Genomic DNA, 57,671 nt, shown 5'->3' on the forward strand with positions numbered 1-57,671 from the left:
CTGATGCTGATGCTGATGCTGATGCTGATGCTGATGCTGATGCTGATGCTGATGCTGATGCTGATGCTGATGCTGATGCTGATGCTGATGCTGATGCTGATGCTGATGCTGATGCTGATGCTGATGCCGATGCGGATGCGGATGCGGATGCCGATGCCGATGCCGATGCCGATGCCGATGCTGATGCCGATGCGGATGCGGATGCCGATGCAGATGCGGATGCCGATGCAGATGCCGATGCCGATGCAGATGCCGATGCAGATGCAGATGCTGATGCCGATGCGGATGCGGATGCGGATGCAGATGCAGATGCAGATGCGGATGCAGATGCAGATGCAGATGCGGATGCAGATGCCGATGCCGATGCCGATGCCGATGCCGATGCAGATGCGGATGCGGATGCTGATGCCGATGCGGATGCTGATGCTGATGCAGATGCAGATGCAGATGCGGATGCTGATGCCGATGCGGATGCTGATGCTGATGCAGATGCAGATGCAGATGCGGATGCCGATGCAGATGCTGATGCCGATGCCGATGCCGATGCCGATGCAGATGCCGATGCCGATGCCGATGCCGATGCCGATGCCGATGCAGATGCTGATGCTGATGCCGATGCTGATGCCGATGCTGATGCCGATGCTGATGCCGATGCCGATGCTGATGCCGATGCTGATGCCGATGCAGATGCGGATGCAGATGCGGATGCGGATGCGGATGCGGATGCAGATGCCGATGCGGATGCAGATGCGGATGCGGATGCGGATGCAGATGCGGATGCGGATGCGGATGCCGATGCCGATGCGGATGCCGATGCCGATGCCGATGCTGATGCGGATGCGGATGCCGATGCAGATGCTGATGCTGATGCTGATGCTGATGCAGATGCGGATGCGGATGCGGATGCGGATGCGGATGCAGATGCTGATGCAGATGCTGATGCTGATGCGGATGCGGATGCGGATGCCGATGCCGATGCCGATGCAGATGCGGATGCGGATGCAGATGCAGATGCCGATGCCGATGCCGATGCGGATGCGGATGCGGATGCCGATGCAGATGCCGATGCCGATGCCGATGCAGATGCTGATGCCGATGCCGATGCCGATGCCGATGCCGATGCCGATGCCGATGCTGATGCTGATGCTGATGCTGATGCTGATGCTGATGCTGATGCTGATGCTGATGCTGATGCAGATGCAGATGCAGATGCGGATGCCGATGCGGATGCAGATGCCGATGCCGATGCGGATGCGGATGCGGATGCGGATGCAGATGCAGATGCAGATGCAGATGCGGATGCGGATGCGGATGCCGATGCCGATGCAGATGCAGATGCAGATGCTGATGCAGATGCAGATGCGGATGCGGATGCGGATGCAGATGCTGATGCGGATGCAGATGCGGATGCGGATGCCGATGCCGATGCCGATGCGGATGCGGATGCGGATGCGGATGCAGATGCAGATGCGGATGCGGATGCAGATGCAGATGCCGATGCAGATGCTGATGCAGATGCAGATGCAGATGCAGATGCAGATGCAGATGCTGATGCTGATGCGGATGCGGATGCAGATGCCGATGCTGATGCGGATGCGGATGCGGATGCCGATGCCGATGCGGATGCCGATGCAGATGCAGATGCCGATGCAGATGCAGATGCGGATGCGGATGCCGATGCGGATGCCGATGCGGATGCCGATGCGGATGCCGATGCGGATGCAGATGCTGATGCCGATGCAGATGCTGATGCCGATGCGGATGCGGATGCCGATGCCGATGCGGATGCCGATGCTGATGCCGATGCAGATGCCGATGCAGATGCGGATGCCGATGCGGATGCCGATGCCGATGCGGATGCCGATGCTGATGCAGATGCAGATGCCGATGCAGATGCGGATGCCGATGCCGATGCAGATGCGGATGCCGATGCCGATGCCGATGCCGATGCTGATGCGGATGCGGATGCGGATGCCGATGCCGATGCGGATGCGGATGCCGATGCCGATGCGGATGCCGATGCCGATGCGGATGCAGATGCGGATGCAGATGCAGATGCAGATGCAGATGCAGATGCGGATGCGGATGCAGATGCGGATGCTGATGCTGATGCTGATGCTGATGCTGATGCTGATGCTGATGCAGATGCGGATGCTGATGCTGATGCTGATGCTGATGCTGATGCTGATGCTGATGCTGATGCTGATGCAGATGCTGATGCTGATGCTGATGCTGATGCTGATGCTGATGCTGATGCTGATGCTGATGCTGATGCTGATGCTGATGCTGATGCTGATGCTGATGCAGATGCTGATGCAGATGCTGATGCTGATGCTGATGCTGATGCTGATGCTGATGCTGATGCTGATGCTGATGCTGATGCTGATGCTGATGCTGATGCTGATGCTGATGCTGATGCTGATGCGGATGCGGATGCCGATGCCGATGCGGATGCCGATGCGGATGCAGATGCCGATGCGGATGCAGATGCTGATGCTGATGCTGATGCTGATGCTGATGCTGATGCTGATGCAGATGCGGATGCAGATGCGGATGCTGATGCTGATGCTGATGCTGATGCAGATGCTGATGCTGATGCTGATGCTGATGCTGATGCGGATGCTGATGCTGATGCTGATGCCGATGCGGATGCGGATGCCGATGCCGATGCGGATGCCGATGCCGATGCCGATGCGGATGCAGATGCAGATGCAGATGCGGATGCTGATGCGGATGCAGATGCTGATGCAGATGCTGATGCCGATGCCGATGCCGATGCCGATGCAGATGCTGATGCCGATGCAGATGCTGATGCCGATGCAGATGCTGATGCTGATGCAGATGCGGATGCCGATGCCGATGCCGATGCCGATGCCGATGCTGATGCGGATGCAGATGCTGATGCAGATGCAGATGCAGATGCTGATGCTGATGCAGATGCGGATGCTGATGCCGATGCCGATGCCGATGCCGATGCAGATGCAGATGCAGATGCAGATGCGGATGCCGATGCGGATGCCGATGCAGATGCAGATGCAGATGCAGATGCTGATGCGGATGCCGATGCGGATGCCGATGCAGATGCAGATGCAGATGCTGATACAGATGCAGATGCAGATGCAGATGCAGATACGGATGCGGATGCTGATGCTGATGCGGATGCTGATGCTGATGCTGATGCCGATGCCGATGCCGATGCCGATGCCGATGCCGATGCCGATGCCGATGCCGATGCCGATGCCGATGCCGATGCCGATGCGGATGCCGATGCCGATGCCGATGCAGATGCGGATGCGGATGCAGATGCGGATGCTGATGCGGATGCGGATGCAGATGCAGATGCTGATGCAGATGCCGATGCTGATGCAGATGCAGATGCGGATGCCGATGCCGATGCCGATGCAGATGCCGATGCAGATGCTGATGCCGATGCCGATGCCGATGCAGATGCTGATGCCGATGCTGATGCCGATGCCGATGCAGATGCAGATGCGGATGCGGATGCGGATGCGGATGCGGATGCGGATGCGGATGCGGATGCAGATGCTGATGCCGATGCAGATGCCGATGCTGATGCAGATGCGGATGCAGATGCTGATGCGGATGCAGATGCTGATGCGGATGCAGATGCTGATGCAGATGCAGATGCAGATGCAGATGCGGATGCGGATGCGGATGCAGATGCGGATGCAGATGCCGATGCCGATGCAGATGCAGATGCCGATGCAGATGCCGATGCCGATGCAGATGCGGATGCAGATGCCGATGCCGATGCCGATGCCGATGCCGATGCAGATGCTGATGCGGATGCAGATGCTGATGCAGATGCAGATGCAGATGCAGATGCAGATGCTGATGCCGATGCAGACACCGATGAGCCTGCGCCGCCAACGGCCAGGCTGGATGCGACCGGCACCACCTGTTCCGGTACGGCCGAGGCCTTTGCGAGGGTGCATATCCGCAACGCGGCGGGCATTCTGATCGGCAGTGGGACGGCTGATGCGACGGGCAATTATTCCATCGAACTGGATACGCCGCTGGCCAATGGCGAGACGGTGACGGTCACGCAGATCGACGCGGCGGGTAATGAATCACCGCCGGCTGTGGCGATCGCGCCCGATCTGACAGCGCCCGATGCGCCCGATGCGACGCTGGAATCGACCAACAGCGTCACCGGCACCGGTGAGCCCGGTGCGACCGTCACGGTCTATGACGCGGCGGGTACGGTGCTGGGAACGGGCCAGGTCGGCACCGACGGCACCTATCGGGTGGCGCTGGGTACACCCCAGAATAACGGCCAACAACTGACCGTCAGCCAGGCCGATGCGGCCGGCAATGTGTCCGATCCGGTCTTCCTGACCGCGCCGGACGGCACCGCCCCTCTGGCACCGGTCGCCTCGATCGGTCAGGATGGGCTGACCGTCACCGGCACGGGCGAACCGGGCGCGAATATTCGCATCTATAATGCCAGCGGCTTGCTGATCGGCACGGCGACCATCCAGGGCGATGGCAGCTACAGCGCCACGCTGGACACGGCGCAGACCAATGGCCAGGCGCTTACGGTGACACAAAGCGATGCGGCGGGCAATGAATCGCTCCCGGCCGGATTGACCGCGCCCGATCTCGATGCACCGGCCATACCGGGCGCGACGGTGGCTGCGGATGGTACGGCCGTTACCGGGACTGGTGAGCCCGGCGCGGTCATCGACGTGCGCGATGCCCAGGGCAATCTGATCGGCAGCGACGTGGTGCGGCCTGACGGCAGCTACAGCGTTACCCTGTCGCCACCCCGGATCGAGGGTGAATCCCTCTCCGTTACGCAGGTCGATGCCGCCGGCAATATATCCGACCCGGCATCGGTGACGGCACCGGATCTTACCGCGCCCGATGCGCCGACCGCAACGATCGCGCCGGATGGTGCCTCGATCAGCGGCACGGGTGAGGTTGGTGCGACGATCACCGTCCGGGATGCCAGCGGCGCGATCATCGGCACGGCGGTCGTGGATGATGACGGCAATTATGTCGTGGACCTCGACCCGGCGCGGGTCGATGGCGAAGTGCTGGATGTCACCCAGAGCGATACGGCAGGCAATGAATCGCCAGAAATCCCGGTTACAGCGCCCGATCTGACGGCGCCGCCGGTCCCCACCGCGACGATCGATGGCACCGGCGCGGTGGTCACCGGCACGGGTGTTGCCGGATCGACGGTGGAAGTTCGCGCGGCTGATGGCACGCTGCTGGGCAGCGGGACGGTCGATGCGCAGGGCAATTACACCATTACCCTGACGACGCCGCAGGTGGATGGTGAGGCCCTCTCCGTCACACAGGCCGATGCAGCCGGCAATGTGTCCGACCCGACCGACATCGTGGCGCCTGACCTGACGGCGCCGGATGCGCCGACCGCAACGATCGCGCCGGATGGTGCCTCGATCAGCGGCACGGGTGAGGTCGGCGCGACCATCACGGTGCGCGATGCCTCGGGTGCCATCGTCGGTACGACGGTGGTGGGGGATGACGGCACTTATATCTTCCCGCTGAGCCCGGCTCGCGTGGATGGGGAAGTGCTGGGCATCACCCAGAGCGATGCGGCCGGCAATGTGTCGACCGGGGTGACGGTGACGGCGGACGACATCACCCCGCCGCCAGCACCGACCGCGACCATCGATGATACTGGCCGCATCGTGACCGGTACCGGCGTCGCCGGATCGACGGTCGAGGTGCGCGCTGCCGACAACACGCTGCTGGGCAGCGCCACCGTCAATGCGCAGGGCAATTACAGCGTCACGCTGACGCCGCCGCAGCTCGACAGCCAGCCGCTGGAGGTGACCCAGGCGGATGCCGCTGGCAATGTGTCCGACCCGACTGACATCGTGGCGCCGGATCTGACGGCGCCCGAACCGCCGACCGCCAGCATCGCCGGCGACGGTGCGTCGATGAGTGGTACCGGCGAAGTCGATGCCACCATCACCGTCACCGACCCGACCGGGAGGGTGATCGGTATCGCAACGGTGGGTCAGAATGGCGAGTGGACCACGGCGCTGGTGCCGCCACAGGTGCATGGCGAGCCGCTCACCGTGGTGCAGAGCGATGTCGCGGGCAATGAATCCGCCGAAGTGCCAGTGATCGCGCCCAATCTGAACGATTCGGATGCACCCGATCCGGTGACGGCGGTGATCGATGGAACCGGCGAGACGGTGTCGGGCAGGGGTGAAATCGGTGCGACCGTGACCGTGACCGGGTCTTCGGGCGGACCGCTGGGTTCGGCCACCGTCGATGAGGATGGCAATTACAGCATCACGCTGGACCCACCGCAGGCCAATGGCGAGAAGCTGGCCGTGGTGCAGACCGACGCGGAAAACAACAGTTCCGTCCCTGTCATCCTGACCGCGCCCGACATCACCGCCCCCGCCGCGCCGACCGCGCAGATCGACCTGACCGGCGCCGTCGTGACCGGATCGGGCGAGAAGGGTGCGACCATTGCGGTGCGCGATGCCGGCGGTACGCTGATCGGTACGGCAACGGTAGATGGCCAGGGCCATTATGCGGTGACGCTGACGCCGCCGCAGACCGATGGTTCGCAACTGAGCGTCACGCAGAGCGACGCGGCAGGCAATGTGTCCGATCCGACGCCAGTCGCGACGTTCGATCTGGAGGCGCCCGACGCGCCGACCGGCACCGTCGAACCTGATGGCAGCGCCGTGACCGGCACAGGTGAGGCAGGAGCGACCATCACCGTCACCGATGCCACTGGCACGGTCCTGGGTACCGGCACGGTCGATGATGACGGCAACTACAGCGTCACGCTGGACCCGCCGCTCACCAATGGCGAGCCGCTGACGCTGGTGCAGACCGACGCGGCCGGCAATGCGTCGGGCGAGGTCGATATCGCCGCGCCCGACATCACGCCGCCCGATGCCCCGACCGGCACGGTGACGTCCGATGGTACGGCGGTGACGGGCACGGGTGAGGCCGGCGCGACAGTCAGCATCACCGCCGCCGATGGCACGGTGCTGGGTACGGCGACGGTGGGGGCCAATGGCGCCTATATCGTCGCCCTCTCCACGCCGCAGCTGAACGGCCAGACGCTGGGCATCGTCCAGACCGACGCCGCCGGCAATGATTCGGCGGAGGTCGATGTGCTCGCGCCGGATGTCACGGCTCCGGCTGCACCGATTGGCACGATCACGCCCGATGGCGCGGAAATAGCGGGCACCGGCGAAGCGGGGGCGACGATCACCGTCACCGACGCGGCCGGCACGGTGCTGGGCAGCACAACGGTGCTGGGCGACGGCAGCTATAGCGTCACGCTCGACCCGGCACAGGGCAATGGCCAGGCGCTGACGCTGGTACAGACGGACGGGGCTGGCAATGCGTCCCCGACCGTGCCGATCACCGCGCCCGACATCACGCCGCCCGATGCGCCGACCGGCACGGTCACGTCCGACGGCACAGCCGTCACGGGCACGGGTGAGGCTGGCGCGACGATCAGCATCACGGCCGCCGACGGCACGGTGCTGGGCACCGCGACAGTGGGCGCCAATGGCAGTTATGTCGTGACGCTCTCCACGCCGCAGGTGAATGGCGAGACGCTGGGCCTGACCCAGACCGATGCCGCCGGCAATGCCTCGACGGAGGTCGATGTGGTTGCGCCGGATATCACGGCACCGGCTGCACCGACCGGCACGGTCACGCCTGATGGCGCAGAAGTGACGGGCACTGGCGAAGCGGGGGCGACGATCACCGTCACCAATGCCGCCGGTACGGTGCTGGGCAGCACAACGGTGCTGGGTGATGGCAGCTATAGCGTCACGCTCGACACGCCGCAGATCAATGGTGAGAAGCTGACGCTGGTGCAGACCGACCCGGCTGGACTGGTGTCGCCGCAGGTGCCGGTCACAGCACCGGACATCACTGCGCCCGATGCGCCGACCGGCACGGTTTCGACCGACGGCACGGTGGTGACCGGGACCGGAGAGGCTGGCGCGACGATCAGCATCACGGCCGCCGATGGAACGGTGCTGGGCACGGCGACGGTTGGTGCCAATGGCAGCTATGTCGCGACGCTGACGCCGCCGCAGGTAAATGGCGAGACGCTGGGCCTGACCCAGACCGACGGCGCCGGCAATGCGTCTGGCGAAGTCGACCTGATCGCGCCCGATATCACGGCACCGATCGCGCCGACCGGCACGATCAGCGGCGACGGCGCGGTGGTCAGCGGGACCGGCGAGGCCGGTGCGACGATCAGCGTGACCAATGCGGCTGGGACGGTGCTGGGCACCGCGACGGTACAAGGCAATGGCAGCTATATCGTCACGCTCGACACGCCACAGACCAATGGCGAGAAGCTGACGCTGGTGCAGACCGACGGGGCGGGCCTGGTATCGCCGCAGGTGCCGATCACGGCGCCCGACACGACCGCGCCCGACGCGCCGACCGGCACGGTTTCGACCAACGGCACGGTGGTCACGGGCACCGGTGAGGCTGGCGCGACGATCAGCATCACCAACCCGGCCGGGACCGTGATCGGTACCGCGACGGTGGCCGCCAATGGCAGCTATGTGGCGACGCTTTCGACGCCGCAGGTGAATGGCGAGACGCTGGGCGTGACTCAGGCGGATGCGGCCGGCAATATATCGGTCCGCGTGCCGACGATCGCACCCGACATCACCGCCCCGATCGCACCTACGGGTACGATCAGCGGTGATGGTGCAGTGGTCAGCGGAACCGGCGAGGCCGGTGCGACGATCAGCGTGACCAATGCAGCCGGCACGGTGCTGGGCACGACGACGGTGCTGGGCAATGGCAGCTATAATGTCACCCTCACTACGCCGCAGACCAATGGCCAGGCGCTGACGCTGGTGCAGACGGATGGAGCAGGCAATGCTTCCCCGACTGTGCCGCTCACCGCGCCCGACACGACGGCGCCCGATGCGCCGACCGGGACGGTTACGTCCGACGGCACGACGGTGACTGGCACGGGTGAGGCGGGTGCGACGATCAGCATCACCAACCCGGCCGGGACAGTTATCGGCACCGCGACGGTGGCCGCCAATGGCAGCTACATCGCGACGCTGACGACGCCGCAACTGAATGGCGAGACGCTGGGCGTGACTCAGGCGGATGGTGCCGGCAATATATCGGTCCGCGTGCCGACGATTGCGCCGGACATCACGGCCCCGGCGGCGCCGACCGGCACGGTGACGTCCGACGGCACGACGGTGACCGGCACGGGTGAGGCTGGTGCGACGATCAGCATCACCAATCCGGCCGGGACCGTCATCGGCACCGCGACCGTGGCGGGCAATGGCAGCTATAGCGCCGCGCTGACGACACCGCAGACCAACGGCCAGACTCTGGGCATCACCCAGGCGGATGCGGCGGGCAATGTGTCGCCGCGCGTGCCGACGATCGCCCCCGACACCACGCCGCCGGCGGCACCGTCCGGTGTGGTCACGGCTGATGGTACAGTGGTGAACGGCAGCGGAGAGGCTGGCGCGACGATCAGCATCACCAACCCGGCCGGGACCGTCATCGGTACTGCGACGGTGGCGGCCAATGGCAGCTACAGCGTGACGCTGACGACGCCGCAGACCAATGGTCAGACGCTGGGCATCACCCAGGCGGATGCCGCCGGCAATGTGTCGCCGCGCGCGACGACATTGGCGCCGGACAGCACGCCGCCAGCGGCACCGACCGGCACGATCAGCGGCAATGGCGCGATCGTGTCCGGCACGGGCGAAGCCGGGGCGACCATCCGCATCACCAATGCGACCGGCACGCTGCTGGGTACGGCGGTGGTGGCGACCAATGGCACCTATAGCGCCACGCTCACCACGCCGCAGACCAATGGCGAAAAGCTGACGCTGGTGCAGAGCGATCCGGCGGGCAATGCCTCGCCCACCGTGCCGATCACCGCGCCGGATACGACCGCACCGGTGGCACCGACCGCTGCCGTCTCCGCCAATGGCGGGGCGGTGACGGGCACCGGGGAAGCGGGTGCGACGATCACTGTTCGCGCGGCCGATGGCACGATCCTGGGCACCGCGACCGTGGCCGCCAATGGCAGCTACACGGCGGCACTCAGCCCGGCGCAGCTCAACGGTGAGCGGCTGAGCGTCAGTCAGGCGGACGGAGCGGGCAATGGATCGCCCAATACTGCCGTCACCGCGCCCGACCATACCCCACCCACCGCACCGACGGCCGCCGTGTCGGCGACCGGCGCGGTGGTGACCGGGACGGGTGAAGCCGGTGCAACCGTGACCGTGACCAATGCGGCGGGTGTCGTCATCGGCACGGCGGTGGTCGCAGCCAACGGCACCTATTCGGTGACGCTGACCCAGGCACAGGCCAATGGCGAGACGATCGGCGTCATCCAGACCGACGGCGCCGGGAATCCGTCTGTCGCGACCAGCGCGATCGCGCCGGATATCACCGCGCCGAACGCACCCGTCAATCTGGCGGTCAATACGGCTGGCACGACGCTGACCGGCATCGGTGAAGCCGGGGCGACGGTCCGGGTCCGCGACGGAACCGGCACGGTGATCGGCACCGGGCAGGTGGGATCGGATGGTCGTTTCTCGATCACCCTGTCCAGCCCGCAAGTGGGCGGCCAGAATCTGACCGTGACCCAGACCGATGCGGCCGGCAACCAGTCGCAGCCCGGTGCAGTCGGCGCACCGTTCGACATCGCTGCGTTCGACAACAGCACGGTCGCGCTCATCGACCTGCTGCCGGTATCGACGGCGGTCAACCATGGCACGGCCAATTATCTGGCGCTGGTGTCGCTCGGCCTGCTTAATGTCAATTTGCAGGTATTGGCGACCCCCAGCGTAGGCTTCACCGTGGCGGACGGCCATAGTCTCAATGCCGTCTTCACCTATGACGCGACGCTCAGCATCGGTGTGCTATCGGGCTATTCGGTCGCGGTGCAGCGGTGGAACGGGTCTGCCTGGGTCGCTGTGGGCGGTGGTACCGGCGTGTCGGTGCTGCAACTCACGCTGCTCAACGGCAATCTGGTCAGCACCGAAACGCTGGGGCCGGGCCAATATCGCGCCTTCGTCACGTTCGACGGAACGCTGGGTGTCGGCCTGCTGGGATCGCTCAATGTCGCGGGCACCGATTCGGACTTCACCGACATTGGCGGCATCGTGCCCCAGCAGATCCACGGCAACGTCATCACCGATCCCAGCCCGGACGGCCATATCGACATCATCAGCCCGCAGACGGTGATTCAGAGCGTCACCGTCAACGGGGTGACGACGGCGGTGAATGCGAACGGTACGGTGGTGAACGGCGCCTTCGGCCGGCTGGTCATCAATCTGGACGGCAGCTATACCTACACCCCGTCGCCAACCGCCGCGTCGATCGGCAAGACGGATGTGTTCCAATATACGCTGATCGACAAGAGCGATGGCGAGACGGAGACGGCGAACCTGTCGATCACGATCGGCAGCGACGACATCACCGCCGCCCCGATCGCCAACCATGATACGGCGACCGCAGGGGTGCAGTATCAGAATGTCGTGGAAACGGTGGCGCCGACGGTCGAATTCTCGTTCAGCACGCCGGTGCTGTCCACCCGGTCGGGCAATGACAGCTTCACCGTCGCCGCCAATAGCCAGTCGGACGTCACCATCTCTGTCGTCCGGACCGGTGCGGCCGCACTCCTGCCGAGCTACACCATCACGGTGAAGAATGCGGCAGGCGTGACGGTCGGCACCTATACCGGGACGACGGTGCTCGGCGGATCGGGCATCACCCATACGTTCGAGGATCTGCCGGCCGGCACCTATACCTATACGGTGTCCAGCACCAACCTGCTGGGGAGCACCTATGGATCGACCGTCTATATCAGCGAATCCATCACCCATTTCGACCAATATACGGTGTCGGGCGTAACCGGGACGCAGGGCGAACTGCTCGCCAATGATGTGACCGGCACCGCCTTCCCGGTAGTGAAGGTCGGGACGGGCAGCGGCTTCGTGGAGGTCGGCGAGACGGCGGTGACGATTCAGGGCACCTATGGCAAGCTGACCGTCAATGAGACGGGCCACTACACCTACACGCCAAGCACGACGATCCCGCATTCGACGGTCAATCTGGTCGACAGCTTCACCTACCAGATCGTCCAGCCCAATGGCGTGACGGCCACGGCCACGCTGGATGTGACGATCAATGTCGGCTCCGGCGCGACGTCGGCGGTGATGTCGATCGAGGAAGCGAGCCTGCGCATGGATGAAGCAGCAGCGGTCAGCGACGACACGCATCAGGCGGCGAGCCTGACGGCCGAACCGACGGCGCACCAGCCGGTCACCACGGCGTCCGAAACGGCGCTATCCGCGACGCATGAGGATGCGGCGGCTCCGGCCACGGATGATCCGACCGCGTCGGGGACTGATCTGGTCGCGGCGGCCTCCGCCGCCGATCCGGTCGATGGAGCGGGCGCCGACCAACCGGCCACGACGGACGCGGACCCGACCGATACGTCGGTTTCGGACGATGTGCTGGGCGAACTGGCCTATCAGATGTTCGAAGGGCAGGGCGTGCTGGAAGATGTGTTGTCGGCCTATCTCGACCGTCAGCCGCTTCCCGAACGGGTGGACCTGACCGAGGCCAGCCCTGCGGCAAGCCCCGAAAGTGTCGACCTGACGTCTGTGGATGTACCGCAGGATCCGCTCGGATATCTGTCCACATCCGATGATATCGAAAAGCACAACCCTAATACTGGTCATGTACTATGACAGAAGCTGTCATGAATATAGGATGATGAAAGCCGTTGCGACATCGACATGATAACAATCTCATCATGTTAGCATGTTCGTAACCAATGGCACCCATGCTGGTCATAACTGGATGAGGATATGACCGGCATGGGAACATGGTTCCATAACGGCAGAGCCTATCTATTGCTCGCCGGCGGCTTGCTTGTTTCGGCCGCATATGCACAGACCGGACCGGCGGCGAACCCCGCCGATCCTGTGACGCTGGAAGAAGCCGCTCGGGAGGCGATCGCCTGGCACCCGGTGCTGACCCAGGCGGCGGGCGAACTCAACGCCCGCACCACGGAAGTGGACGTCGCCCGCGCTGGCTATTCGCCGCAGATCAGCGCCGGCCTCGCCACCGGCGTTGACAGCCGCCTGACCGCCGACTGGCGCCCCCGGCCGCAAATCAATGCCTCGCAGATGCTGTATGATTTCGGCAAAGTGTCGAGCGCCGTGGATGCGGCACGCGCGGGCACGCGGGTCGGCGAGGCGGAAATGCTGCTGGCAGTGGACGGGCTGATCCGCGACACCGGCTATGCGATGGTCGAGGTCCAGCGCGGTGAGGCGTTGCATCGGATCGGACTGGAGCAGCTGGAGCGGGTCCGCGCGATCAGCGATCTGGTCGATAGCCGGGTAGAGAAGGGCGCGGCGACCCGGTCGGATGGCTTGCAGGCGCAGGCCCGTGTGGAAGCCGCGATCGCCACTCTGTCGCAGATCGAGGCGGCACGCCGCCGCTGGTCCAGCAACCTGGCCTATCTGCTGGGGCGGACCGCGCCACCGGCCAAGGTCGATGAGGAAGTGCCCGGCTGGCTGATGGCGGCCTGCCGCCAGCCGCCGCCCGACTGGACTGACGTGCCCGCCGTCATGGTGGCGGAGGCGCAGAAGGATCAGGCGATGGCGGACCTCAAGCGGCGCAAGGCGGAGCAGATGCCCACCATCTCCCTCGCCGGTACCAGCACGATCGATGTGTCCGATCCGCTGTCCAGCCGGCGCAGCGCCTATTCGCTGGGCCTCAACGTCAGCAGCAATGTGTTCGGTGGTGGCATCACCAAGGCGCGGGTGCGCGGCGCCGCCTTCGCGCTGGAGGCGGCCGATGCCGCCACCGACCGGGCGCGCAACGAAACGGCCCAGCGCCTGTCAGAGGCGCAACAGCAGATCGACAGTCTGGGCGCGCTGCTCAAGACGCTGGCATCGCGGGAAGGCAATATGGACGAAACCGGAAAGCTGTATCGCATGCAATATCTGGAAATGGGCACGCGCACGCTGGTCGACCTGCTCAATGCCGAGCAGGAGTTTCAGCAGGTCCGGTTCGAAGCCGCCAATACTGCCCACGACCTGCGGCGGTTGCAGATGGATTGTCTGTATAATTCGGGCCGGACCCGCGCGGCCTTTCACCTCACGGGAACAGTGGTGCGCGGGGTGACGCTATGAACATGATGCCGCCGATCAAGCCGGTCGCCAGCGCAGGCGCGGCCCCCGGTCCGGCCCCGGCCGTTCCTTCCATCGACGCCTGGCTGGACCTGTTGCAGCAGGTGGCGCGCCATTATGGCCTGCCCAATAGCGAGCAGGGCGCCAAGCTGGCGGGCCTGTGGGCCGGGATGGACGGGGAGCAGGCCAAGGTGCGCGGCATTGCGCGTGCATTGGGCCTGTCGATCCGTTTCCGCACGCCCGACGCGCGCGACAAGCTATCCGGCTGGCGCCTGCCGATGATCGTGCGGATGAGCGACGGCGCGCTGGCGCTGGTGACATCGATCGCCGAGGACGGGGAGGCGACCCTGTCGCTGGCAGGCGAGGGCGGCCTGCGCGCGCATATGCCGATCGCCGATGTGGCGCGCGGCGCGACCCTGCTGGTCATCGCCCGACCGGTGCGCGCGGCGCCCGATGCCCGCGTCGATCCCTATATCCACCAACAGGATGAAAACTGGCTGCGGCGCATCATCCATCAGGACAGCCGGTCCTATGTCCATGTGATGGTGGCGTCCTGCATCGCCAATGTGCTGGGCCTGTCCGGCGTGATCTTCTCGATGCAGGTCTATGACCGGGTGGTCCCGGCGGAATCCTATCCTACGCTCTATATCCTCGTGCTGGGCGTAGCGCTGGCGATCGGCTTCGATTTTCTGCTGCGTCGGCTGCGCATGAACATCGTCGATGTGCTGGGCAAGCGCGCCGACTTGCGCATGTCGGACAAGGTGTTCGGTCATGCGCTGCGCGTGCGCAACCGGGCGCGGCCGACCTCCACCGGCACCTTCATCGCCCAGCTACGCGATCTGGATCAGGTGCGCGAACTGCTGACCTCCACCACCGTGGCGGCGATGGCGGACCTGCCCTTCTTCCTCATCTTCCTTGTGATCCTCTGGTTCATCGGCGGCCCGCTGGTGCTGGTGCCGCTGGCCGCTTTGGTGTTGCTGCTGGTGCCGGGCCTGCTCGCCCAGCGCAAGCTGCGCGCCTATGCGACCGCGTCGATGCGCGAAGCCTCACTGCGCAACGCCATGCTGGTGGAGGCGGTGCAGGGGATCGAAGATATCAAGGCGCTGCAGGCCGAAGAGCGATTCCAGCAACTATGGAACCGCTACAATGCCGAAGCCGGCGAGCAGCAGTTGAAGCTGCGCGGTCTGACCAACAGCCTGACCGTGTGGACGCAGAATGTGCAGAACGGCGTCTATGCCGGGATCGTGTGCGTCGGCGCGCCGATGGTCATCGCGGGCGATATAACGACCGGCGCGCTGGTCGCTTCCTCCATCCTGGGATCGCGCATGATGGCGCCCATGTCGCAGGTGACGTCGCTGCTCAGCCGCTTCCAGCAGTCGCGCGTGGCGATCGGCAGCCTGAACCAGATTATGGGCCTGCCGGTCGATCGGCCCGACGCCGAACATCGCATTTCGGTGAACGCGATCGCGGGCGCAATGACGATCCATGGCGGCGTGTTTAGCTATGCCGATCCCAACAGCCCGCCCGCGCTCACCATTCCGGAACTGGAGATCAAGGCAGGCGAGAAGATCGCGCTGCTGGGCCGCAACGGTGCCGGCAAATCGACCCTGTTGCAGGCGCTGTCGGGCATGATGCAGCCGGTGTCGGGCGAAGTGCTGATTGACAATCTGGCGCTGCACCATATCGACCCGAACGACTTGCGCCGCGACGTTAGCTTCCTGTCGCAGAACAGCCGGCTGTTCCACGGCACGATCCGCGAAAATCTGACGCTGGGCGCGCCAGATGTCTCCAATGAGGAAATCCTGTCCATGCTGGCGATGACCGGGGCGATCCAGTTCGTCCGGCGGCTGCGCAGCGGGCTGGAACATATCATCCTGGAGGGCGGCAACGGCCTGTCGGGCGGGCAGATCCAGTCGCTGCTGCTGGCGCGGCTGTTGCTGCGCCATCCGACCGTCGCGCTGCTGGATGAACCGACCGCCGCGATGGACGAGGTATCGGAACGCCACTTCATCGACGGCCTCAAGACATGGGCGCAGGGGCGCACACTGGTGATCGCCACTCACCGCATGCGGGTGCTGGAACTGGTCGACCGGGTGATCGTGATCGACAATGGCGGCATATTACTAGATCAGCCCAAGGATGCGGCGCTCCGCACGATGCAGGCCAACCGGGCGAGGGTGGCATGAGCGGGGTCGCGGTCATCGATGACGAATGGCAGTTCGACGATGAAGGGCGCGGTCGCATCACCGGCGCCAAGGGCCTGCTGTGGCTGGTCACGGCTTTGTTCGTCGTCGCCTTCACATGGGCCTGGTTCGCCAAGCTGGACGAGGTCGCCAGCGGCAGCGGGCGGGTGGTGCCGACCAGCCGCGAGCAGATCATCCAGTCGCTGGAGGGCGGCATATTGGCCAGGCTGATGGTCAAGCAGGATGATATCGTGAAGCCCGGCCAGATACTGGCGCAACTGGACCCCACCCAGGCGGGATCGACGGTCGATGAAAGCGCCGCCAAATATCGCGCGGCGCTGGCCAGCGCCGCGCGGTTGCGCGCGGAAGTCGGCGGTACGGCTCTCGCTTTCCCGGCCGAACTGGACCGCTATCCCGAATTGAAGGCAGCCGAATCGCGCCTCTATCGCGACCGGAGGGACAGCCTGATGAGTTCCGACCGGCTGATCGACGAATCCCTCGCGCTTATCGGCAAGGAAGTGAAGATCGGCGAATCCCTGATCGCCGTGGGCGCCGCCAGCAGTGTCGAGGTGTTGCGGCTGAAGCGGCAGCAGGCCGAACTGGCGCTCAAGAAATCCGACCTGCGCTCGCAATATCTGGTCGAGGCGCAGCAAGATCTGGCCAAGGTCAGCGAGGAGGTGGAGGCGCTGGCGCCGGTGGTGCGCGGCCGGTCCGATACGCTGAAGCGCCTGACGCTGCGGTCGCCGGTACGCGGCGTGGTGAAGAGCATCGACGTATCCACCATCGGTGGCGTGGTATCGCCCAATGGCGAGATCATGCAGATCGTGCCGCTGGACGACCAGTTGCTGATCGAAGCGCGCATTTCGCCGCGCGACATCGCCTTCATCCACCCCAACCAGCGGGCGACGGTCAAGATCACCGCCTATGACTATGCCATTTATGGCGGGCTGGAAGGGACGGTGTCGAGCATATCGCCGGACACGATCAAGGATGAGGTGAACCCGGAAATCTATTATTATCGCGTCTTCGTGCGGACCAAGTCGGTCGCCGTGGTCAACAAGGCGGGCAAGCGTTTCCCGATCGTGCCGGGCATGATCGCGACGGTGGATATCCACACCGGCAGCAAGACGGTGATGCAATATCTGCTCAAGCCCCTGAACCGCGCGCGCGAAGGGCTGCGCGAACGATGAGCCGCCCGCTGGAGGAAAGGCTGGCCGCGATCGGCGATCGGGTGCGGCAAGTGGCGGCGGTGCCGGTCGATGGCGCGCCGGCGGTGGTGCTGTTCCTGTCCTTCACCGATGGCGCGGCGCGGGCGCAGACCGTCACTGTCAGCGCGCCGGATGCGGCCGCTTGCTGGGACAAGGCACTGCCGCTGCTGCGGGCGGCGGCAGACCGGCTGGATTGGCTGCGCGTCGATTGGGTCCGTGCGGTTGAGCAGACGGACTGGCACAGCCTGCGCCAGCGACTAGATGCCACCAAGCGCAATTATTTCCGCCTCGGCATTTCGCTGGACGCGCGGCTGGAACAGGCGTTTCTGGAAACGGAAATCAACGCCAATGCCATGCTCTATGGCGGCAATGGGCATCCGACGGCCATCATCAATGAAGGCAATTTCCTGCGCTATGCCCGGCTGCGCCATGGCATTAGAGCGATCGACTTCCGCGATGATGTGCCCATCTGGCTCTTCTCTACGGCAGGCCTGTTCATGGGTGCGGATGGCGTCATCCACGCGATCCGGGAGCAGGGCCGCAATGCCGGTCGGCGGACGGTGGAGCGGCTGGACCCCGGCCTGCTGCTGCGCCTGATCGACGATGGCAGCGCCTATCTCGCTTCGCAGGTGCAGCCGGACGGCCGCTTCCATTATGGCTGGCATCCCTGTTTCGACCGGCCGATCGCGGCCTATAACAGCCTGCGCCACGCCAGCAGCACCTATGCCATGCTGGAAAGCTGGGAGGTGACGCGGTCGCCCGCGCTGCTGGCCGCGATCGAGCGGGCGCTGGCCTGTCTGGAGCACGACCTGATTCGCCCGGCGACCCTGCCGGACGGGACTCAGGCCGCCTTTCTGGTCGATCCCGGCAATGAGGCGAAGCTGGGCGGCAACGCCGTGTGCCTGCTTGCCCTGGTCAAATATAGCGAGTTGATGGCGACGGACCGCTATCGCCCGCTGCTCGATCAACTGGCGTCGGGCATCCTCCATATGCAGGACGCGGACAGCGGGCGCTTCGTCCATGTGCTGGACTATCCGACGCTGGCGGTGAAGCAGGATTTCCGCATCATCTATTATGATGGGGAGGCCGCCTTCGGCCTGATGCGCCTCTACGGCCTGACCGGCGATCCGCGCTGGATCGACGCGGTGGCGCGGGCCTTTACCCATTTCATCGCGGCGGGCCATGCGGCGGCGCACGACCATTGGCTGAGCTATTGCGTCAATGAACTGACCCGTTATCGCACGGATGAAGCCTGGTTCCGCTTCGGCCTCGACAATGTCCGCGACCATCTGGATTTCGTGGAAAATCGCATCACCACCTTCCCGACGCTGCTGGAACTGATGATGGCGGCGCAGCATATGATCGCGCGCCTGTCCGCCGACCCGGACCATCGCCACCTGCTCGATACGATCGACCTCGGCAAATTCCATCGGGCGCTGCACGCCCGCGCCCATTATCTGCTGAACGGCCATTTCTGGCCCGAACTGGCGATGTTCTTCGCAAACCCGCGTCGGATCGTCGGCAGCTTCTTCATCCGTCACCACGCCTTTCGCGTGCGGATAGACGATGTCGAACATTATCTGTCGGGCCTCATTGCCTATCGCCGGCACCTGCTGGAGAAACAGGCGGAACAGGCAGCGCTGCCGGCCGAAAGCGGCTGGACCGCGCGCAGCGTCTGCCAGGCGACCGGCGGGCGCTGGGTCGTGCCGCCGTCGGTCGACTGGCGTGCGGAGGGGCTGTGCATCTTCCCCCCCAGCCTGCGCGACGGCGAGATAGTGGTGATGCGCGGCACGGCAGGGGAGCGGGGAATCCCCCCGCGCCTGATCGATCGGCTGCAACCGCAGGCATCAGCCATCATCACCAGTGCGCCGGAGCGTGTCGCCAATAGTGGCCTGCCGGTGCTGGCGGTCTCGAGCAATGACGAGGCGATCCTGGCGCTGGGCCGGCACGCCCGCGCGGCGATGACCGGCAAGCTGATCGGCGTGACCGGCAGCGCGGGCAAGACCACCATGGTCGCGATGCTGGCGCAGGCGCTCCGTCCGTGGGGCGATGTCGGCGAGACGCGGCTCAACGCCAACCTGCCGCATGGCATCGCCTGGAATCTCGCGTCCATTCCGTGGGATACGCCCCATATCGTGATGGAACTGGCGATCGGCCGGATGAAGCAGAATGCTTTGCTGACCCGGCCCGACATCGCGGTCTTCACCAATATTGCCCCGGCGCATCTGGAATTTCACCACGACCTCGCTACCGTCGCGCGGCGCAAGAGTGCGATCTTCGCAGGGATGGCGCCCGGCGGCGTCGCGATCCTCAATGCCGACATGGCGGAACTGCCGCAGGTGCGCGCACTGGCGCTGGCGCATGACCTGCGGGTCATCAGCTATGGCGAGGGCGTGGACGCTGACTTCCGGTTGGTCGATCGGCAGGGCGACCATGTGCAGGTGGCGACACCCATGGGTATATTCGACTATCGCTTGCAGGCGCCGGGCCGCCATATGGCGCTCAACAGCCTGGCGGTGCTGGCGACCCTCTCCGCCTTGTCGCTCGATGCCGGGCAGGGGCTGGCAGCACTTACCGATTTCCGCCCGCTGGCCGGGCGTGGCGAGGAAATGGTCCTGACCATCGGCAACCGGCGGATCGCGCTGATCGATGAGGCCTATAATGCCAATCCCGCCTCCATGGCGGCGGCGCTGGAACTGCTCGGCGCCCGGACCGGTGGGCGGCGCATCGCGATATTGGGCGAAATGCTGGAACTGGGGCCGGGCGCAGCCGCCTATCATCGCGCGCTGGCGCCCCTGATCCGGCAGCAGGGCATCGACTGCGTCCATGCCGTCGGCACCCTGTACGCGCCGCTCTGGGCGGACTTGTCGCCGGAACGGCTCGGCCTCCACGCCAGCGATATCGGCCAGTTGCACGCCTGCCTCAGGGAAACGGCGCGGGATGGCGACATCATCCTCATCAAGGGATCGCATGGCAGCGGTCTGCATGAACTGGTCGCGCAGTTGAAGGCAGCAGCAGAGGAGCAAAATATGTCCGAAGTGGAGATGGTTTCGGTCGCATGACCGCAAGAAAATTACGCCGTTTATAATTCGTTAAGGTGGAGGGCGCAGCCTTGGGCCTGCTCCACGAGAACCCGATGCAAGGAAGATGGCATGGCCTCGCGCGAACGAAGAGAGGGATCATCGAGCCCGGATATGTCCGGTGTCTCGCTGCTCGCCCTCGCCCGCCAGACGCAGCAGGCGCGGATCAATTGTTCCGAGCATTTCCCCAAACATGTGTTCCGCGATTCCGCCTGGGACATCATGCTGGAACTGTTCGCCGTGGCGGAGGAGGGGCGCTTCCTCTGCGTCAAGGATATCATGGCTATCTCCGGCGAGAGCGCGACAGGCACGATGCGCCGCATCGAAAGCCTGGAGGAAGCCGAACTCGTCGTCCGCCGCTTCGACCCGCGTGATCATCGCCGGATGCGGGTGGTACTGAGCGAAAAGGGGCGGGAGGCGATGGTTTCCTTCCTTCATCATCTGTTCGAGGTGGGCGAGGCGGCGTCGCACGGCAATGCGCCGATCCAACCGATCTCCTTCGTCCCTCTGGCCCCGCGCCGACCCCCGAGCGGTCTGCGCGACTGTAGCTGACTCATGACGCGCACCGTGCACAGGACCGCCCTTTGCGCCCTGCCGGTGCTGATCCTGCTGGCGGCTCTGGCCCTATGGCAGGCGCCGCCGTCCGTTGCCCCGGCAAAGGCACCGGTCGCGGCCCGCGCCATGGCGATACCGGCCGGCAAGCCGCCGCCTTTGCCCAAAGTCGAGCCGGCCCAACTCTATGCGCTCCCGATGGACAAGGCGCGGGCGCTCAATGCGGCCATTCCCCTCTCGCAACGGACCAATCCCGCGGCCAGTCCGTTTCGCTTCGTCGGTGGTGCGGAGGATCTGGCCCGTGCCACCGATTGCCTCGCCGCCGCCCAAATCTATGAGGCGGGCGACGATGCTATCGGCGAGCAGGCGGTGGCGCAGGTGGTGCTCAACCGCGTGCGCCACCCCGCCTTCCCCAAATCGGTGTGCGGCGTCGTCTTTCAGGGGCAGGAGCGGCGGACCGGCTGTCAGTTCACCTTCACTTGCGACGGGGCACTGGCGCGGACGCCATCGCCTGCCGCCTGGACGCGGGCGCGGACGATCGCCAGCGCCGCGCTCACGGGCGCAGTGTTCCGGCCGGTGGGCCTTGCCACCCATTATCATACCGACTGGGTCGTGCCCTATTGGAGCGCCAGCCTGGACAAGACGGCGAAGGTCGGCACCCATCTCTTCTTCCGCTGGACCGGCTGGTGGGGGACGCCGCTGGCCTTTCAGGCATCGGTCGGCGGGGCCGAGCCGCTGATTGGCCGGATCGCGCGGCTTTCGCTGGCGCATCGCGACGCGGTACCGCCGGTGATGGCGGCGGCGGATATGTCCGAAGACCAGCTTCGCGCCGCCGCCCGGCCGATCGTGGGACAGGTCATGCCGCCCGCCAACAAGAGCTGGACGCCGGCACCGGTGATGCCCTTGCTCGCCGGCGCCCGACGCGATCCGCCGGTCGAGACGGCCGCCAGCGTCACGTCCGCCCCCGCGACCCGGATCGCGCTCGGTGGCTCAGCGATATCCCGCCGCGGCGAGGATGGCGAGCAGGTTCATCCGTTTCACCTTCAGTGACTCAACTGGGCTGACGTCGATCCATTCGTCCAGCGAATGGCCGCGCCCGCCCGTCGCCGCGCGCGAGATGGTGATGCCGGGGATGCCCAGGTTCATCGGCACATTGGCGTCGGTCGAGGAGAAGCTGAGCCGTGCGGTCACGCCCTCGGTTGCATAGGCGGCGATGGTTTGCTGCACCAGCGGGCTGGCCGCATCGGTGTTGCCGGCCGGGCGATCGCCGATCAGTTGCTTGTCCACGCTGATCGCGCCGTCCTTGGTCGAGCGCGCGGCATTTTCCGATGCCACGCCGGCATCCACCTGCGCCAGCACCGCCTGTTCCAGCTTCGCCAGTTCCGCCGCGCTTTCCGACCGCATGTCCAGTTGCAGCCAGCTTTCGCGCGGGATCGCATTGACCGACGATCCGCCGCCGACCACGCTGGCGCTGAAGGTCGTCTTGGGCGATTTGGGCACCGGGATCTTGTAGATATTCACGATTGCCTGGCTCATCGCCGTCATCGGGTTGACGATGCCGAAGGCGCCGAAACTGTGCCCGCCCGGTCCCTTGAAGGTCAGCTTGTAGCGTCTGGAGCCTACGCCGCCATTGGTCAGGCCATCGACCGACCCGTCGTCGATCGAGAAGAAGCTGGCGATGCGGTCCTTATATTTGCCCTTGAGGAACAAATGCTTGACGCCGCGCAGGTCGCCTAGTCCTTCCTCACCGACATCGCCGACGAAGAGGATGTCCATGGGCGCCCTGATCTTCGCCGCGGCCAGCGCCTTGATCAGGCTGAGTTGAGTGGCGAGGCCTGCGACGTCATCGCCGATCCCCGGCGCGTGCAGCGTGTCGCCCTCGCGGCGCACGGTGACGTCCGTGCCTTCGGGGAATACGGTATCGAGATGGGCGGACACGACGACCAGCTTGGCGCCTGGCTTGCCGGTGCCGCGCAGCAGGCCCAGCACATTGCCTTCTTCGTCAATCTCGACATCGCCCAGGCCCGCCGCCCTGAACATGTCGGCATAGGCCTTCGCGCGCACGGCCTCTTTGAAGGGCGGGGCGGGGATTTGGGTCAGGGCGATGATATTCTCGACCCACTGGCCATGTTCCTGCTCCAGCGCGGCGAGGGCGGTCTTCACCGCCGGGCGCGCCCTCATGGTCGCCATCAGCTTCGTGTCGGCCGGGGTGGGCGCGGCGCTGGCCGCTATCGCAGGCAGGGCGATGAGCGAACCCGCCAGCATCATGTTCAACAGCGACCGCTTCATTCTCATGCCCCTTTATAGTTGATGGCGGCGCCGGCCCGGCGCCGCCATCTTGTCCTTAGATCAGAAACTGACCTTTGCGCCCACCGTCATGTAACGGCCGATGCTGTCATAATGGATCGCACCATAGGTGGTCAGCGGCGGATCGCGGTCGAACAGGTTGTTCACATTGGCGAACAGCGTGAAGCGATCGGCAATGGTCGCCTGCGCCCCCAGATCGACATAGACGCGGGCGGCGATGTCGTTGTTGGCGATAGGCAGCGTATGGTTGAACTTGCCGCCGCCGACATAGCGGACGCGGGCGTCAACCGACACATCGCTGCTGGCGTAAGTGATCGCGCCCGTCGCGCGCCAGTGCGGCGTACCGAAGTTGACATTGTCGCCCACGTCGCCGGCACGGTCGACCGTGCTGTTGCCGTCGTTGATGATGACCTTGGGCACATAGGTGGCGAGGCCACGGAAGCGCATCGTGCCGCCCAGGCTGTCGCTGACCTTGCTCAGCGGCAGGGTGTAGGTCGCTTCGATATCCACACCCTTGGTCCGATATTCGGCCAAGTTGATATAGGTGGTGTAGATGGTCGTGGGTGCGCCCGCAGCGTCACGGACGATCTGGCTGCACAGCACGGTATTGCCGTTGGCGCAGTTGGTGATGACGTCCTGCGCCCCCAGCGAGGTAATCGCGTCCTTCAGCTTGATGTCATAATAATCGACCGACAGGTTGAAGCCCGGCAGGAAAGTGGGTGTGAACACTGCGCCAAGAGTCAGCGTGCTGCCGACTTCCGGCTTCAGATTGGCGTTCCCGCCACCGAAGCGTGTGATCGAATAGGTCTGCGGCGTGTCGTTCTCATCGTTTTCCACGACGGTGGTGAAGCTGGTCGTGCTGGTGGTGAACAGTTCGGCCAGGCTGCCCGAACGAATGTCACGAGAACGCGACACGCGGATCAGCAGATTGTCGAAGATACGGTCGGTCAGACCCAGCTTCCAGGACCAGATGCCACCGCTGGTGCTGTAACGGCTGTAGCGGGCCGCGCCGTTGATATCCAGCTTGCTGAACGGCTGGTCCAGCAGCGGGATGGCGACTTCGCCGAAGCCTTCCTGCACGTTGAACCCGCCGTCGAGCGGCGAGAAGTTGAAGCGGCTGAAGCCCTTGGCGGCCGAGGTGGCGTCCAGGCTGTTGGTCACCTGTTCTTCCCAGCGCGCTTCGGCACCGACAGCGACCGACACTGGACCGGCCCAGGTTTCGAACAGGTCGCCACGCAGGCTGGCGCCGGCGCTGTCGAGCTTCGTCGTGTAGACGACGCGCGCGGTGTTGCCGAACACATAGTCGATCGCGGCCTGATCGGCCGTGCCGGTGCCCAGGATGTTGAGCGGACGGCAGGCGGTGTTGGCATCGGTCAGGGCAGCGCGGCAAACGATGTTGCCGCTGGAGTCACGTACCGCGTCCAGCGCATTGGTCAGGTTCGCGCCGGTGATCTGGTTGTGATAGCTCTGCATGTTGCGCATTTCGCCATGGCTGTAATAAGCCGAATAGCGCCACTTGCCGTCCGCAAAGCTGCCGTCGACGCCGACTGCGCCTTCCACATTCTGGCGATAATAGTCGAACGTGCGATAGCCATAATCTTCGAACACGCGGCCGATGCTGACCTTGCTTTCCTTGGCGGCGGCCAACTGGTTCTGGATGTCCTGCGACAGATAGGGGTTCGTTGCCGAGATGCTGTACGAACCGCTTTCCGCATAGAAGGGATATTTCGCCCAGATGCGGCTGTAGCTGCCATCCGCCCAGAAGGTGGCGTCGCCGACTTCGAAGCTGGCGCGGGCATAGGCGTTGACGCGCTGATAGGGGTTGGTCAGCGCATATTCGTCGTTGGTGGCCACGCCTTCGCCGCCGACCATGGTGGTGCCATTGCCACTCACCATGCTGCCGTACTGGAAGGGACGGAGCGTGCCGTCCGTGTTGAAGGTCTGGCCCTTCAGCTTGCCCGTGGTGATGAGACCGCCCAGGCTGGTATTGGCGGCGTTGACGTCGCGCACCAGGATCGGGAGGGCACCATCGCCGGCGGGGGTGAAGATGTTGGCGCTGCCGACATTCTTGCGCGAATTGCGGTCAAGGATGCCCTTGTCCTGCTGATATTCGCTGCCGATCATGAAGTGGCCGCGACCATCGGCAAACTTGGCGCCGAAGGTGCCGTCGAAGCTGTAGCGATAGCCGTCCCCGCGCGAGGAGATACCGTTCTGCGCGCCGATGGTCAGGCCTTCCAACTCATCGTCCAGGATGATGTTGACCACGCCGCCGATCGCGCCCGAACCCCAGGCCGCCGATGCGCCGCCGGTGACGACTTCGACGCGCTTCACCAGCCCCTGCGGCACGGTGTTGAGGTCGACTGCGCCGGTGAAGCGGCGGTTGTTGAGCAGGGTCAGCGTGCGCGTAACGCCCAGACCGCGAAGATCCATCGCCGAAGAGGAGGAATTGGTGTTGGCGACCGTGCTGGCCGGCGACTGGGTCGCGCGGAACTGGGGCAGGTCGTTCAGCACCTGTGCGATGCTGGGACGGGCACCCTGACGCAGTTCGGTTTCGCCGATGACGGTCGTGGGGGTCGGCGCTTCGAAACCCTTGCGGTCGATGCGCGATCCGGTGACGACGATCGCCGGTTCGGCTTCGTCGGCGGCTGCGTTGTCAGCGGGGGTGTTCACCTGCGCCATCGCCACGCCGCCCTGTGCCAGCGAGAGGATCAGGCCGGCGGTGCCGGCCATCAACAGGTTGCGCAACCCGGTCTTATAGTCAGTCATATATCGTCCCTTTTCGTCTTCTTGCTTTTTTGTCCGCGACCTGAGCGGCTCTCTTTTATGCGTTTGAAATCTGGTCAGTCGGCCCGGCGGAACAGCAGGTCGTAGGCACGGCCCTCGCCAAAGCGCAGGGCGGTGACAGCGCCATTGCCGTCGCGCTGGAACTTCACCGTGATGCGGCCGGCGTCGGGCATCGCTTCGCCCGTGAACACGTCGGCATAAGCAGGGCTGAGCGTCTGGTCGGCCCAGCGCGGACCGCCATAGACCAGCGCCTCGCCCTGCTGGCGGAAGGTCAGGCAGGCATGGGTATCGACACCGCAAAACTTCCCGACATAGGGCTTGGCGTCGAAGGCCGTGACCGCCTCCACCTTGCGATAGTCGATCTTCTCGCCCTCGCGATTTTCACGCACCAGACCGGTCTTGCCAAAGGCGAAGATATCCTCGCGCTGTGCCCATCGGCCGGGGCCAACCGGGGTCAGCAGCTTGCCGTCGGCGCGCAGGCGGCCCTGCTCGTCGCTATCGAACTTGACCGGGAAGCCGTTCACGCCGTCGGCATAGACGCCCGAAGGCAGCGGCCCCTTGGGCGTGTAGGATTTGTCCTTCCACGCCGGCAGGAAGACATCCGCAACCTCGCGGCCCAGCACCGGCGTGTCGGCATTGCCGGTGTTGCAGAGCAGGGACACGGCCAACTTCTGCTTGGGATAGCGCGCCATCCAGGCGCGATAGCCGCCGGTCGAACCGCTATGGCTGACTTCCTGCTGGCCATGATGGTCCAGGTTCACCAGCGCCAGCGCATAGGCGATCGGGGTGCCGTCGTTCAGCTTGGTCGGCGTCTGCATCTGCTCGGTGAAACCGGGGCCAAAAGTGCTGGCGTCCAGCGCCGCCTGCCACTTCACCAGATCGCCCACAGTGGTCAGCAGGCCGCCATTGCCATAGGCGTCCTCGATCACCTGATCGTTGCGATAGATACCGTCCTGATAATCATAGGCGCCGGTCCGGCCGGCGACCACTTCGCCATGATCGTCGCGCCAGCTGGTGTGGGTCATGCCCAGCGGCTTGAAGATGCGGTCGTTGGTGAAGTCGGCGAGCGACTGGCCGCTGACCCGCGCAACGATGATCGCCGCCAGATTATAATTGCTGTTGCTGTAGAGATAATGGCTGCCGGGCGCGAAGTTCAGCTCGGTCTGGCGCGATGCGATCTCCAGCACATCGTCGTTGTTGGCGGTGCGGCTGTTGCGCGGCCAGCCTTCGATCGCCGCGACCGATCCCCAGTCGCGCAGGCCGCTGGTGTGATGCAGCATGTGGCGGATGGTGACGGGCGCGCTGTAGGCGGGCAGCTCGGGCAGATATTTGCGGATATCGTCGTCCAGCGACAGCTTGCCCTCGCGCGCCAGCATCAGGATGGCGGCGGCGGTGAACTGCTTGGAATCCGACCCGGCCTCATAGATGCTGTCGGGGGTGGCGGGGACGGCCTTTTCCAGATCGGCCATGCCATAGGCGCGAGTCGCGATCGCCTGACCATTGCGCGACACGGCGACGGCGCAGCCCGGTGCGTCCTTGCTGTTCCATTTGGCGAACAGGGCATCGAGGCGTGCCAGCGCAGCGGAATCGGCCGGCGCGGAAGTCTGCGCCAGAGCGCCGCCTGACAGCGGAACAGCCATGCAGAACAATATCCCCGCAACCGCGGAGCGACCCGTCATCATAGTTCTGATTCCCCTTGGAAAATGGCGAAGCGCTTATTTGCGCGTCATTTTTTTGCGACTCGAAGGCTGTGGATTGTCATCCCGCCATTCGTCTTTCCCATTGTCCTAACCGGAGTCGCTGTCATGAACCTGACACAATGGGGTGGACGCAGCCGGGCGCGTAATCAAAGGCAAGATCGGCGCCGGCACACTTCGCATTTGCAATCCTGCGCATGATGCGTATCGCAATTTAATGTCCATTGCGGGAAGGCGTCCGCAGGACGGAAGGTTACTCAGGTCATGCGTTTGTTGCTGGTGGAAGATGATGAGCGGCTCGCCCGCGGCATGGTCGCCTCATTGGAAGCGGCGGGTTTTGCCGTCGATATCCTGACCAACGGCGAAGACGCGCTGAAGCTGGCCGACCAGGAACCCTATTGCGCGATCATCCTCGACCTCGGCCTGCCCGACATGGACGGGCTGGACGTGCTCAGCCAGTTGCGCGCGCGCGGCGCGGCCACGCCGATCATCATCCTGACCGCGCGGGACATGATGGATGATCGCATCCAGGGTCTTGATCGCGGCGCCGACGATTATATGGCCAAGCCTTTCCATCCGCGCGAACTGGAATCCCGCATCCGCGCGCTGGTGCGGCGCAGCCAGGGACAACTGGACCCGATGCTGCGGATCGGCACGCTGATGTTCGATCGCTCCAGCCGTACCGTCTATCTGGACGACAAGATGCTGGACCTGCGCCGCCGCGAACTGGCGGTGCTGGAAACGTTGATGGGCCGGCCGGGCAAGGTGATCGCCAAGGAGCGGCTGTCGGCCGAAATCTTCAACTTCGACGATGCCGTTACCCCCAATGCACTGGAAGTCTATGTCGGCCGCCTGCGCCGCAAGCTGCTGCCGTCCGGCCCGGCGATCCGCACAGTGCGTGGGCTTGGCTATATGATAGAGGCTGCCTGACCCGCATAATCTGCTAACAGCGTGCTGATGCGGAACCTGCCCCCCTCGCTGCGCCTGCGCCTGACCGGTGCGGTGATGATGCCGCTGGCGGCGCTGGTCCTGCTGTTCGGGATCATCACCGCCTGGGTGACGCATGATACGGAGGCCGACACGGTCGACCGCGTGCTGGTTGGTTCCGTCCGCACGCTCAGCCTCGTCTACAACAGCCGGTCGCCCGAGCGCGAGAATCTCCTGCCGCTCGCCGTCCATCTGCTTCAGCGGCGCGCACGACCGGTGGTCCATTATAGTGTCTATCGTGGGGACCAGTTGCTGGCGGGCGATCCCGCTTTGCCGCCGCCGGCCGACTATCGCGAAACATGGGATGGCGTGATCGACCCGCATGCGCCGGCCACCTTCGTCAACGCCTACAGGGCCAATCCGCTGGTGCGCGGCTATCTCAATCCCGCCGACGCAAAGCTGGTGATGCAGGCCGCCTATCTGCGCGATGGCAAGCTGCACGGCAAGCCGGCCCGCATCGCGACGGAAATCCGCCGCCCCGCCGGCGAAAGCGCCCTGATCGTCATCCAGATCGCCGACTATATCGACGATCGCCGCGCCTATGAGCATCAATTCATGATCCGGGTGCTGCTGGTCGGCCTTGCGGTGCTGGCGGTGACGGGCCTGCTCTTCTGGTGGGCGATTCGTTGGGGCCTGCGCCCATTAATTGACCTGACCCAACAGGTGGAAATGGCGCAGCAGGACGCCTCGCCCGCCTTCCGTCTGCGCAGCAGCGTCGCCGACCCGGCCGAAATCCGCCCTTTCGTTGCCGCTTTCAACGGCCTCATGACCCGGCTGGAACGGGCGAGCAATTCGCTGCGACAATTCACCTCCAACGCCTCGCACCAGATGCGCACGCCTCTCGCGGTCGCCCGTGTCCATCTCGATGTGCTGGAGCGCTATGGTCCGACCTCGCCGCAGGGACAGGCGGCGCTGACAGACATCCCCCATGCGATCGACTCGCTGGAACTGTTGCTGCGCCAGATGATCGCGCTCGCCCGCAGCGAGGATCAGGGCGACATGCAGATGCGCCCCTTCGATCTGGCCGATCTCACTGCCACCGTGACCGCCGACCGCGCCGCGCAGGCCCCCGCCAGCCTCGATATCGGCTATGATAACTGCATGGACGGCCCGCTGATGGCGCTCGGCCAGCCGGCGCTGGCAGGCGAGTTGCTGGGCAATCTGCTCGACAATGCCATCCGCTATAACCGCCCTGACGGCATGGTCGCCGTCAGCGTCTGGCTGGACGATCAGGAGGCGGTGGTCGAAATCGACGATAACGGTCCCGGCATCCCCCCCGATCAGCGGGACAAGGTGTGGGAGCGTTTCTATCGTATCAGTGGCCGCACCTCGGCCCCCGGCACCGGCCTTGGCCTGCCGATCGCCCGCGCGCTGGCCGACCGGCTGGGCGCGCAGATAGAGTTGCGCGACGGGCGCACCGGGCAGGGGCTGTGCGTCCTCATTCGCTTCCGCCTCGCCCCGGCCTGACACCCGACGCACCGGCATGTGACAGGTTCATGTCAGCCGCCTTGGCTAAGTTCCCTGGGGTCTGCCGTTGATCGGCATCGTCCAAGGGGACCGCCTTCATGCCTGCCATCTTCCACCGCCGCGCGCTGCGCACCCTGCTCTGCGCCGGTGCCGCCGCCATCCTGACCACCGCCCTGCCGGCCCATGCCGAGGAAGAGGAAAGCGGCGGCCAGCTGACCACTTCCACCGTTCCCAGCACGCCGATTGCCGGCGATTTCAGCTTCGCGGCGGTCGGCGACCTCATCTATTTGCGGCCGATGCTGGCGACGATCGAGAAGCAGTCGCCCGACATGCTGCGCATCCTGCGCGGCGCCGATATCACCTTCGGCAATTTCGAAACGACCGCACTCGACCTCAACGGCTTCAAGGGATCGCCGCAGGCCGAATCGGGCGGCACCTGGATGCTGGCCGACCCGGCCGTGCCCGCCGACGTGGCGAAGATGGGCATCGACATCGTCAGCCATGCCAACAACCATGCCACTGACTGGGGCGTGGAGGGCATGGCCGAAACACTCGATCTGCTCGACGCCGCGCATCTCACCCATGCCGGCACCGGCCGCAGCATGACCGCCGCGCGCGCGCCGGCCTATCATGACAGCCCGTTCGGCCGCGTCGGCCTGATTTCCGCCACCACCAGCTTCACCCCGATGACCCCTGCCGCCGATCCACTGGGCAAGGTGCCCGGTCGTGGCGGCGCCAACACCATCCGCAGCACCGAAATCGGCCTGGTGTCGGACACGGACCTCGCCACCATCGCCCGCCTCGCCGGCACCAAGCCCGGCACGCCGGTCAAGATGAAGGGCCGGGAGTTCCGCGCCACCGCCAACCCCGCAACGCCGATGAAGATCGAATATGATCTCAATGTGAAGGATGTTGCCGCCAATCTGCTCTCCGTGCGTCAGGCCAAGCAGAACGGCAATTTCGTCGTCTTCTCGCTGCACAATCATGAACCCGGCAATGCCAGCCAGATCATCGCCAACTTCGCCCAGCCGCTGGCGCATCAGGCGATCGACGCCGGCGCGGACGTCTATGTCGGCCACGGTCCGCACCAGCTGCGCGGGATCGAAATCTACAAGGGCAAGCCGATCTTCTATTCGCTCGGCAACTTCGCGATGATGAACAACTCGCTCGATGACCTGCCGGCCGACATGTACGACCAGTTCGGCATCACGCCCGGCACCGTCACCGCGCCCGAACTGCTCCAGGCGCGCGGCGCGAAGGAATTTGGCGACCCCAACCTCTATGAGACGGTGATTGCCGTCAGCCAGTTTCGCGACGGCAAGCTGAGCGAAATCCGCCTCCACCCCGTCGACCTCGGCGTCAATGCCAGCGGCGCCGGGCGCGGCGTGCCCCACATGGCTGACGCCGTCACGGGCGCGCGCATCCTGGAACGGCTCCAGCGCCTGTCGCAGCCCTATGGCACGCAGATCATGATCGAAAAGGGCGTCGGTATCATCAAGCTGGGCGCGGCCAGGTAACCACCATGTACGCCGGCCGCCTCCGGGGCGGCCGGCCTGTTTTTGTCCCGCTGGCGCGGGCAGCGTCAATATACTGTCATCGCCCGGTGCGACGAGGGGGCATTCTCCTGTGCATCGAGAGTGACGCCATGACCTTCGACGACCCGACCTTCGCCATGGACCGCATCAAGGCAGAGATTGCCGACAGTTTCGATGAGGAACTGGAGATGGAGATAGACGAGGATCGGCTGGAAACGATGCTCGCCGACATGGAGGAGCATCCCGATCGCGAGCAGCTGGAGCGGCGCACCTATTTTCGCGAGCTGTTCCGCTTGCAGCATGAACTGGTCCGCTTGCAGGACTGGATCGTCCACAAGGGGCTGAAGGTCGTGGTGATCTTCGAAGGGCGCGATTCGGCGGGGAAGGGCGGCGCGATCAAGCGCATCACCCAGCGGCTCAACCCCCGCGTCTGCCGCGTCGCCGCGCTGCCTGCCCCCAATGAGCGCGAACGGACCCAATGGTATTTCCAGCGCTACGCCGCCCATCTGCCGGCGGCCGGCGAAATGGTCCTGTTCGACCGCAGCTGGTACAATCGCGCCGGCGTCGAGCGGGTGATGGGCTTCTGCACCGAGGATGAGGTGGAGGAATTCTTCCGGTCGGTACCGGAATTTGAACGGATGCTGGTCCGTTCGGGCATCATTCTCATCAAATATTGGTTCTCCATCACCGACGACGAACAGCAGTTCCGCTTCGCCATGCGCATCCATGATCCGCTCAAACAGTGGAAGCTGTCGCCGATGGATGTGCAGTCGCGCCGCCGTTGGGAGGATTATACCCGCGCCAAGGAAGCGATGCTGGAGCGCACCCATATCGCCGAGGCGCCCTGGTGGGTGGTGGAAGCGGTCGACAAGAAGCGGGCGCGGCTGAACTGCATCGCCCATCTGCTGGAGCAGATTCCCTATGCGGATGTGCCCAAGGAACCGGTCGTCCTGCCCGACCGCGAACGGCATGAGGATTATATTCGCCACCCGGTGCCGGCGGACATGTATGTGCCGGACCGCTTCTGAATGAATGGCGGGTTCTAAAAAAGCGCCTCCGTTCGCTGTGAACGGAGGCGCTTTTTCATGTCAGCAGGGGAGAGGGCACCTTACCCCTTGCGGTCGTCGTCCACCATGTCCGGCGCCAGCTCCAGCCCGGCGCGACCATGGGCGGCGCCATGCGCCGGGGCCTTGGGATGCGCGACGTCGATCGGCTCCTCGACCTCCAGCATGCCTTCCCATTTGGTGATGACCGACGTGGCGATCGCATTGCCCAGCACGTTGGTCGCGGTGCGGCCCATGTCCATGAAATGATCGACCGCCAGGATGAAGGCGATGCCTTCGACCGGCAGGTCGAACTGACCGAGCGTTGCGGCGACGACGACCAGCGACGCGCGCGGCACGGCGGCGATGCCCTTGCTGGTGACCATCAGCACCAGCAATATGGTGATCTGCGTCGCGATCGGCAGGTCGATGCCATAGGCCTGCGCGATGAAGATCGTCGCGAAGGTCGAATACATCATCGACCCGTCCAGATTGAACGAATAGCCCAGCGGCAGCACGAAGCTGTAGATGCGGCGCGGGATGCCGAAACGGTCCAACTGCTCCAGCATCTTGGGATAGGCCGCTTCGGACGAGGCGGTCGAGAAGGCGATCAGGATCGGTTCGCGGACATAGCGGATCAGCTTGAACATCCGCTTGCCCAGGAAAATCGCGCCGGCACAGAACAGCAGCACCCACAGGCAGATGAGGGCGATGTAGAATTCGCCGACCAGCGCGCCATAGGTTTTAAGGACGCCCAGCCCCTGCACCGTCACCGACGAGGCCAGCGCGCCGAACACCGCGAAGGGCGCGACACGCATCACATAGCCGGTCACCTGCAACATCAGTTCGACCATCGATTCGATCAGGGCGATGATCGGCTTGCCCTTGTCGCCGATGGCGGTGAGCGCGACGCCCACGAACAGCGAGAAGACGACGATTTGCAGAATCTGGTTATCCGCCATCGCCCCGATCATGGAGGTCGGGAAAACGTGCAGGATGAAGTCGCGGAAATTGAGCGCTTCAGTGCTGACGCCCGCATCCGCACCGGACCGGACGAGGTTCAGGCCATCGCCGGGTGCGAAGAAATTGACGAAGATCAGGCCCAAAGTCAGCGAGATCAGGCTGGCGATGATGAACCAGGCGAGCGCGCGCCCGCCGATCCGCCCCAGCGCTGCGCTGTCGCCCATATGCGCGATGCCCGCAACCAGCGTGGAAAAGACCAGCGGCGCGATGATCATCTTGATCAGGTGGAGGAATATGTCGGCCAGCAGGTGGAAATAGCCCGCCACATCCTTCGCCAGCGTTTCATCGCCGCCGACCCAGAGATTGGCCACAAAGCCCGTGAGCACCCCCAGGACCATGCCGATGAGGATGAAGGCCGTCAGTCTGTTTCGCATCAAATTCCTCTGGAGGCCCGCACGCGCGCCCCTGTTCCATTACCCGTCAGTCAGGCCGACACCTAACAGGCGCTTGCGGCACCCGCAATCGGGGCTGCATCCACGCACATCGAACAAGACGAAGCAGGCGCGTCTTTCCACGCCCCTGTCATGCCGTTTCGCGTCGGGATATCAGGGGTAGAGCAGCCCTTCGAACCAGTCATTTCCGGCGCGCTCGAACAGGCGGCGCTCATGCAGCCGATGTTCGCGATCCTGCCAGAACTCGATCCGCTCCGGCGTCACGCGGAAACCGGACCAGTGCGGCGGGCGCGGCACCGGGCCACCATCGAAGCGCGCGCTGACCGCCTCGAACCGCTCCATGAAGGTGGCGCGGTCGGGCAGGGGACGGGACTGGTCGGATGCCCAGGCGCCCAGCTGGCTGTCGCGGCTGCGGGTCGCGAAATAGGCGTCGGCGGTGGCATCGTCGACCGGGCCGACCGATCCTTCGATCCGGATCTGGCGACGCAGCGATTTCCAGTGGAACAGCAGGGCGGCATGCGGATTGTCCAGCAATTCGCCGGCCTTTCGCCCCTCGAAATTGGTGTAGAAGACGAAACCGTCCGGGCCATGCCCTTTCAGCAGCACCATGCGGACGGATGGTTGCCCGCGCGAATCGGCCGTAGCCAGCGCCATGGCATTGCTGTCGTTGAGTTCGGTGTCGCGCGCCTGCGCGTACCATTCGTCGAAAAGGGCGAAGGGATCGGTCATGCCCGTGTCTTAGGGCGCGCCTGCCGCGCTGTCGATACGGGCAAACCGCGATCCGGGACGGCAAGGGACCGCCCCGGACGGGTTTGTAGCCTCAGAAGCGGAAGCCGAGGCCGGCCGACCAGCTGGTATAGCTGCCAGCCTTGATCAGGTTCATGTTCAGGCGGATGAGGTCGCGGGCATTGCGCGCGCTTTCCTCACGACCGCGCAGGCCCAGCGACAGCGTCACTTCATGGAAGCTGTTATAATAGAGCTTGTCGCCCGCATAATTGGTCATGGCATAGCTGACCTGCGCTGACGTGTTGCGGCCCAGCCCTCGGAATTTGAGCGGCAGGTCATAGGCGATGCCGTTGCGGAACGCCCAGTTCTTCAGGCCCGGATTGACATTATAGCCCGTGAAGCCGGTGCTCATCGTCGTGGTATAGCCCACCATGTTGCCGATCACGATGCGGCCGCGGCCAAGGCCGTCCAGCACATAGCGGCTGGCCAGCGTGGTCGACATCATATGACCGACCGACCCCAGCTGGTCCGACGCGGTGATGCCATAGCCTACGCGGGGTTCCAGCGACCAGCGGCGGGCGATGACGGGAAATTCGACGCCGACGCCGAACTGGGCGGTGGCGGCGCGGGCGCCATTCACTTCGGAATAGCTGACCGGCAGGTCGAACTTCAGCAGCGCCCGGCCGCCTTCGGTCAGGCGGAAGCTGCGCGCGACGCGCCCGTCGATCCGCATGAAGTCGTAGCGGCCGCCATTGGAAGACCCCTGATTATAGTTGGCGCCCATGATCCACGGATCGCCCGCCGTGTTACTGCCGCCACTGGCCGCATCCTGCTCGATCGCCGAATCGCCCGAAGACAGGTCCAGGCTCGACCGGACGAGGCCGCTCTGCACCGAACCGGGGTTGCCGGCCAGCGGATCGACCGGCGAATAGCGCGCCAGCGACCGGAGCAGCAATCGCACCAGCCGTTCGGCCTCCGGACCGTCGATATCGTTCAGATAGCTGTTGAACAGATCGTAGGATGCCTGGCGCGACGCGCCGTTGAATCGGTTCTGATACACCTCACCCTCGGCATCCAGCGCGGGAATCGAGATGCGGAACACGGAGCTGTTGGTGTCATAATAGCCGTAGATCGGCAGACCACGGAAATCGATGACGCCGCTGACCGGCATCAGGTCGTTATAGCGCGCGCCATAGCGTTCGCGCAGCCGCTGCGGATTCATGAAATCCTGCCCGTCATTGGCGATGTTCAGGCCATAGCGATCGGTGATCGTCACGCCGCCGCCCACGCCCAGCGTCACGCCGATGCGGAACAGGCTCTGGATGCCGTCAAGCTGCTCCACCGATGGCGCCGGCGGTCCCACCTGCGCCTGCGCAGCGGGCGCGACTGCCCATAGCGCGGCCATGGCGCCGACCGCGCTCCATCCTAATTTATGCATAGTTTACAACCCCCAACTCTTGGCTCGCCACCCCCGGCGAGCGGGCCGGGCGCTAGCAGCGCAGGGCGCGGCGTACATACCCCGATCGGGGTATCGGCGGTTTTGCCGGGCATGCACGGCTTGAATGTCGGGGCCGCATCGTCCACATAGTCTGCGAGTGATGCTTTTGTGCAACAGGTAAGATGATGGCCGATCCCTATTCCCTATTGGGTGTGACCCGCAGCGCGACCGAGGCAGAGGTCAAATCCGCCTATCGCAAGCTCGCCAAGGAGCTGCACCCGGACAAGAACAAGGATAATCCCAAGGCGGCGGACAAGTTTTCGGCCGTCACCAACGCCTATGACCTGTTGTCGGACAAGGACAAGCGCGCCCGCTTCGACCGGGGAGAGATTGACGGCGACGGCAATCCGACCGCGCCCTTCGGTTTCGGCGGTGGCGGCGGGCGCGGTTCGTCCGGTGGCGGATTTGAATCGGGCGGAGCCGATTTCGGCGATATATTCGAAGGGCTGTTCGGCGGCCCAGGCCGTCGTGCCGGTGGCGGCGGTGGCTTTGGCGGTGGCGGTTTCGGCCGGCAGGCGCCGCCGCAAAAGGGCGCCAATGTCGCCTATCGCCTTGCTGTGCAATTCGTGGACGCCGCCACGCTGGCGCCGCAGCGCATCACTTTGCAGGACGGCAAGACGATCGACCTCAAACTGTTCGCCGGCGTCGAGACGGGCACGCAGATGCGCCTGTCCGGCAAGGGGCAGGCCGGCCCCGGCGGCGCGGGTGACGCGATCGTCACGGTCGAGGTGAAGCCGCATCCTTTCTTCAAGCGCGACGGCGACAATGTGCTGCTCGACCTGCCGATCACCCTCGACGAGGCGGTGAAGGGCGGGAAGGTCAAGGTGCCGACCGTCGATGGCCCGGTGATGCTGGGCGTGACGGCGGGCGCGACCTCCGGCAAGACGCTGCGCCTGCGCGGACGGGGCTTCACCGGCAAGGATGGCCAGCGCGGCGACCAGCTGGTCACGCTCCAGATCGACGTGCCGGCCGATGATCCCGCCATTCAGGCGCTGGTCGAAAGCTGGCAGGACCAGCGGGCCGTCCGCGCCCATCTGGGCGTCTGATTTGCCGTCGTCACTTCCTTCCCTTTCACTCTCCCACCGAGAGAGGGAGGGAGGCGCGAAGCGCCGGAAGGGTGAGGGTGATCCGTCCGCTATGATCCAATCATGATGTAGGACGTTACGCCTTCCATGCCGATGCCGTCGCCCCTTTCGCCCGAATCCCGTCGTCAGATGGGGCATGAGGCGCGTGCGCATTTCCATCGGCAGATCGACCGGGTGCGGCCCGGCACCCAGCCATTCGAGGTGATGAAGCGCGTTCTTGTCGGCACCTATAGCGACGGGTTCATCCACGCCGGCAACCTCGCCTATCTGTCGCTGATGACGCTGTTCCCATTCTTCATCGTCGCGGCGGCGGTGGCCAGCATCTTCGGCCGGACGCAGGATGGGGTGCAGGCAGTCAACGCCTTTCTCACTACCGTGCCGCGCGGCGTCGCCGATGTGGTGCGCCAGCCGATCAACGATGTGCTGACCGCGCGCAGTGGCCCGCTGCTGTGGCTGGGCGGTGTCGTGGGTCTGTGGACCGTGGGCAGCCTCATCGAAACGATCCGCGACATCCTCCGCCGCGCTTATGGCACCAAAAGCACCAAGCCCTTCTGGCGTTATCGCCTGGGCGCGATCGGCATCACGCTCGCCAGCGTCTTTCTGGTGATGTTCGCCTTCTCGCTTCAGGTCGCGATCACCGGCGTCGACCAGTTCCTGCACCAGATCCTTCCCTGGGCCGACGATGCGATCGGGCTGGTCGCCTCGGCCAAGCTGGTGCCGATGGGCATATTGTGCCTCGCCCTCTGGTCCCTGTTCGTGGCGCTGACCCCCACCGCCTACAAGCCACGCCGCTTCCCCAAATGGCCGGGCGCGGTGGCGACATCGCTCTGGTGGTATGGCACGACCCTGCTGTTGCCGCCGACCCTGTCGCTGCTGGGTGGCTATGGCCGCACCTATGGCAGTCTTGCCGGTGTCATGATCACCCTCATTTTTTTCTTTCTCGTTGGGCTTGGCGTGGTAATTGGCGCGGAATTGAACGCGGCGCTCGCGGAATTCCCCGAAGAGGATGAGCAGCCGGTCGCGCAGGACAAAGGGAACGGAATAAGATTATGACAGGCTTGATGGCAGGAAAGCGCGGGCTCATCATGGGGCTGGCGAACGACAAGTCGCTGGCTTGGGGCATCGCCCAGCAGCTGCATGCACAGGGCGCGGAACTCGCCTTCTCCTATCAGGGCGATGCGCTGGCCAAGCGCGTTCGCCCGCTGGCGGAGCAGGTCGGCTCGGACTTCCTGATCGACTGCGATGTGTCCGACATGGACAAGCTGGACGCCGCCTTCGCGGAAATCGAGGCGCGCTGGGGAAAGCTGGATTTCGTCGTCCACGCCATCGGCTTCTCGGACAAGAATGAGCTGCGCGGCCTCTATGCCGACACCAGCCTCGACAATTTCCTGCTGACCATGAATATTTCGGTCTACAGCTTCGTCGCCGTGACCGCGCGCGCACGCAAGCTGATGAAGGAGGGCGGCAGCCTGCTGACGCTGTCCTACTATGGCGCGGAAAAGGTCATCCCCCATTATAACGTCATGGGCGTGGCCAAGGCGGCGCTGGAAACCAGCGTTAAATATCTGGCGATGGACCTTGGCCCGGAAAATATCCGCGTCAACGCGATCTCCGCCGGGCCGATCAAGACGCTGGCCGCCAGCGGCATCGGAGACTTCCGCTATATCCTCAAGTGGAACGAACTGAACTCGCCGCTGCGCCGCAACGTGACGATCGAGGATGTAGGCGGCGCCGGGCTCTATCTCCTGTCCGATCTGGCGTCCGGCGTGACCGGCGAAATCCACCATGTGGACGCAGGCTACAACGTCATCGGCATGAAGGCCGAAGACGCACCGGACATCGCGCTGGATAAGTGAGGCATAACCCCTCTCCCCAACGGGGGAGAGGGAGGGGCCCGCCGCAAAGCGGTGGGAGGGTGAGGGGGCAATGCGACGACCCGATCCTGATAAACCGGACTCCCTGAACAGGGTCCGCGCCATGCGACATGACCCGACCGAGCCGGAAAAGCGGCTCTGGTCGAAACTGCGCAACCGGCAACTGGACGGCATCAAATTTCGTCGCCAGGTCTGGCTGGCCGAGTATGCCGCCGATTTCTACGCCGCAGAATTCAAGTTGGTGATCGAAGTTGACGGCGACGACCATGCCGTTAGGGAAGCGGGCGACCGACATCGCACCGGAATTCTGGAAAGAGAGGGATTCCGTATCCTGCGTTTCGGCAATGCGGATGTGATGGACACTCTGGATGGGGTGTTGGAGGCAATTTTGATGACGGTGCGCGAAACCCCCTCACCCTCCCAAGCCTTTGGCTTGGGCCCCTCCCTCTCCCCCAAAGGGGAGAGGGGTTTATGAGTTTCAACAGTTTCGGTCGCGTCTTCCGCTTCACCACCTGGGGCGAGAGCCATGGTCCTGCCATCGGCGCGGTGGTGGATGGATGTCCTCCGGGGCTGGACCTGAGCGAGGCGGATATCCAGCCCTGGCTGGACCTGCGCAAGCCCGGCACCTCGAAATTCACGACCCAGCGCCGCGAAGCCGATGAAGTGCGCATCCTGTCCGGCGTGTTCGAGGGCAGGACCACCGGCACGCCGATCAGCCTGATGATCGAGAATACCGACCAGCGCTCGAAGGATTATTCGGACGTCGCCAAGGCCTATCGCCCCGGCCATGCCGATTATGCCTATGATGCCAAATATGGCTTTCGCGACTATCGCGGTGGCGGGCGCTCCTCCGCGCGCGAAACCGCCAGCCGGGTCGCGGCCGGCGCGGTCGCCCGCGCGGTCATCCCCGAAGTCGATATCTTCGCCTATGTCAGCGAAATCGGCGGCGACGCGATCGACTACGCCAATTTCGACGCTTCGCAGATCGGCCAGAACCCCTTCTTCTGCCCCGATCCGGCAGCGGCCGTGCGCTGGGAGGCGCTGGTCGACGGCGCGCGCAAGGACGGCTCGTCCATCGGCGCGGTCGTGGAATGCGTCGCCAGCGGCGTGCCGGCCGGCTGGGGCGCGCCGCTCTATGCCAAGCTGGACAGCGAACTCGCGAGCGCGATGATGAGCATCAATGCGGTCAAGGGTGTCGAGATTGGCGACGGTTTCGCCGCCGCCCGCCTGCGCGGCGAGCAAAATGCCGATCCGATGCGGCCTGGCAACGACGGCCCGGTCTTTCTGGCCAACCATGCTGGCGGTATCGCCGGTGGCATTTCCACCGGCCAACCCGTCAAGGTCCGCGTGGCTTTCAAACCGACCAGCTCGATCCTGATCCCGGTCGAAACCGTCACCCGTGAGGGCGAAGCGTCGGACATCATCACCAAGGGCCGGCACGACCCCTGCGTCGGCATCCGCGGCGTGCCGGTGGTCGAAGCGATGATGGCGCTGGTGCTGGCCGACCAGAAGCTGCTCCACCGCGCCCAATGCGGCGAGCGGGGCGGGGACTGACGCGCCGAACCGCGCCAATCGCGCGCCCAATGCGTGAATCCCGCGAGACGACTCGTTCATATTACGATAGGATGACGCTCATCGCCCGCGGGAGGGCGAGCGGCAGAGCGTAAGCCTGGGGAGCGTCACCACGCGGCGCGGCGGTTTTCTTGAAAAACGCTGCGATTAAAAAGCGCGGATTGACGGTCAAAACGTCCCCTCAAAGCCGCGACACGGGCCAGCCATGCAACCATGGCTGGCCCATTTCGTTTCACCTCCGTCAGGGACGCGACCACGCGACCGATCAGGGGGTCTTCGCCAAATGCACTTCGTTACCGCGCTGCTCGGCATTTATCGCGCGGAAATCGGTCTGCTCATCCTGGCCTGCATGTTCGTCGCCTTCGTGCGCGAACGCTATTCGCCCACCGTCATCGCGGTCGTCGGCGCCTGCGCTTATGGCGTGCTGGGCCTGCTGGATGAAAAGGCGCTATTCTCCGTTTTTTCCAACGGCGCGCCGCTCACCGTGGGCGCGATGTTCATCCTGTCCGGCGCGCTGATCCGCACTGGCGTGATCGGCCGCGTCGCCGATCTGGTCATGAGCCGGGCGCAGCGCCACCCGCGCCTCGCCCTGGCCGAAGTCACGCTCGGCACGCTGGCGCTGTCGGCTTTCCTCAACAATACGCCGGTGGTCGTGCTGCTGATCCCGATCATGTTCAAACTGGCACAGGCGACCGGCTATCCGGTCAAGAAGCTGCTGATCCCGATGAACGTGGTGGCGGTGCTGGGCGGCTGCCTGACGCTGGTGGGCACCTCGACCAATCTGGTGGTGGCGGGCATCGCCGCTGATCAGGGCATGGCCCCCTTCGGCATTTTCGACATCACCCCCTATGGCCTGGCCGGGGTGATTGCGGGGCTGCTGGCACTGCTCTGCCTGTCCTTCCTGCTGCCCAGCGATCCGCCGTCGATCGCGGGGGAGGGCGGGGGCGCCGCCATACAGGATTATCTGACCGAACTGATCGTGCCGCAGGACAGCGATGTGATCGGCCGGGAAATTGGTTCCTTCGGCGTCTTCGGCCGTTCGGTCCAGCTGCTCGGCATCAAGCGCGGCGGGACGATACGCCGTCGCGATCTTGAACAGGAGGAACTGCATGCCGGCGATCATCTGATCGTCCGGGCCGATGGCGCGGCGATCATGACGCTGCGCGAATCCGGCCGCTTCGATCTGGGCGTCGCCGCCGATTCCCGTACCAGCGCGCAGGACGGCACGGTGGTGGAGGCGATGATCGCGCCCAGTCACCCGTCCATCGGCGAACGGCTGATCGACATTCCCTTCCTCCATGCGCTGCGCGTGCGGATCATCGGCATCCACCGCGCCCGCCATCTGCCCGGCCCCGACCTCGCCGAAACCCGCATCCGGGGCGCCGACCGGCTGCTGGTCGCCGGCGGAGGCGATGCCATGCGCGCGCTCAAGGACAATCCTCATCTGATCGGCGTCGATGTCAGCCGCACCCGCGCCTTCCGCCCGCGCAAGGCGTGGATCGCGATGGCGGCGATGGCCGGCGCGGTGGGGCTTTCCGCCTTCGACGTGGTCGGCATCGGCATGGCCGCCGTCATCGCCGTGGGCCTGATCCTCGTCACCCGCTGCATCGACCCGGAGGAGGCGTGGGGCGCGATCGACGGCGACGTACTGATCCTGATCTTCGCCATGCTGGCCGTCGGCCTCGCGCTGGAACAGGCGGGCAGCGTCGCGCTGATGGTCGGCTGGGTCACGCCCCTGCTGCAACATGCGCCGCCCTGGGCTTTGGTCTTCCTTATCTATTTCTTCGCGCTGCTGCTCTCCGAACTGCTCAGCAACAATGCGGTCGCGGCGCTGCTGACGCCCATCACCATCGCGCTGGCGCAGCAACTGGGCGTCGACGCCCGGCCGCTGGTGATCGCGCTGATGATTGGCGCGTCGGCCTGTTTCGCGACGCCGATCGGTTATCAGACCAATGCGCTGGTCTATGCGGCGGGCGATTATCGCTTCGCCGATTTCGTGCGCATCGGCGTGCCGATCAACATCATCGTCGGCCTTGCGGTATGCAGCGCGCTGGTCCTTCTCGGCTGAACTGGCCCTGTTCGCCACCCGGCGCGCGCGCCATCACGGCGCAAACCATAAAGGACCAGCCAGATGACCAGCCTGCCCTTCACCCAGGTCGATGCTTTCGCCGACGCGCCCTTCACCGGCAATCCCGCCGCCGTCATCCCGCTCGACGCCTGGCTGGACGACGCCATGCTTCAGTCCATCGCCGAAGAAAACAACCTCTCCGAAACCGCCTTCACCGTGCCGACCCCGGACGATGCCGACGCCGATTATGCTCTGCGCTGGTTCACCCCCACGGTGGAGGTCAAGCTGTGCGGCCACGCCACGCTGGCGAGCGGCCATGTCCTGATCGACGGCGACTCGATCCGGTTCCGCACCCGCCATGCCGGCATCCTGACCGTGACGCGCGACGGGGACGGCTATGCGCTCTCGCTGCCCGCCTGGGACATGGCGCCGAAGGCTCTGCCAGAGCTGGCGGCGGGGCTGGGCGGCCAGCCGACTGAAACCCACTGGCGCGACGGCGGCTACGCCCTGTTCCTCTATCCTGATGCCGACGCAATCCGCGCCCTGACGCCGGATTTCGCCGCATTGAAGGCAAAGGGCGACATCCTGCTGATGGCCACCGCGCCGGGCGATGACAGCGACATCATCAGCCGCGTCTTCGTGCCCGGCGGCGGCGTGGATGAAGACCCGGTCACCGGATCGGCCCATTGCCTGCTCACCCGCTTCTGGGCGGAGCGCCTCGGCCGGACGCAGATCAGCGCCTATCAGGCTTCGGCCCGCGGCGGCCGCCTCGGCTGCACGCTGGCGGGTGATCGCGTCGTCCTCACCGGCCAGTGCCGCAAGGTGATCGAGGGGCGCTTCTTCCTCTAACCCGGAAACAGCCCCATCAGCCGGCTCAGCGCGCCCCGCACGGCGGCGCGCTGTTCCTTGTCCGGTGACATGCCGATCCGCACCACGGTCAGCCGCTGCGACGGGGAAATCAGGATATATTGGCCATTATGCCCGACGCAGCCGAACAGGCTCGCGGGCGCCTGCCCCGGCATCAGCGCGCTGTCGCCGCTGTCGCGGTTCAGCCACAGATGCGCGCCATAGGCCGGGTTGCGCGGGGAGGGGGTGCGCATGAAGTCCACCCATTTTTCCGGCAGGATCTGATGTCCGTTGGGCGACCGCCCGTCATTGCGCAGCAATTCGCCGAACCGGCCATAATCGCGCGCGGTCATGTGCAGGATGCTGCCGCCGATCATCGTGCCGGTCGCATCATATTCGGGCGTCAGGCTGGGCAGCTTGCCCGGCGCCTTCAGTCGCCCGTCGATGAACATCTGCATCGCCTGCCGCCGCACCGCCGGATCGCTGCTGTTGGTCAGCATCCGCGTCATCAGGTCGGACAGGATCACGCTGCTGCCGGTGGAATAGGAAAAGACGGCGCCGGGCGGATGGCCCAGCGGCTTGGATTCGGCATAGGCGCGCATGTCCTGCGCGCCGGTCGTAAACAGCATCCGCACCGTGTCGCCCTGGGTGATCGGCTCGCCATCCTCGACATGGTCCAGCCCCGACCGCATCTGGAGCAATTGTCGCAGCGTGATCTTGCCGCGCGGATCGCCCGGCTGGCTCCAGGCCGCGACCGGCACCGGCATGTCGAGCGCCAGCCGCCCGTCCGACACCATCAGGCCGACCAGCACCGCCGTCACGCTCTTGGCGATCGACCAGGACAGCAATTTCGTCTCCGGCCCGAAACCGGGGGCATAGCGTTCGGCAATCACCTTGCCGTCGCGCATCACCAGCAGGGCGCGGGTCTGCCCCATGACATCTTCATCGAACAGCGGATCGATCGCCCCGCGCAGTGCGCTGGCCCCCACCACAGCGTCGCTGGACACGCGATAGACGGGATCGGCCACGGGCGCCGCGCGGCTGGCCAGCGTACCCGCCACGACGACACCGGCCACCCCCAGCGCCAGCCCAAGGCGCTTTACGATTCGACTGTCGATCTGCATAAGCCGCGCCCTTACAGAAGGGATTCGAAAAGGGCCATGCTGGTTCGGCACAAATGGTGGATATTGGGCGGTTTGCTCGTTCTGGCGCTGCTCGGCGCGCTCACCTGGCACTGGACCAGCCTCAGCGCCCGCGCCCGGCTCGGCGCCGCTTATGGCGCGCGGATCGGCTGCTCCTGCCGCTATGTCGAAGGCCGCGCGATGGGCAGCTGCAATGATGACAAGGAACCCGGCATGGGGCTGGTAGGCCTCACCGATCTGCCCGAAGAACGCGCGGTGCAGGCTAGCGTCCCCCTGCTTGCCACCCGGACGGCGCGTTTCAAGCCGGGCTGGGGCTGTCTGCTCGACTCTGTGGAGTGAGTTTTCCGAAGGATGGCAGGTCTGTTGTCGACCAATGCCATTCATTCACTCGATATGTTGCTGCATTTCCTGGCGGGCGCTGACGGAAAACACCCGTTCACCACATATTGGCGGATGGAAGAATATCGAATTCCGAGCGTCAATTCTCATCTGACCTGGGCCCTGCCGCACATTCATCACCGGCAATAGCGTCTATCGCGGAAATGTCAGGTCCATGCCGAGCATTGTGGCTAGCTTGAACGTGAAGAACAGCAGGCATAAGAGCAATAGCAATAAAATTGCCGCCATCTTGCTAACGGTACTTATGACAGCGCCCCTATTTGTTTTTTGATCTTGATCATAATGCCATTTTATGGCGAAAAACATGCCGGATCCAAGAATGGTAATTTTAAATATCATCAAAAAAACGGGAATATAATCCATTGTCTTTGGCGATCCTGATATGAAATCGAATTATATCTTTTCATATGCAAAGAAACGGGTGAAAAACATTGGACATAATGCCCGCTCCTGAACGAACATCATCGTCATGGCGTGAGCAGCGCAGAGGGGCTGCATGGTATCCGCCGCCGCCAGATCCAACAGACGATATTGAAGCTGCCAGTCCCAAAACAGAAAAAGCCCGCATCTCTGCGGGCTCAGCTCTGTTTTCGTGCTGTTAGCTACCAGTCGGCGCCAGACGCCAAATCACTCCCACTCGATCGTGCCGGGCGGCTTAGAGGTATAGTCGTAGACCACGCGGTTGATGCCCTTGACCTCATTGATGATGCGGGTCGCGACGCGGCTGAGGAAAGCGGCGTCGAAGGGGTAGATGTCGGCGGTCATGCCGTCGGTCGAGGTGACGGCGCGCACGGCGCACACGCTGTCATAGGTGCGGTGGTCGCCCATCACGCCCACGGTGCGGACCGGCAGCAGCACGGCGAAGGCCTGCCAGATGGCGTCGTACAGCCCAGCGTTGCGGATTTCCTCCAGATAGATGAAGTCCGCCTTGCGCAAAATGTCGCAGCGTTCCTTGGTGACTTCGCCGGGGATGCGGATGGCAAGGCCGGGGCCGGGGAAGGGGTGGCGGCCGACGAAGATGTCGGGCAGGCCCAGTTCCTTGCCCAGCACGCGCACTTCGTCCTTGAACAGTTCGCGTAAGGGTTCGACCAGCTTCATGTTCATGCGTTCGGGCAGGCCGCCGACATTGTGGTGCGACTTGATCGTCACGGAAGGCCCGCCGGTGAAGCTGACGCTTTCGATGACGTCGGGATAGAGGGTGCCCTGCGCCAGATAGTCGGCGCCGCCGATCCTGGCGGCTTCCTCCTCGAACACGGCGATGAATTCGCCGCCGATGAACTTGCGCTTCTTTTCCGGGTCGGTGAGGCCCGCGAGGCCGCCAAGGAAGCGTTCTTCCGCGTTCACATGGACCAGCTTGATACCATAATGTTCGCGGAACAGGCTGACCACCTGCTCGGCTTCGCCCAGACGCATCAGGCCATGGTCGACGAAGACGCAGGTCAACTGGTCGCCGATCGCTTCATGGATCAGGACGGCCGCGACCGCGCTGTCGACGCCGCCGGACAGGCCGCAGATGACGCGGCCTTCGCCCACCTGTTCGCGGATTTCGGCGATCTTGGTCGCGCGGAATTCGGCCATGGTCCAGTCGCCGGCGAGGCCGCAGACATGGCGGACGAAATTGGCGAGCAGCTTGGCGCCGTCCGGGGTGTGGACGACTTCGGGGTGGAACTGCGTGGCGTAGAAGCGCTTGGCTTCGTTCGCGGTGACGGCATAGGGCGCGCCCTCGCTGGTCGCGACGACCTCGAAGCCCGGCGCCAGGCTCGTCACCTTGTCGCCATGGCTCATCCAGACCTGGTGATTTTCACCGGTAGTCCACAGGCCGTCGAACAGAGCGCAATCCTTCTTCACCTCGATGAAGGCGCGGCCGAATTCGCCGCTTTCGCCGCCTTCGACATTGCCGCCCAGTTGCTGCATCATCGTCTGCTGGCCGTAGCAGATGCCCAGGATCGGGATGCCGGCGTCGAAAAAATGCTGTGGGGCGCGGGGGCTGTCTTCCCACATGACCGAGGAGGGGCCGCCAGACAGGATGATGCCCTTGGGCTTCATGCGTTCGAACGCTTCGGCGGCGGCGTTGAAGGGGGCGATCTCGGAATAGACGCCGGCTTCGCGGACGCGGCGGGCGATGAGCTGAGTCACCTGACTGCCGAAATCCACGATGAGGATGGAATCCTGAAGGGGCAGCGTCATCGAATCGCCTTTATATCGAGCGTGGGAAGGGATTCGCGCCCGGTTAGTCGTCCGGCCCCGATATGTCCAGTTATGCCTTGAAACGCTATGATTGGAATTGGCGCCCCGCCCGCCAGCCGATCAGCGCCGCGCCGGCCAGGATGGCGGCCGCGATCAGGAAGGCGCTGCCGATATAGGGCAGGGTCGGCCTTGGCCCGACTGACAGCGAATAGATGGCGCCGAAGAAGAGCGGGGAAATGACGCCGGCGATCGCGCCGACGCTGTTGTTTGCGCCCTGCAACTGGCCCTGTTCGGATTCGGAAACATGGCGCGTCATCAGCGACTGGATGGTCGGCATGGCCAGGCCCCAGAGCGCATTGGGGAAGATGGCGGCGACAAAAAGCATGGCGGTGGAGGCTAGGCCCATCGAGGCGATGCCGACCGCGCCGAAACACAGGCCCACGACCATGGTGGTGCGATCGCCCAACCGCTTGACCACAGGGCCGACCAGCAGCCCCTGCACCCCCATGTCGAGCAGGCCGACCAGCGCCAGCAGGCTGCCGACCTGCCACGCGCCCCAGCCATAGCGGTCCCCGGCATAGAGGACGAAGATGGCCGAGAAGATATGATGGGCGAAATAGAGCAGGAAATTGCCGACCGCGAGGCTGGACAGTTCGGGATGCGATTGCAGCAGCTTCATCGCGCCGAACGGATTGGCGCGGCGCCAGCTGAACGCCATGCGCTTTTCGGGGGCCAGCGATTCGGGCAGGACGAACAGGCCGTAGAGGAAGGCGAGGCCGGAGAGGATGGCGGCGGCCCAGAAGGGCGCCCGGTGCGAGATTTCGCCCAGTACCCCGCCCAGCAACGGCCCGGCGACGAAACCCGCGCTGAACGCCGCGCCGATCAGGCCATAGCCCTTGGCCCGGCCCTCCGGCGGGGTGATGTCGGCCATATAGGCGAAGGTGGAGGTAAAGCTGGACGAGGTGACGCCCGCCAGGATGCGGCCCAGCGCCAGCCACCAGAGATTGGGCGCCAGCGCCATCAGCACATAGTCGAGCGCGAGGCCGGCGACCGAGATGAGGATGACGGGGCGGCGGCCGAACCGGTCGGACAGAGAGCCGATCAGGGGCGAGCAGACGAACTGCATGCCCGCCCAGAGCGCCACGAACAGCCCGTTCCACATGCCCGCCGCCGCGTCCGAGCCGGACAGCGTCTCGATTAGTTGCGGCAGGACCGGGATGACGATCCCCATCGACATGACATCGAGCAGCGCCGTGATCAGGATGAAGAGGATCGCCGCGGTGCGGCGCGGGGGGGCGGTCATGCGGTGGGGCTATAGGGATACGCGGGGGTTGCCAAGGGGCGCAGGATGAAGTGCGCGATTTGGGGCGATTGCTACGAGCGTGCGCCAGCAGGGCGATGGGGATGTACCGGTGGCGCAACAGTCGCGCGGCATGCAAGAAATAAGGATCGGAAGACCGGTTTGGACGCGATCAGAAGCGGACTTGTCACAGCCCTTCCCACCTGCCCGATAGCCGTCATCCCAGCGAAGGCGAGGGTTTCTGGCGATAGTAGAAGGAGGCGGGTCAGTTCACGCCATCTGTTAACGGGGCGCCTGCCTAAGATGCCAGCCTTCGCTAGCATGGCCATGAAGGTCGGCTGACGACCAGAAGTGGACATGTCCCCCTCCCGTTTACGGGAGGGGGCTAGGGGGTGGGCTGGACGTCGCGACAGCCCACCCCGCTGCGACTAACGCGCTGCGCGCGCAAGTCTCGCTGCCCCTCCCGCAGGCGGGAGGGGAATGGCCGCTCTCCACCCATCTCGGCCCTTTGGCCATTCTATAATCCTCACCCCCCTAGCCCCATCGCCCCGCACCCGCTAAGGCCGCCCGATGGCGCGCGACATCCCCACGCTTCTCCACGATATTTTCGGGTTCACCGCCTTTCGCGGCGTGCAGGAAGAGGTGGTGGGTCGCGTCATGGCGGGGCGGCCGACGCTGGCGATCATGCCGACCGGCGCGGGCAAGTCGCTCTGCTATCAGCTACCCTCCGCCGCGCTCGACGGCTGCTGCATCGTCGTGTCACCGCTGATCGCGCTGATGCACGACCAGTTGCGCGCCGCCAATGCGGTGGGCCTGCGCGCCGCCAGCCTGACCAGCGTGGATGCCGACTGGCGCGAGACGCAGGATCGCCTCCGCAATGGCGATCTCGACCTGCTCTATGTCGCGCCCGAACGCGCCAGCCAGGAAAATTTCCGTAATCTGCTGCGTGCGACGAAGATCGCCCTCTTCGCCATCGACGAAGCCCATTGCGTGTCCGAATGGGGCCATGATTTCCGCCCCGACTATCGCCTGCTACGTCCGTTGCTGGACGAATTTCCGGACGTTCCGCGCCTCGCGCTCACCGCTACGGCCGACGCGCACACGCGGGAGGATATCCTCGTCCAGTTGGGCATCCCGCGCGATGGTCTCATCATCTCCGGCTTCGACCGGCCCAATATTCGCTACGCCGTCCACCCGCGCGACGGGCTGACCCGTCAGCTGGCCGACCTTGTCGCCGCCAATCCCGGCCCCGGCGTCGTCTATGCCCAGACCCGCGCCGCGACCGAGAAGCTGGCCGAAACGCTGGGGCGGGGCGGGCGTGCCGTGCGCGCCTATCATGCCGGCATGGACCCGGCGGTGCGCGCCGCCAATCAGGCCGCCTTCATCGCCAGCGAGGATATGGTGATGGTCGCCACCGTCGCCTTCGGCATGGGTATCGACAAGCCCGACGTGCGCTTCGTCGCCCATGCCGGCCTGCCCAAATCGATCGAGGGCTATTATCAGGAATCGGGCCGCGCTGGCCGCGACGGCGAACCGGCGGTCGCGCATCTCTTCTGGGGGGCGGAAGACTTCGCCCGCGCCCGCATGCGCATCGCCGAACTGGAGCCTGCCCGCCAGCCGGGCGAGCGCACCCGCATTGCGGCGCTGGGGGCCCTCGTCGAAACCGCCACCTGCCGACGTGCCATCCTGCTGCGCCATTTCGGCGAGCAACCGCCCGCCACCTGCGGCAATTGCGACAATTGCCTGACGCCGCCCGCCAGCGTCGATGCGACCGAGACGGCGCGCAAATATCTGTCCGCCGTCTACCGCACCGGGCAGAGTTTCGGCGCCGGCCATATCGAGGCGGTGCTGACCGGCACGCCCAACGACAAGATTCGCGAGCGCGGCCACGACCGTATCTCCGTCCATGGCATCGTCGCGGGCGATGAAGTCGCGCTGCTGCGCCCCGTCTCGCGCGCGCTGCTGGTACGCGATGCGCTGGAAACGACGGAACATGGCGGGCTGATGCTCGGCCCCAATGCCCGGCCGATCCTGCGCGGGGAGGAGGAGGTGCGCATCCTGATGCCGCCCAAGCGCGAACGGCGTAGCAAGCGCAGCGCCCGCAACGGCGCGGACGCCAACCCGGTCGGCGATCCGCTGTTCGACGCCCTGCGCGCCTGCCGCCGCGAACTGGCGCAGGAGGCCGGGGTGCCGCCCTATGTCATCTTCCACGATTCGACCCTGCGCGAAATGGCCGAGCAGCGCCCGTCCTCCATCCGCGAAATGAGCCATATCAGCGGCATCGGCCAAAAGAAGCTGGACGCCTGGGGCGACGCCTTCCTCGCTGCGATCCGCCCCTTCCTCTGACCAAATATCTTGAAACCTCGCTTTCCAGAGCGCATGGGGCAGGCAAAGGAGAAGCCCATGTTCCGCAAGCTGACCGACCGCATCCTCGTATCCCCGCAGATCAGCGTCGAGCAGGTCGGTGAGGCGAAGGCGCAGGGCGTCACCCTCATCATCAACAATCGCCCCGATGATGAAGAGCCGGGCCAGGTCAACGGCGCGGAGATCGAAGCGGCGGCGCAGGCCGCAGGCATCGCCTATCTGGCCGTGCCGGTCGCCCATGGCGGCTTTGCCCCCTGGCAGCTGGACGGCATGGCGCAGGCGCTGGAACAGGCCGACCACGGCAAGCTGCTGGCCTATTGCCGCTCAGGCACGCGCAGCACTTTGCTGTGGGCGCTGACCCGCGCCCGCGCCGGCGACAATGGCGATGTGCTGGCCGCCCAAGCCGCCGCCGCCGGTTACGACATCGCCCCCGTGCGTCAGATCATGGACGCATTGGCCGCCCAGTAAGGCCTGCAACACAACGTTATCCCGGACTTGATCCGGGATCCCTCTTTCTTTCATCATGAAAATGGCAGGCGCATTCCAGCGCCCTGCCTCAATTCTTGCGCTGCGGAACCGTGAAGGTGCCCGAGACGCGCCCGCTTGGGCTGGTCGCGGTGCCGGTACTGCCACCGCCCGAAGACCGGCCGTCCACCGTCGATCGCCCGCTATTGAGGTCCATCACCAGCCGCCCGCCGGTCAGCTTGTTCGCCCCTTGCGTCAGCGTGACATTGCCCAGCATGGTGATCAGTTTGCTGTTGAGGTCGTAGATGGCGACATTGCCGCGCGCGGTCTGGTCCGCCTTGGTCACCACGACATTGCCCGATGCGTCGATCCGGTTGATCTGGATGCCATCGGTGCCGGTGCCGCCGCCCGGTTGGTTATTATAGGCCACGGTCATGCGCGCCGCGTTCAGCGTCATGCCGGCCTGCGTCACCACGACATTGCCCGACACGACGACGCGGTCGGCGCGATCCTGCACCTCGATCCGGTCGGCGTTGAAATTGACCGGGGCGTTGCTGTCGTGATTCTTGAACACCTGTGCGCTCGCGCCCGCGAACATCAGCGCGGCAGTACCCATGAAGGCGGTCGACAGCAGGATCAGGGTGCGTTTCATCAGTTTCGCCCTTTGAGACCATTTTGCTCGATGCGCAAGCTTGCCCGGCCATTCAGCGTCACGGTGCGCGCGTTCATGTCCGCTTCCAGATGGTCGCCACTGAACGTGCCGATCGGGATGCGGCCATCGACCCGGCCCGCGCTCTTCATCCGCCGGGTTTTGAGGTCGACGCCCACGTCGCGCGTGGTCAGCCGATATCCGCCCGCCGCCTCGAACTGCACCGGTCCCTGAATGCCGACCCGCTCTGTTTCCATGTCGTACCGGCCCTTTTGCGCCGTCAGCACGGCCGGGCCGTCCGACAGCAGGATGCGCGCGGACAGGGTGTTGAGGTCGACGACCGGCTCGCGCGAGCTTTTCTGCACGGCGGATCCGGCGCGCAGGGAGAAGGGCTGGCCCTTGCTGTCCTCGCCGCGATACAGCGCCTCGGTCAGCCGCATCCGGTCCTTCGCCACCTCGACCTTGTTCTTGTCGAGCACGAAGCTGACCTTGTCGCCGCCCGTGAAGGGCGCGGTCGCCAGCAATGCCGCCAGCACGCCGACCGCGACCGGCAGCCAGTTTTTCAGCAGCCCGACCAGCCGGTCATGGCTGCCGCCCGGCCGCGCCCAATGGCGGCGCACGTCGCGTTGCTGATCGGCCTGGACGGACACGAAGCGTCTGCTCCCTTACATATGCGCGAAAATGTCGATTTCCGGCCAGCCGGCCAGATCGAGTTCGGCGCGGTGCGGCAGGAAGTCGAAACAGGCCTGGGCCAGTTCCATCCGCCCTTCGCGGATCAGCCTTTTGTCCAGTTCGGCCTTCAGCGCATGCAGATAGCGCACGTCCGACGCGGCATAATCCTTCTGCGCGTCCGACAGGACCGGGCCGCCCCAGTCGCTCGACTGCTGCTGCTTGCTGATATCCTGGCCCAGCAGTTCGCGGACCAGTTCCTTCAGGCCATGGCGGTCGGTATAGGTGCGGATCAGGCGCGACGCGATCTTGGTGCAGTAAACCGGCGCGGCCACCACGCCCAGATAATGTTTGATCGCGGCGATATCGAACCGGCCGAAATGATAGAGTTTCAACCGCTCCGGATCGGCCAGCACCGCCTTCAGGTTCGGCGCGGCATAATCGCTGCCGGGATTGAAGCGGACGAGATGCTCATCGCCCTTGCCATCGCTGATCTGGACCACGCACAGGCGGTCGCGCGGGGTGATGAGGCCCATCGTTTCGGTGTCGATGGCGATCGGGCCGGGGGCGAGGACGCCGGCGGGCAGATCTTCTTCATGGAAATGCACGGTCATGGCTTCCCCTCTATGGCGAAACCGGTTCGACCGCAATCGGCCCTTTTGCCTGCGCAAAAGCTGCGGCAGGGCGCGTCTTTCCTGCGTCGAGCCGTGGAATATCCGGACTTTTTCCATTATTGGAACGGAACATGACCGCAACAGTGAAAATCATTCGCGCTGCCCTGAAAAGTTGATATAGTGATTCCCAAACCCGCCTCTGCGGTGGATTCTGCATGTCATTCGCCCGACATGTTTGTCCGATTGTCTTTGGGGCGAAGCGAAAGTGACTAACAGGGCATGAGTTTTGATAGAGGTCGCCGCGGCGGGCGCGGCAAGGATAAGCGCGACGGTTTCGGCGACGACAACTTCTACGGTGGTGGCGATCGTGGTGGCTTCGGCGGCGGCGGTGGTGGCTTCGGCGGTGATCGCTTCGGCGGTGGCGGCGGTGGCTTCGGCGGCGACCGTGGTGGTTTCGGCGGCGGTGATCGCGGCGGCTTCGGCGGCGGCGGCGGTGGTCGCGGCGGCTTTGGCGGCGGCGGCGGTGGTTTCGGCGGTGGCGGCGGCGGTGGTCGCGGCATGCCTGCCCAGGTCGTCGGCGAAGGCAAGGGCGTTGTTAAGTTCTTCAACGGCCAGAAGGGTTTCGGCTTCATCGTCCGTGACGATGGCGGCGAAGACGTGTTCGTCCACATCAGCGCGGTCGAACAGGCCGGTCTGACCGGTCTGGCCGAAGGTCAGCCGCTCGGCTTCACGCTGGTCGATCGTGGTGGCAAGGTGTCGGCGACCGATCTGGTCATCGACGGCGAACCGCTCCCCGTCACCGATCGCGGCCCGCCGCGCGAAGCCCGCGAACCGCGCGCCGGTGGCTTTGGTGGTGCACCCGATCGTGGCCCGCAGCGTCAGCTGACCGGTGAGCGCTCCAGCGGCACCGTGAAGTTCTTCAACGCGATGAAGGGCTTCGGCTTCATCCAGCGCGACGACGGCCAGCCCGACGCCTTCGTCCACATCAGCGCCGTGGAACGCGCTGGCATGGCCGCCCTGAACGAAGGCGACCGCCTCGACTTCGAACTGGAAGTCGATCGTCGCGGCAAATATGCTGCGGTGAACCTCCAGTCGAAGGCCGAATAAGGCCGGACGGATCATCCCTGTTTTCAGGGAGAGGATGAAAGGGGCTGCCTGAAAAGGCGGCCCCTTTTGCTTTGGATGTGCCTTCGCATGACTGGTTGGCGGTGGGCCGTCGCGACCGTGCAAATGGCGCGAGTGGGGTAGGCGGACCATCTGCTTTTAGCCCTCTCCCGTTTTCACGCGAGAGGGCATTGAAGTGTTCGGCCTTGGTCGATTTTACCCGGTCAGCTATCCTACCCGAAACTGCACAGACCGCTCATCGGCAAGGTTCAGTGACTCGCAGACCGGTGACAGCCACAAGGGGCGGAAAGCGGACGTTCACTGGAGCCATAGATAAACCTTAGCCGGTAGCCGGTCTCGCGCGACGAGAGGAGACTATACGGACTATCATACTTGTGGTGATCAGCGCGATCGGCAGTCCGAACAACGCCAACAATATCATTTGATGGGCTGCGTAGGCGAAGGCGCCACATGATGATGGGGTGTCTAAGCCGTAGCTCGGTGCGTCCGTGTCCGACACGCCGAAGAACGGGCATACGCCCTCCAACTTCTCAGGCCACTGAACAAAGGATCCATATAGAATTAAGAATATAACTGCGAAGACGAATAGTCCCAGCGTTATATTTGCATATCTCAATTGGAGGAAATTCCCTCTTCCGAGCACGGCCGTTAGCAGCCAATAAATGGCTATCGAGGTCGCCACAGCAGTATGGAACGCGAGCCAATCTCTCCGTAGGACTGAAATCGCCCAAGTCCGCTCGTTACCATCCAAACCCTCAATGGCCCCGACGATCTGTGGCAAAAAAGCAATCTGCGCCAATGCGACGATACACAAAGGTGCCGCTGTAATGCTAAAGCCCAATGTCGCCGCTCTAAGCCGATTTGCTGGCGCGGCTATAGTTTCAGTCAGGTGCAATCTGCTCATCGAGCAAGTAGAACTTATCAGAGCAATGGCTGCAAGTGGCTGGGTGCACCCGGTCTGCTATCTCTCCTGGAATAGCCTGCCAGTGGTCGGCAAGCACGCAGCCATCGCCGATCGGGAATAGCTGCCAACGATGATCTTTCCCATCTCCAGTTCCGGACATCCGTTCGCATCGAGCCTGTAGAAGCCTGTTCTGGGCGACGCGGCAGGCGGATCGGGAGTGGTCCGCCAGGCCCGCTTGCTACCCACTCACTGGAACGGTGCGTCTCGAATCTTCCAATGTAGGATAATCTTTGATCTATCCTGCGGGATGAGGCCGTTCTTTCCGACACCATTCCCCGCTCACGCGCCGGAGAGTCCACATGACCCGGCCGCCGGGCTGCTGTTGATGGCCTGTCGCGTCGATGGCGTGGGCGTGTCACGCCTCTGTCGCGGCCGGCCGCTTAGGGGAAGCGTCGGGGAGGCGTCGCGAGCGCCTTGCAAGCGCTTCCTCCCGAAAAAGGGCGACGACACTATGAACTTCGCCCCCGACGCGCACCTGTAACCTCAGTGTTACGCCCGGCGCCTCACCACAGCACGCCATCGACCGGTTGCAGCGGCGGCGGGGCGGGCAGGCCGATCGCCTGGTTCAGGTCGCCCTCGATCGTGGTGGTGATGCTGGTCAGCGGCAGGTCGTGGACGTCATTGCCGAACGGATCGACCAGATCGTCGCCAATCTGGAGCACCGCCAGGAACATGAAGCCCGCCACCGCCGACCCCACCGGCGTCGCCATGCCCAATGTCTCGACCAGCCCGACCGGCAGCAATATGCAGAACAGCCGGGTGAAATATTTGGGGAAGGCGCGATATTGGGCGGGCAGCGGCGTGTTCTTGATCCGCTCCATGCCGCCCTGCGCATTGGACATGTCGACAAGCATGCCCTCGATCCGGGTCTGCTGGATGGTGTCGATCCAGCCATGCTGCACCGCGTTCATCAGCCTGCGGTCGGACCCGTCGAGCAGGCCATTGGCCGGATTGCGCCGCTCCAGTTCGGGCAGCGCCGCCTCTTCGCCCAGCACGCGCCGCATGTCGGGCGCCGGATCTTCGCGCCGCAACTGGCAGCGCAGCGCATGGACATAGGCGATATGCCGCTTCACCAGCGTCACACCCATGGCGCGCGCGTCGGGCGTGTCGGGCAGGTAGGCCAGAACCGCGCGGGTAAAGCTGCGCGACACATTGACCATCGCGCCCCACAATATGCGGCCCTCCCACCAGCGCGAATAGGCGCTGTTGACGCGGAAGCCCAGCACCAGCGCCAGCGCGGTGCCGAAGATGGTCAGCGGCAGCGCCGGCGCCTTGAACGGCGAGATATAGTAGAAAATGGTGACGGCCAGATCCCAGAAGAACAGCGCGATCAGCGCGCTCCATGCCTTCTGGAAGCTCTGGCGGATACGGGGGGACCGTCCGACGATCATAGGGGCTATCTCTTAAAGGGCGTCGCCGCCCTCATCGTCCAGTTTCAGCCAGGCATGGCGCAGCGCCAGACCACCGACGATACCCACGATCTTCAACAGGGTGGCGTGCAGGGTCGGCGTCGAATCCATCAGCGCCAGGCCCAGGCAGATCGCGCACAGCAGCATCGCGGCATAGATGGGCAGGGCTTCGATATCGTTCCAGGCGATCGGCGGATCGACCTTGGCGCGGCGGGCGCTCAGCATCGGCATGGGCAGAAACTCCGTGGTGAAATTGCGGGATCGCCTA

General features: G+C 64.7%; 38 protein-coding genes. 23 read left to right on the plus strand and 15 right to left on the minus strand.

The annotated features are described in order from the left end of the window. Positions 1-3,956: hypothetical protein (locus tag RQH62_RS00005; RefSeq protein ID WP_311267533.1), on the minus strand; the 3,956-nt coding region annotated here is incomplete at its 3' end. On the opposite strand from RQH62_RS00005, the gene RQH62_RS00010 reads away from it, so the two are divergent. The 7 genes from RQH62_RS00010 (at position 3,900) to RQH62_RS00040 (ending at position 22,262) form a co-directional block, all read left to right on the plus strand. Then, entirely contained in the window at positions 3,900-12,740 is an 8,841-nt protein-coding gene (locus tag RQH62_RS00010; protein ID WP_311267485.1) for a BapA/Bap/LapF family large adhesin, read from the plus strand. The genes RQH62_RS00005 and RQH62_RS00010 overlap by 57 nt on opposite strands. A gap of 120 nt (positions 12,741-12,860) precedes the next feature. Further along, the gene (locus RQH62_RS00015; protein ID WP_311266703.1) at positions 12,861-14,192 is read left to right on the plus strand and encodes a TolC family protein; all 1,332 of its coding nucleotides are present in this window, start codon (positions 12,861-12,863) and stop codon (positions 14,190-14,192) included. After that, a complete protein-coding gene (locus RQH62_RS00020) occupies positions 14,189-16,375 on the plus strand; it encodes a type I secretion system permease/ATPase (protein ID WP_311266704.1) in 2,187 nt (728 codons plus the stop codon). Before RQH62_RS00015 ends, RQH62_RS00020 begins: the two co-directional genes overlap by 4 nt. Then, positions 16,372-17,562 (plus strand): HlyD family efflux transporter periplasmic adaptor subunit, encoded by a 1,191-nt coding sequence (locus RQH62_RS00025; RefSeq protein WP_311266705.1) that lies wholly within the window; start codon positions 16,372-16,374, stop codon positions 17,560-17,562. The genes RQH62_RS00020 and RQH62_RS00025 overlap by 4 nt, the downstream gene beginning before the upstream one ends. After that, positions 17,559-20,642, plus strand: a complete 3,084-nt coding sequence (gene murF / locus RQH62_RS00030; protein ID WP_311266706.1) for a UDP-N-acetylmuramoyl-tripeptide--D-alanyl-D-alanine ligase — start codon at positions 17,559-17,561, stop codon at positions 20,640-20,642. The genes RQH62_RS00025 and murF overlap by 4 nt, the downstream gene beginning before the upstream one ends. Positions 20,643-20,774: 132 nt before the next feature. Then, positions 20,775-21,212, plus strand: coding sequence for a MarR family winged helix-turn-helix transcriptional regulator (locus tag RQH62_RS00035; protein ID WP_311266707.1), 438 nt, complete (start codon positions 20,775-20,777; stop codon positions 21,210-21,212). A gap of 3 nt (positions 21,213-21,215) precedes the next feature. After that, positions 21,216-22,262: a cell wall hydrolase gene (locus tag RQH62_RS00040; protein WP_311266708.1), complete on the plus strand. Its 1,047-nt coding sequence runs from the start codon at positions 21,216-21,218 to the stop codon at positions 22,260-22,262. Here the strand turns inward: RQH62_RS00040 and RQH62_RS00045 are convergent. From RQH62_RS00045 to RQH62_RS00055, 3 genes are all read right to left on the minus strand, one after another. Beyond that, complete coding sequence (locus tag RQH62_RS00045; RefSeq protein WP_311266709.1) at positions 22,203-23,501, minus strand: M20/M25/M40 family metallo-hydrolase; 1,299 nt, start codon at positions 23,499-23,501, stop codon at positions 22,203-22,205. The two genes, RQH62_RS00040 and RQH62_RS00045, sit on opposite strands and share 60 nt — an antisense overlap. 60 nt (positions 23,502-23,561) lie before the next feature. After that, the gene (locus RQH62_RS00050) at positions 23,562-26,285 is read right to left on the minus strand and encodes a TonB-dependent receptor domain-containing protein (RefSeq protein ID WP_311266710.1); all 2,724 of its coding nucleotides are present in this window, start codon (positions 26,283-26,285) and stop codon (positions 23,562-23,564) included. 74 nt (positions 26,286-26,359) lie between these two features. Further along, the gene (locus RQH62_RS00055) at positions 26,360-27,943 is read right to left on the minus strand and encodes a serine hydrolase domain-containing protein (protein WP_311266711.1); all 1,584 of its coding nucleotides are present in this window, start codon (positions 27,941-27,943) and stop codon (positions 26,360-26,362) included. A 321-nt stretch (positions 27,944-28,264) separates the two neighbouring features. On the opposite strand from RQH62_RS00055, the gene RQH62_RS00060 reads away from it, so the two are divergent. The 4 genes from RQH62_RS00060 to ppk2 all read left to right on the plus strand — a co-directional run bounded on the left by RQH62_RS00060 (position 28,265) and on the right by ppk2 (position 33,017). After that, a complete protein-coding gene (locus RQH62_RS00060; RefSeq protein ID WP_311266712.1) occupies positions 28,265-28,930 on the plus strand; it encodes a response regulator transcription factor in 666 nt (221 codons plus the stop codon). A gap of 27 nt (positions 28,931-28,957) precedes the next feature. Beyond that, entirely contained in the window at positions 28,958-30,454 is a 1,497-nt protein-coding gene (locus RQH62_RS00065; RefSeq protein WP_311266713.1) for an ATP-binding protein, read from the plus strand. A gap of 98 nt (positions 30,455-30,552) precedes the next feature. After that, positions 30,553-31,971: a CapA family protein gene (locus tag RQH62_RS00070; RefSeq protein WP_311266714.1), complete on the plus strand. Its 1,419-nt coding sequence runs from the start codon at positions 30,553-30,555 to the stop codon at positions 31,969-31,971. A 128-nt stretch (positions 31,972-32,099) separates the two neighbouring features. After that, positions 32,100-33,017, plus strand: coding sequence for a polyphosphate kinase 2 (gene ppk2 / locus RQH62_RS00075; RefSeq protein ID WP_311266715.1), 918 nt, complete (start codon positions 32,100-32,102; stop codon positions 33,015-33,017). An 80-nt stretch (positions 33,018-33,097) separates the two neighbouring features. Here the strand turns inward: ppk2 and RQH62_RS00080 are convergent, their stop codons facing one another. The 3 genes from RQH62_RS00080 to RQH62_RS00090 form a co-directional block, all read right to left on the minus strand. Then, the gene (locus RQH62_RS00080) at positions 33,098-34,429 is read right to left on the minus strand and encodes a dicarboxylate/amino acid:cation symporter (protein WP_311266716.1); all 1,332 of its coding nucleotides are present in this window, start codon (positions 34,427-34,429) and stop codon (positions 33,098-33,100) included. 171 nt (positions 34,430-34,600) lie between these two features. Then, a complete protein-coding gene (gene pdxH, locus RQH62_RS00085; RefSeq protein WP_311266717.1) occupies positions 34,601-35,176 on the minus strand; it encodes a pyridoxamine 5'-phosphate oxidase in 576 nt (191 codons plus the stop codon). A 91-nt stretch (positions 35,177-35,267) separates the two neighbouring features. After that, positions 35,268-36,611, minus strand: a complete 1,344-nt coding sequence (locus RQH62_RS00090; RefSeq protein ID WP_311266718.1) for a hypothetical protein — start codon at positions 36,609-36,611, stop codon at positions 35,268-35,270. A gap of 185 nt (positions 36,612-36,796) precedes the next feature. On the opposite strand from RQH62_RS00090, the gene RQH62_RS00095 reads away from it, so the two are divergent. From RQH62_RS00095 to RQH62_RS00125, 7 genes are all read left to right on the plus strand, one after another. After that, positions 36,797-37,717 (plus strand): DnaJ C-terminal domain-containing protein, encoded by a 921-nt coding sequence (locus RQH62_RS00095; RefSeq protein ID WP_311267486.1) that lies wholly within the window; start codon positions 36,797-36,799, stop codon positions 37,715-37,717. 126 nt (positions 37,718-37,843) lie between these two features. After that, positions 37,844-38,809: a YihY/virulence factor BrkB family protein gene (locus tag RQH62_RS00100; RefSeq protein WP_311266719.1), complete on the plus strand. Its 966-nt coding sequence runs from the start codon at positions 37,844-37,846 to the stop codon at positions 38,807-38,809. Continuing rightward, complete coding sequence (gene fabI, locus RQH62_RS00105) at positions 38,806-39,612, plus strand: enoyl-ACP reductase FabI (protein WP_311266720.1); 807 nt, start codon at positions 38,806-38,808, stop codon at positions 39,610-39,612. Before RQH62_RS00100 ends, fabI begins: the two co-directional genes overlap by 4 nt. A gap of 70 nt (positions 39,613-39,682) precedes the next feature. Continuing rightward, positions 39,683-40,105, plus strand: coding sequence for an endonuclease domain-containing protein (locus tag RQH62_RS00110; RefSeq protein ID WP_311266721.1), 423 nt, complete (start codon positions 39,683-39,685; stop codon positions 40,103-40,105). Continuing rightward, positions 40,102-41,184 (plus strand): chorismate synthase, encoded by a 1,083-nt coding sequence (gene aroC / locus RQH62_RS00115; RefSeq protein WP_311266722.1) that lies wholly within the window; start codon positions 40,102-40,104, stop codon positions 41,182-41,184. The genes RQH62_RS00110 and aroC overlap by 4 nt, the downstream gene beginning before the upstream one ends. A gap of 301 nt (positions 41,185-41,485) precedes the next feature. After that, the gene (locus RQH62_RS00120; RefSeq protein ID WP_311266723.1) at positions 41,486-43,270 is read left to right on the plus strand and encodes an SLC13 family permease; all 1,785 of its coding nucleotides are present in this window, start codon (positions 41,486-41,488) and stop codon (positions 43,268-43,270) included. A 63-nt stretch (positions 43,271-43,333) separates the two neighbouring features. Continuing rightward, entirely contained in the window at positions 43,334-44,119 is a 786-nt protein-coding gene (locus tag RQH62_RS00125) for a PhzF family phenazine biosynthesis protein (RefSeq protein WP_311266724.1), read from the plus strand. Here the strand turns inward: RQH62_RS00125 and RQH62_RS00130 are convergent. Beyond that, the gene (locus tag RQH62_RS00130) at positions 44,116-45,240 is read right to left on the minus strand and encodes a serine hydrolase (protein ID WP_311266725.1); all 1,125 of its coding nucleotides are present in this window, start codon (positions 45,238-45,240) and stop codon (positions 44,116-44,118) included. The two genes, RQH62_RS00125 and RQH62_RS00130, sit on opposite strands and share 4 nt — an antisense overlap. A gap of 36 nt (positions 45,241-45,276) precedes the next feature. Here RQH62_RS00130 and RQH62_RS00135 point away from each other — a divergent pair, with 36 nt between their 5' ends. Further along, on the plus strand, positions 45,277-45,597 hold the full coding sequence (locus tag RQH62_RS00135; protein ID WP_311266726.1) for a hypothetical protein: 321 nt from the start codon (positions 45,277-45,279) through the stop codon (positions 45,595-45,597). A 12-nt stretch (positions 45,598-45,609) separates the two neighbouring features. Next, positions 45,610-45,786, plus strand: a complete 177-nt coding sequence (locus RQH62_RS00140) for a hypothetical protein (RefSeq protein WP_311266727.1) — start codon at positions 45,610-45,612, stop codon at positions 45,784-45,786. A gap of 498 nt (positions 45,787-46,284) precedes the next feature. Here RQH62_RS00140 and guaA read toward each other — a convergent pair whose 3' ends face one another. Together guaA and RQH62_RS00150 are read right to left on the minus strand one after the other, a co-directional pair. After that, positions 46,285-47,844 (minus strand): glutamine-hydrolyzing GMP synthase, encoded by a 1,560-nt coding sequence (gene guaA / locus RQH62_RS00145; RefSeq protein WP_311266728.1) that lies wholly within the window; start codon positions 47,842-47,844, stop codon positions 46,285-46,287. 85 nt (positions 47,845-47,929) lie between these two features. Then, positions 47,930-49,147, minus strand: a complete 1,218-nt coding sequence (locus RQH62_RS00150; protein WP_311266729.1) for a TCR/Tet family MFS transporter — start codon at positions 49,145-49,147, stop codon at positions 47,930-47,932. A 567-nt stretch (positions 49,148-49,714) separates the two neighbouring features. On the opposite strand from RQH62_RS00150, the gene recQ reads away from it, so the two are divergent. After that, on the plus strand, positions 49,715-51,490 hold the full coding sequence (gene recQ / locus RQH62_RS00155; protein WP_311266730.1) for a DNA helicase RecQ: 1,776 nt from the start codon (positions 49,715-49,717) through the stop codon (positions 51,488-51,490). Between the two features lie 57 nt (positions 51,491-51,547). Then, positions 51,548-51,976, plus strand: a complete 429-nt coding sequence (locus RQH62_RS00160) for a TIGR01244 family sulfur transferase (protein ID WP_311266731.1) — start codon at positions 51,548-51,550, stop codon at positions 51,974-51,976. 88 nt (positions 51,977-52,064) lie between these two features. Here the strand turns inward: RQH62_RS00160 and RQH62_RS00165 are convergent, their stop codons facing one another. Genes RQH62_RS00165 through RQH62_RS00175 form a run of 3 tightly spaced genes read right to left on the minus strand, consistent with a single transcriptional unit; the run spans position 52,065 to position 53,905 of the window. Beyond that, on the minus strand, positions 52,065-52,625 hold the full coding sequence (locus tag RQH62_RS00165; protein WP_311266732.1) for an LptA/OstA family protein: 561 nt from the start codon (positions 52,623-52,625) through the stop codon (positions 52,065-52,067). Continuing rightward, a complete protein-coding gene (locus RQH62_RS00170) occupies positions 52,625-53,272 on the minus strand; it encodes an LPS export ABC transporter periplasmic protein LptC (protein ID WP_311266733.1) in 648 nt (215 codons plus the stop codon). The genes RQH62_RS00165 and RQH62_RS00170 overlap by 1 nt, the downstream gene beginning before the upstream one ends. Positions 53,273-53,287: 15 nt before the next feature. After that, on the minus strand, positions 53,288-53,905 hold the full coding sequence (locus RQH62_RS00175; RefSeq protein WP_311266734.1) for a ribonuclease D: 618 nt from the start codon (positions 53,903-53,905) through the stop codon (positions 53,288-53,290). A 279-nt stretch (positions 53,906-54,184) separates the two neighbouring features. On the opposite strand from RQH62_RS00175, the gene RQH62_RS00180 reads away from it, so the two are divergent. Next, entirely contained in the window at positions 54,185-55,012 is an 828-nt protein-coding gene (locus RQH62_RS00180; protein WP_311266735.1) for a cold-shock protein, read from the plus strand. Positions 55,013-56,497: 1,485 nt separating this feature from the next. Here the strand turns inward: RQH62_RS00180 and RQH62_RS00185 are convergent. Then, positions 56,498-57,385, minus strand: coding sequence for a bestrophin family ion channel (locus tag RQH62_RS00185; protein WP_311266736.1), 888 nt, complete (start codon positions 57,383-57,385; stop codon positions 56,498-56,500). Between the two features lie 12 nt (positions 57,386-57,397). Continuing rightward, positions 57,398-57,634, minus strand: coding sequence for a hypothetical protein (locus RQH62_RS00190; RefSeq protein ID WP_311266737.1), 237 nt, complete (start codon positions 57,632-57,634; stop codon positions 57,398-57,400). Positions 57,635-57,671 lie beyond the last annotated feature (37 nt).

The sequence above is a fragment of the Sphingobium sp. WCS2017Hpa-17 genome (genome assembly GCF_031843765.1).
Lineage (GTDB): Bacteria > Pseudomonadota > Alphaproteobacteria > Sphingomonadales > Sphingomonadaceae > Sphingobium.

Bases quoted from the DNA above. Each gene is read 5' to 3' on its own strand.
- RQH62_RS00015 (WP_311266703.1), top strand. From the start codon at position 12,861: ATGACCGGCATGGGAACATGGTTCCATAACGGCAGAGCCTATCTATTG.
- RQH62_RS00020 (WP_311266704.1), top strand. From the start codon at position 14,189: ATGAACATGATGCCGCCGATCAAGCCGGTCGCCAGCGCAGGCGCGGCC.
- RQH62_RS00025 (WP_311266705.1), top strand. From the start codon at position 16,372: ATGAGCGGGGTCGCGGTCATCGATGACGAATGGCAGTTCGACGATGAA.
- murF (WP_311266706.1), top strand. From the start codon at position 17,559: ATGAGCCGCCCGCTGGAGGAAAGGCTGGCCGCGATCGGCGATCGGGTG.
- RQH62_RS00035 (WP_311266707.1), top strand. From the start codon at position 20,775: ATGTCCGGTGTCTCGCTGCTCGCCCTCGCCCGCCAGACGCAGCAGGCG.
- RQH62_RS00040 (WP_311266708.1), top strand. From the start codon at position 21,216: ATGACGCGCACCGTGCACAGGACCGCCCTTTGCGCCCTGCCGGTGCTG.
- RQH62_RS00045 (WP_311266709.1), bottom strand. From the start codon at position 23,501: ATGAAGCGGTCGCTGTTGAACATGATGCTGGCGGGTTCGCTCATCGCC.
- RQH62_RS00050 (WP_311266710.1), bottom strand. From the start codon at position 26,285: ATGACTGACTATAAGACCGGGTTGCGCAACCTGTTGATGGCCGGCACC.
- RQH62_RS00055 (WP_311266711.1), bottom strand. From the start codon at position 27,943: ATGGCTGTTCCGCTGTCAGGCGGCGCTCTGGCGCAGACTTCCGCGCCG.
- RQH62_RS00060 (WP_311266712.1), top strand. From the start codon at position 28,265: ATGCGTTTGTTGCTGGTGGAAGATGATGAGCGGCTCGCCCGCGGCATG.
- RQH62_RS00065 (WP_311266713.1), top strand. From the start codon at position 28,958: ATGCGGAACCTGCCCCCCTCGCTGCGCCTGCGCCTGACCGGTGCGGTG.
- RQH62_RS00070 (WP_311266714.1), top strand. From the start codon at position 30,553: ATGCCTGCCATCTTCCACCGCCGCGCGCTGCGCACCCTGCTCTGCGCC.
- ppk2 (WP_311266715.1), top strand. From the start codon at position 32,100: ATGACCTTCGACGACCCGACCTTCGCCATGGACCGCATCAAGGCAGAG.
- RQH62_RS00080 (WP_311266716.1), bottom strand. From the start codon at position 34,429: ATGCGAAACAGACTGACGGCCTTCATCCTCATCGGCATGGTCCTGGGG.
- pdxH (WP_311266717.1), bottom strand. From the start codon at position 35,176: ATGACCGATCCCTTCGCCCTTTTCGACGAATGGTACGCGCAGGCGCGC.
- RQH62_RS00090 (WP_311266718.1), bottom strand. From the start codon at position 36,611: ATGCATAAATTAGGATGGAGCGCGGTCGGCGCCATGGCCGCGCTATGG.
- RQH62_RS00095 (WP_311267486.1), top strand. From the start codon at position 36,797: ATGGCCGATCCCTATTCCCTATTGGGTGTGACCCGCAGCGCGACCGAG.
- RQH62_RS00100 (WP_311266719.1), top strand. From the start codon at position 37,844: ATGCCGATGCCGTCGCCCCTTTCGCCCGAATCCCGTCGTCAGATGGGG.
- fabI (WP_311266720.1), top strand. From the start codon at position 38,806: ATGACAGGCTTGATGGCAGGAAAGCGCGGGCTCATCATGGGGCTGGCG.
- RQH62_RS00110 (WP_311266721.1), top strand. From the start codon at position 39,683: ATGCGACGACCCGATCCTGATAAACCGGACTCCCTGAACAGGGTCCGC.
- aroC (WP_311266722.1), top strand. From the start codon at position 40,102: ATGAGTTTCAACAGTTTCGGTCGCGTCTTCCGCTTCACCACCTGGGGC.
- RQH62_RS00120 (WP_311266723.1), top strand. From the start codon at position 41,486: ATGCACTTCGTTACCGCGCTGCTCGGCATTTATCGCGCGGAAATCGGT.
- RQH62_RS00125 (WP_311266724.1), top strand. From the start codon at position 43,334: ATGACCAGCCTGCCCTTCACCCAGGTCGATGCTTTCGCCGACGCGCCC.
- RQH62_RS00130 (WP_311266725.1), bottom strand. From the start codon at position 45,240: ATGCAGATCGACAGTCGAATCGTAAAGCGCCTTGGGCTGGCGCTGGGG.
- RQH62_RS00135 (WP_311266726.1), top strand. From the start codon at position 45,277: ATGCTGGTTCGGCACAAATGGTGGATATTGGGCGGTTTGCTCGTTCTG.
- RQH62_RS00140 (WP_311266727.1), top strand. From the start codon at position 45,610: ATGGCAGGTCTGTTGTCGACCAATGCCATTCATTCACTCGATATGTTG.
- guaA (WP_311266728.1), bottom strand. From the start codon at position 47,844: ATGACGCTGCCCCTTCAGGATTCCATCCTCATCGTGGATTTCGGCAGT.
- RQH62_RS00150 (WP_311266729.1), bottom strand. From the start codon at position 49,147: ATGACCGCCCCCCCGCGCCGCACCGCGGCGATCCTCTTCATCCTGATC.
- recQ (WP_311266730.1), top strand. From the start codon at position 49,715: ATGGCGCGCGACATCCCCACGCTTCTCCACGATATTTTCGGGTTCACC.
- RQH62_RS00160 (WP_311266731.1), top strand. From the start codon at position 51,548: ATGTTCCGCAAGCTGACCGACCGCATCCTCGTATCCCCGCAGATCAGC.
- RQH62_RS00165 (WP_311266732.1), bottom strand. From the start codon at position 52,625: ATGAAACGCACCCTGATCCTGCTGTCGACCGCCTTCATGGGTACTGCC.
- RQH62_RS00175 (WP_311266734.1), bottom strand. From the start codon at position 53,905: ATGACCGTGCATTTCCATGAAGAAGATCTGCCCGCCGGCGTCCTCGCC.
- RQH62_RS00180 (WP_311266735.1), top strand. From the start codon at position 54,185: ATGAGTTTTGATAGAGGTCGCCGCGGCGGGCGCGGCAAGGATAAGCGC.
- RQH62_RS00185 (WP_311266736.1), bottom strand. From the start codon at position 57,385: ATGATCGTCGGACGGTCCCCCCGTATCCGCCAGAGCTTCCAGAAGGCA.
- RQH62_RS00190 (WP_311266737.1), bottom strand. From the start codon at position 57,634: ATGCCGATGCTGAGCGCCCGCCGCGCCAAGGTCGATCCGCCGATCGCC.